The sequence below is a fragment of the Dietzia sp. Die43 genome, assembly GCF_024519835.1.
Taxonomy (GTDB): domain Bacteria; phylum Actinomycetota; class Actinomycetes; order Mycobacteriales; family Mycobacteriaceae; genus Dietzia; species Dietzia kunjamensis.
This window is the reverse complement of the sequence record NZ_JALJRF010000002.1, coordinates 1-57,671: the sequence shown is the minus strand read 5'-3', so window position 1 is coordinate 57,671 and position 57,671 is coordinate 1. Positions and strand designations below refer to the sequence as shown.

Annotated in this window: 48 protein-coding genes and 3 tRNA genes (1 of these 51 running past the window's edge); 34 read left to right on the top strand and 17 right to left on the bottom strand. The window is 71.2% G+C overall.

Annotated features, from left to right (window positions below):
• Window positions 1–30, top strand: partial view of an ATP/GTP-binding protein gene (locus NR111_RS01815; protein WP_241260944.1) — the final stretch only. It extends 273 nt beyond the left edge of the window; the window shows 30 of its 303 coding nt (coding positions 274–303); its start codon lies beyond the left edge, outside the window; the stop codon is at window positions 28–30.
• Here NR111_RS01815 and NR111_RS01810 read toward each other — a convergent pair.
• Window positions 11–889, bottom strand: a complete 879-nt coding sequence (locus NR111_RS01810; protein ID WP_256819678.1) for a hypothetical protein — start codon at window positions 887–889, stop codon at window positions 11–13. The genes NR111_RS01815 and NR111_RS01810 overlap by 20 nt on opposite strands.
• 34 nt (window positions 890–923) lie before the next feature.
• A complete protein-coding gene (gene mce, locus NR111_RS01805) occupies window positions 924–1,394 on the bottom strand; it encodes a methylmalonyl-CoA epimerase (protein ID WP_256819677.1) in 471 nt (156 codons plus the stop codon).
• Window positions 1,395–1,470: 76 nt separating this feature from the next.
• Here mce and NR111_RS01800 point away from each other — a divergent pair, with 76 nt between their 5' ends.
• Both NR111_RS01800 and NR111_RS01795 read left to right on the top strand, forming a co-directional pair.
• Window positions 1,471–2,670 (top strand): acetyl-CoA C-acetyltransferase, encoded by a 1,200-nt coding sequence (locus NR111_RS01800; protein ID WP_256819676.1) that lies wholly within the window; start codon window positions 1,471–1,473, stop codon window positions 2,668–2,670.
• A 35-nt stretch (window positions 2,671–2,705) separates the two neighbouring features.
• Window positions 2,706–3,650, top strand: coding sequence for a tetratricopeptide repeat protein (locus NR111_RS01795; RefSeq protein ID WP_256819675.1), 945 nt, complete (start codon window positions 2,706–2,708; stop codon window positions 3,648–3,650).
• Window positions 3,651–3,668: 18 nt separating this feature from the next.
• Here NR111_RS01795 and glgB read toward each other — a convergent pair whose 3' ends face one another.
• Together glgB and NR111_RS01785 are read right to left on the bottom strand one after the other, a co-directional pair.
• Window positions 3,669–6,050, bottom strand: a complete 2,382-nt coding sequence (gene glgB, locus NR111_RS01790; RefSeq protein ID WP_256819673.1) for a 1,4-alpha-glucan branching protein GlgB — start codon at window positions 6,048–6,050, stop codon at window positions 3,669–3,671.
• A gap of 11 nt (window positions 6,051–6,061) precedes the next feature.
• The gene (locus NR111_RS01785) at window positions 6,062–8,080 is read right to left on the bottom strand and encodes a maltotransferase domain-containing protein (RefSeq protein ID WP_256819671.1); all 2,019 of its coding nucleotides are present in this window, start codon (window positions 8,078–8,080) and stop codon (window positions 6,062–6,064) included.
• A 152-nt stretch (window positions 8,081–8,232) separates the two neighbouring features.
• On the opposite strand from NR111_RS01785, the gene NR111_RS01780 reads away from it, so the two are divergent.
• Genes NR111_RS01780 through NR111_RS01770 form a run of 3 tightly spaced genes read left to right on the top strand, consistent with a single transcriptional unit; the run spans window position 8,233 to window position 11,055 of the window.
• Entirely contained in the window at window positions 8,233–9,084 is an 852-nt protein-coding gene (locus NR111_RS01780; RefSeq protein ID WP_256819669.1) for an ABC transporter ATP-binding protein, read from the top strand.
• Window positions 9,081–9,827, top strand: coding sequence for an NUDIX hydrolase (locus tag NR111_RS01775; protein WP_256819668.1), 747 nt, complete (start codon window positions 9,081–9,083; stop codon window positions 9,825–9,827). Before NR111_RS01780 ends, NR111_RS01775 begins: the two co-directional genes overlap by 4 nt.
• Before the next feature lie 10 nt (window positions 9,828–9,837).
• The gene (locus NR111_RS01770) at window positions 9,838–11,055 is read left to right on the top strand and encodes a class I SAM-dependent methyltransferase (protein ID WP_256819667.1); all 1,218 of its coding nucleotides are present in this window, start codon (window positions 9,838–9,840) and stop codon (window positions 11,053–11,055) included.
• Here NR111_RS01770 and NR111_RS01765 read toward each other — a convergent pair.
• On the bottom strand, window positions 11,040–12,362 hold the full coding sequence (locus NR111_RS01765; RefSeq protein ID WP_256819666.1) for a PQQ-binding-like beta-propeller repeat protein: 1,323 nt from the start codon (window positions 12,360–12,362) through the stop codon (window positions 11,040–11,042). The genes NR111_RS01770 and NR111_RS01765 overlap by 16 nt on opposite strands.
• A gap of 252 nt (window positions 12,363–12,614) precedes the next feature.
• On the opposite strand from NR111_RS01765, the gene NR111_RS01760 reads away from it, so the two are divergent.
• The 6 genes from NR111_RS01760 to NR111_RS01735 all read left to right on the top strand — a co-directional run bounded on the left by NR111_RS01760 (window position 12,615) and on the right by NR111_RS01735 (window position 19,688).
• Entirely contained in the window at window positions 12,615–14,246 is a 1,632-nt protein-coding gene (locus NR111_RS01760; protein ID WP_256819664.1) for an AMP-binding protein, read from the top strand.
• A 141-nt stretch (window positions 14,247–14,387) separates the two neighbouring features.
• Window positions 14,388–15,173, top strand: coding sequence for an electron transfer flavoprotein subunit beta/FixA family protein (locus NR111_RS01755; protein ID WP_256819662.1), 786 nt, complete (start codon window positions 14,388–14,390; stop codon window positions 15,171–15,173).
• Window positions 15,174–15,225: 52 nt separating this feature from the next.
• Window positions 15,226–16,176: an electron transfer flavoprotein subunit alpha/FixB family protein gene (locus NR111_RS01750; protein ID WP_096905270.1), complete on the top strand. Its 951-nt coding sequence runs from the start codon at window positions 15,226–15,228 to the stop codon at window positions 16,174–16,176.
• A gap of 94 nt (window positions 16,177–16,270) precedes the next feature.
• Window positions 16,271–17,482: a cysteine desulfurase family protein gene (locus NR111_RS01745; protein WP_256819659.1), complete on the top strand. Its 1,212-nt coding sequence runs from the start codon at window positions 16,271–16,273 to the stop codon at window positions 17,480–17,482.
• On the top strand, window positions 17,479–18,609 hold the full coding sequence (gene mnmA, locus NR111_RS01740; RefSeq protein WP_256819657.1) for a tRNA 2-thiouridine(34) synthase MnmA: 1,131 nt from the start codon (window positions 17,479–17,481) through the stop codon (window positions 18,607–18,609). The genes NR111_RS01745 and mnmA overlap by 4 nt, the downstream gene beginning before the upstream one ends.
• 35 nt (window positions 18,610–18,644) lie before the next feature.
• The gene (locus tag NR111_RS01735; RefSeq protein ID WP_256819656.1) at window positions 18,645–19,688 is read left to right on the top strand and encodes a cobalamin-independent methionine synthase; all 1,044 of its coding nucleotides are present in this window, start codon (window positions 18,645–18,647) and stop codon (window positions 19,686–19,688) included.
• 31 nt (window positions 19,689–19,719) lie between these two features.
• Here NR111_RS01735 and NR111_RS01730 read toward each other — a convergent pair whose 3' ends face one another.
• A complete protein-coding gene (locus NR111_RS01730; RefSeq protein ID WP_256819654.1) occupies window positions 19,720–20,412 on the bottom strand; it encodes an exonuclease domain-containing protein in 693 nt (230 codons plus the stop codon).
• A 59-nt stretch (window positions 20,413–20,471) separates the two neighbouring features.
• On the opposite strand from NR111_RS01730, the gene ligA reads away from it, so the two are divergent.
• A complete protein-coding gene (gene ligA / locus NR111_RS01725) occupies window positions 20,472–22,670 on the top strand; it encodes an NAD-dependent DNA ligase LigA (RefSeq protein ID WP_256819652.1) in 2,199 nt (732 codons plus the stop codon).
• Window positions 22,667–23,041 carry a hypothetical protein gene (locus NR111_RS01720; RefSeq protein WP_256819649.1) on the top strand — a complete coding sequence of 125 codons (375 nt, stop codon included), beginning with the start codon at window positions 22,667–22,669 and terminating at the stop codon, window positions 23,039–23,041. Before ligA ends, NR111_RS01720 begins: the two co-directional genes overlap by 4 nt.
• A 48-nt stretch (window positions 23,042–23,089) precedes the next feature.
• On the opposite strand, the gene NR111_RS01715 is transcribed toward NR111_RS01720, so the two are convergent.
• Window positions 23,090–23,746: an amino acid-binding protein gene (locus NR111_RS01715; RefSeq protein WP_096907214.1), complete on the bottom strand. Its 657-nt coding sequence runs from the start codon at window positions 23,744–23,746 to the stop codon at window positions 23,090–23,092.
• Between the two features lie 77 nt (window positions 23,747–23,823).
• Here NR111_RS01715 and gatC point away from each other — a divergent pair, with 77 nt between their 5' ends.
• From gatC to gatB, 5 genes are read left to right on the top strand one after another with little or no spacing between them, the layout of a single operon-like run.
• Entirely contained in the window at window positions 23,824–24,123 is a 300-nt protein-coding gene (gene gatC, locus NR111_RS01710) for an Asp-tRNA(Asn)/Glu-tRNA(Gln) amidotransferase subunit GatC (RefSeq protein WP_067718272.1), read from the top strand.
• Window positions 24,120–25,574, top strand: coding sequence for an Asp-tRNA(Asn)/Glu-tRNA(Gln) amidotransferase subunit GatA (gene gatA / locus NR111_RS01705; RefSeq protein WP_256819644.1), 1,455 nt, complete (start codon window positions 24,120–24,122; stop codon window positions 25,572–25,574). The genes gatC and gatA overlap by 4 nt, the downstream gene beginning before the upstream one ends.
• Window positions 25,571–26,956 (top strand): DHA2 family efflux MFS transporter permease subunit, encoded by a 1,386-nt coding sequence (locus NR111_RS01700; protein ID WP_256819643.1) that lies wholly within the window; start codon window positions 25,571–25,573, stop codon window positions 26,954–26,956. The genes gatA and NR111_RS01700 overlap by 4 nt, the downstream gene beginning before the upstream one ends.
• Before the next feature lie 57 nt (window positions 26,957–27,013).
• A complete protein-coding gene (locus NR111_RS01695) occupies window positions 27,014–28,048 on the top strand; it encodes an ATP-dependent 6-phosphofructokinase (RefSeq protein WP_182636289.1) in 1,035 nt (344 codons plus the stop codon).
• Window positions 28,049–28,058: 10 nt separating this feature from the next.
• On the top strand, window positions 28,059–29,540 hold the full coding sequence (gene gatB, locus NR111_RS01690) for an Asp-tRNA(Asn)/Glu-tRNA(Gln) amidotransferase subunit GatB (RefSeq protein ID WP_256819637.1): 1,482 nt from the start codon (window positions 28,059–28,061) through the stop codon (window positions 29,538–29,540).
• Window positions 29,541–29,625: 85 nt separating this feature from the next.
• On the opposite strand, the gene NR111_RS01685 is transcribed toward gatB, so the two are convergent.
• Window positions 29,626–31,155, bottom strand: coding sequence for an HNH endonuclease signature motif containing protein (locus NR111_RS01685; RefSeq protein WP_256819635.1), 1,530 nt, complete (start codon window positions 31,153–31,155; stop codon window positions 29,626–29,628).
• A 100-nt stretch (window positions 31,156–31,255) separates the two neighbouring features.
• The gene (locus NR111_RS01680) at window positions 31,256–32,278 is read right to left on the bottom strand and encodes an oxidoreductase (protein WP_067718261.1); all 1,023 of its coding nucleotides are present in this window, start codon (window positions 32,276–32,278) and stop codon (window positions 31,256–31,258) included.
• A gap of 67 nt (window positions 32,279–32,345) precedes the next feature.
• Here NR111_RS01680 and NR111_RS01675 point away from each other — a divergent pair, with 67 nt between their 5' ends.
• A complete protein-coding gene (locus NR111_RS01675) occupies window positions 32,346–33,164 on the top strand; it encodes a DoxX family protein (protein WP_256819632.1) in 819 nt (272 codons plus the stop codon).
• A gap of 39 nt (window positions 33,165–33,203) precedes the next feature.
• On the opposite strand, the gene ilvD is transcribed toward NR111_RS01675, so the two are convergent.
• Window positions 33,204–35,042: a dihydroxy-acid dehydratase gene (ilvD, locus tag NR111_RS01670; protein ID WP_256819630.1), complete on the bottom strand. Its 1,839-nt coding sequence runs from the start codon at window positions 35,040–35,042 to the stop codon at window positions 33,204–33,206.
• Between the two features lie 189 nt (window positions 35,043–35,231).
• On the opposite strand from ilvD, the gene NR111_RS01665 reads away from it, so the two are divergent.
• Window positions 35,232–36,725, top strand: a complete 1,494-nt coding sequence (locus tag NR111_RS01665; RefSeq protein ID WP_256819628.1) for a YhgE/Pip domain-containing protein — start codon at window positions 35,232–35,234, stop codon at window positions 36,723–36,725.
• Here NR111_RS01665 and NR111_RS01660 read toward each other — a convergent pair.
• Window positions 36,618–37,052: a PH domain-containing protein gene (locus NR111_RS01660; protein ID WP_083249449.1), complete on the bottom strand. Its 435-nt coding sequence runs from the start codon at window positions 37,050–37,052 to the stop codon at window positions 36,618–36,620. The genes NR111_RS01665 and NR111_RS01660 overlap by 108 nt on opposite strands.
• 287 nt (window positions 37,053–37,339) lie before the next feature.
• On the opposite strand from NR111_RS01660, the gene NR111_RS01655 reads away from it, so the two are divergent.
• The 4 genes from NR111_RS01655 (at window position 37,340) to NR111_RS01640 (ending at window position 42,500) form a co-directional block, all read left to right on the top strand.
• Entirely contained in the window at window positions 37,340–39,235 is a 1,896-nt protein-coding gene (locus NR111_RS01655) for an acetolactate synthase large subunit (protein ID WP_096905282.1), read from the top strand.
• On the top strand, window positions 39,232–39,738 hold the full coding sequence (ilvN, locus tag NR111_RS01650) for an acetolactate synthase small subunit (RefSeq protein WP_067718247.1): 507 nt from the start codon (window positions 39,232–39,234) through the stop codon (window positions 39,736–39,738). Before NR111_RS01655 ends, ilvN begins: the two co-directional genes overlap by 4 nt.
• Before the next feature lie 54 nt (window positions 39,739–39,792).
• Window positions 39,793–40,806 carry a ketol-acid reductoisomerase gene (gene ilvC / locus NR111_RS01645; protein WP_069388416.1) on the top strand — a complete coding sequence of 338 codons (1,014 nt, stop codon included), beginning with the start codon at window positions 39,793–39,795 and terminating at the stop codon, window positions 40,804–40,806.
• 77 nt (window positions 40,807–40,883) lie between these two features.
• Window positions 40,884–42,500 (top strand): hypothetical protein, encoded by a 1,617-nt coding sequence (locus NR111_RS01640; protein ID WP_256819618.1) that lies wholly within the window; start codon window positions 40,884–40,886, stop codon window positions 42,498–42,500.
• Window positions 42,501–42,508: 8 nt separating this feature from the next.
• Here NR111_RS01640 and NR111_RS01635 read toward each other — a convergent pair whose 3' ends face one another.
• Both NR111_RS01635 and NR111_RS01630 read right to left on the bottom strand, forming a co-directional pair.
• The gene (locus NR111_RS01635; RefSeq protein ID WP_256819617.1) at window positions 42,509–44,008 is read right to left on the bottom strand and encodes an NAD(P)/FAD-dependent oxidoreductase; all 1,500 of its coding nucleotides are present in this window, start codon (window positions 44,006–44,008) and stop codon (window positions 42,509–42,511) included.
• Window positions 44,005–44,634, bottom strand: coding sequence for a hypothetical protein (locus NR111_RS01630; RefSeq protein ID WP_256819616.1), 630 nt, complete (start codon window positions 44,632–44,634; stop codon window positions 44,005–44,007). The genes NR111_RS01635 and NR111_RS01630 overlap by 4 nt, the downstream gene beginning before the upstream one ends.
• A gap of 149 nt (window positions 44,635–44,783) precedes the next feature.
• On the opposite strand from NR111_RS01630, the gene serA reads away from it, so the two are divergent.
• The 5 genes from serA to NR111_RS01605 all read left to right on the top strand — a co-directional run bounded on the left by serA (window position 44,784) and on the right by NR111_RS01605 (window position 50,900).
• Window positions 44,784–46,376: a phosphoglycerate dehydrogenase gene (gene serA, locus NR111_RS01625; RefSeq protein ID WP_256819614.1), complete on the top strand. Its 1,593-nt coding sequence runs from the start codon at window positions 44,784–44,786 to the stop codon at window positions 46,374–46,376.
• Window positions 46,377–46,393: 17 nt separating this feature from the next.
• Window positions 46,394–47,413 carry a 3-isopropylmalate dehydrogenase gene (locus NR111_RS01620; RefSeq protein ID WP_256819612.1) on the top strand — a complete coding sequence of 340 codons (1,020 nt, stop codon included), beginning with the start codon at window positions 46,394–46,396 and terminating at the stop codon, window positions 47,411–47,413.
• A 97-nt stretch (window positions 47,414–47,510) separates the two neighbouring features.
• Window positions 47,511–49,373, top strand: a complete 1,863-nt coding sequence (locus tag NR111_RS01615; protein WP_256819611.1) for a DUF294 nucleotidyltransferase-like domain-containing protein — start codon at window positions 47,511–47,513, stop codon at window positions 49,371–49,373.
• Window positions 49,373–50,095 carry an exonuclease domain-containing protein gene (locus NR111_RS01610; protein ID WP_256819609.1) on the top strand — a complete coding sequence of 241 codons (723 nt, stop codon included), beginning with the start codon at window positions 49,373–49,375 and terminating at the stop codon, window positions 50,093–50,095. The genes NR111_RS01615 and NR111_RS01610 overlap by 1 nt, the downstream gene beginning before the upstream one ends.
• A 10-nt stretch (window positions 50,096–50,105) precedes the next feature.
• Complete coding sequence (locus tag NR111_RS01605; RefSeq protein WP_154827762.1) at window positions 50,106–50,900, top strand: fumarylacetoacetate hydrolase family protein; 795 nt, start codon at window positions 50,106–50,108, stop codon at window positions 50,898–50,900.
• Window positions 50,901–50,928: 28 nt separating this feature from the next.
• Here the strand turns inward: NR111_RS01605 and NR111_RS01600 are convergent, their stop codons facing one another.
• On the bottom strand, window positions 50,929–52,059 hold the full coding sequence (locus NR111_RS01600) for an isochorismate synthase MenF (RefSeq protein ID WP_163375918.1): 1,131 nt from the start codon (window positions 52,057–52,059) through the stop codon (window positions 50,929–50,931).
• A 128-nt stretch (window positions 52,060–52,187) separates the two neighbouring features.
• Between NR111_RS01600 and gltX the strand changes: the two genes are divergently transcribed.
• The 3 genes from gltX to NR111_RS01585 all read left to right on the top strand — a co-directional run bounded on the left by gltX (window position 52,188) and on the right by NR111_RS01585 (window position 53,976).
• Window positions 52,188–53,672 (top strand): glutamate--tRNA ligase, encoded by a 1,485-nt coding sequence (gene gltX / locus NR111_RS01595; protein ID WP_119192422.1) that lies wholly within the window; start codon window positions 52,188–52,190, stop codon window positions 53,670–53,672.
• 106 nt (window positions 53,673–53,778) lie between these two features.
• Window positions 53,779–53,850, top strand: a tRNA-Gln gene (locus NR111_RS01590).
• A gap of 53 nt (window positions 53,851–53,903) precedes the next feature.
• Window positions 53,904–53,976 (top strand) — tRNA-Glu (locus NR111_RS01585).
• A gap of 111 nt (window positions 53,977–54,087) precedes the next feature.
• Here NR111_RS01585 and NR111_RS01580 read toward each other — a convergent pair.
• The 3 genes from NR111_RS01580 to NR111_RS01570 all read right to left on the bottom strand — a co-directional run bounded on the left by NR111_RS01580 (window position 54,088) and on the right by NR111_RS01570 (window position 57,482).
• Window positions 54,088–55,038: an acyl-CoA thioesterase gene (locus NR111_RS01580; protein WP_069390252.1), complete on the bottom strand. Its 951-nt coding sequence runs from the start codon at window positions 55,036–55,038 to the stop codon at window positions 54,088–54,090.
• Window positions 55,039–55,158: 120 nt separating this feature from the next.
• A complete protein-coding gene (locus tag NR111_RS01575) occupies window positions 55,159–56,763 on the bottom strand; it encodes an MDR family MFS transporter (RefSeq protein ID WP_206472339.1) in 1,605 nt (534 codons plus the stop codon).
• Window positions 56,760–57,482 carry a TetR family transcriptional regulator gene (locus NR111_RS01570; RefSeq protein WP_206472337.1) on the bottom strand — a complete coding sequence of 241 codons (723 nt, stop codon included), beginning with the start codon at window positions 57,480–57,482 and terminating at the stop codon, window positions 56,760–56,762. Before NR111_RS01570 ends, NR111_RS01575 begins: the two co-directional genes overlap by 4 nt.
• Before the next feature lie 113 nt (window positions 57,483–57,595).
• Between NR111_RS01570 and NR111_RS01565 the strand changes: the two genes are divergently transcribed.
• Window positions 57,596–57,668: transfer RNA gene (locus tag NR111_RS01565), tRNA-Glu, on the top strand.
• Window positions 57,669–57,671: the final 3 nt, after the last annotated feature.

Here is a 57,671-nt window from a genome sequence, read left to right as displayed (position 1 = left end):
CGGAGAGGCCTCACCCGTCGCTGGAGTTGAGGTCCGGTTCCTCCGGCAGGTCGAACTCCACGTCGTCGCCTGTCCCGGGGACAGGTTCGAGTGTCGCCCGGATCGCGCCGAGATCGTCGAGCACACGCTCGCGGAGCACGCGCAGATCGTCGACATGTCGTCGCGCCCGGGAGACCAGACGCTCCGCCCGGCGGCGGGCGTCGTCGACGAGCCGACGGGCCTCCTCCTCGGCCTCGCGACGCGTGGACTCCGCGGCCGCCAGCGAGGCGTCCTGGCGTTGCGTTGCCGCGCGCAGGTCCTCGCTCCGGCGCAGATCCGAGGCCAGTCGGTGGTCCTCATCGATCTCGTGCCGCCGGCGCGCCGCCTCGTCGTCCAGTCGCCGGGCCTCTCGTTCCGCGGCGAGGATGATCTCCCGGGCGCGGGCGCGTGCCGCATCGAGGACGGACGAGTGCTCGGTGCGGACCGCCTCGGCACTCCTGCGGACCGCGGCCAATTCGGCGCCCGCGGTCTCCCGTAGCCGCCACGCGTCCTCCTCCGCCTCCGCGCGGATCCGGTCGGCGGTGGCGTGAGCGGAGTCGCGGATGGACTCGGCTTCGGCGGTGGCCAGCGAGAGCATCGTCGACACCCTGTCCGACATCTGACCGCTGGTGACGGGAGCCCGACCGAGTTCGGCGACCCTGGCCTCGAGGTCGGCCACGCGTGCCCGCTGCCGGTCGGCCTCCGCCGCTGCTCTCTCGGCACGCTCGACCGCGGCGTCCCTGTCAGCGCGCAGTACCCCCGTCTCCGTCTCGAGACGGGTGAGTGCTCCCATCACCTGCTCACGGTCAAATCCCCTGCGCACCACCGCGAAGGACTCCGCCGTTGTGGGTGACGTGTGCATGCTCGACATGTCACCACCCTAGCGGCGGGCGCGTGAGGGGCGACTAGTGCTGTGCGTCGGCGGGCTCGACGAGCTCGAGGAGCACGCCGCCCGCGTCCTTGGGATGGGCGAAGTTGATCCGGGAGTCCGCGGTGCCCCTCCTGGGTGCCGGGTAGAGGACTCTGACGCCCCGCCCCGTGAGGTGTGCCGTGATGGCGTCGATGTCGGTGACCCGGACCGCCATCTGCTGGATCCCCGGCCCGTTGCGGTCGATGAACTTGGCGATGGTGGAGGACTCGTCCAGCGGTGCGAGGATCTGCAGCAGGGCGCCGCCTTCCGGGCGACCGGGGGAGCCGAGCATGGCCTCGCGCACGCCCTGCTCCTCGTTGACCTCCTCATGGAGGTTCTCCATCCCCAGGTTCTCGCGATACCAGTCGACGGCGGCGTCGAAATCGGGCACGGCGACCCCGACGTGGTCGATCGCCACGACGAGTTCGGAGGGCAGGAGGGGTTGGCCGGCTGGGGTAGTCGTCATGCCCATCACGTTAGTCGGTCGGTGCTCGCGGTAGTTTGGTGACCACAGTCTCATCCCCTCCATCGGAAGGTGTCTCATGACCGCCGACCCCACCCGTACCGTCATCGTCTCCGGCGCCCGCACGCCGTTCGGCCGCCTGCAGGGCGGCCTGTCCTCGCTGTCCGCCCCGGAGCTCGGCGGCATCGCGATCAGTGCGGCCCTCGAGCGGGGCGGCGTCTCCCCGGAGGCCGTCGATCAGGTGATCATGGGACAGGTGCTCTCGGCCGGCAACGGCCAGATGCCCGCGCGTCAGGCCTCGCTCGCCGCCGGGCTGCCCAAGCGCGTCGACGCGCTGAGCATCAACAAGATGTGCCTGTCCGGTATGACCGCGATCGCGCTGGCGGACCAGGCGATCCGGTCCGGGTACTCCGAGGTCATCGTTGCCGGCGGCCAGGAGTCGATGTCCCAGGCTCCGCACCTGCTGCCCAAGAGCCGCGCCGGGTACAAGTACGGGTCGATCGAGGTCCTCGATCACATGGCGTACGACGGCCTGCACGACGTTCCGACCGACCAGCCGATGGGTGCGCTCACGGAGGCGCGCAACGTCGAGCTGGAGATCACCCGTGAGCACCAGGACGAGTTCGCGGCGATCTCCCACCAGCGCGCGGCCGCGGCGGCGAAGGAGGGGCGGTTCGCCGACGAGATCGTGCCGGTGACGGTCAAGGGCCGCAAGGGCGACACCGTCGTGGACACCGACGAGGGCGTGCGCGCCGACTCGACCCTCGAGTCGATGAGCAAGCTCCGTCCGGCCTTCTCGAAGGACGGGACCATCACCGCCGGTTCGTCGTCGCAGATCTCGGACGGCGCCTCGGCGACCATCATCACGTCCGCGGCCCGTGCCGAGGCCGAGGGCTGGCCCGTGCTCGCCGAGATCGTCGGCTACGGCACCGTCGCGGGCCCCGACTCGACCCTCCAGCACCAGCCCGCCGACGCGGTGCTGAACGCGTGCGAGCGGGCGGGAGTCGACGTCTCCGCCATCGACCTGTTCGAGTTCAACGAGGCCTTCGCCTCCGTCGGACTGCACTCGACCCGCATGCTCGACCTGACCCCCGACAAGGTGAACGTGAACGGCGGCGCCATCTCGATCGGTCACCCGATCGGGGTGTCCGGCAACCGCGTGGTGCTGACCCTGGCCCTCGAGCTCGCACGCCGCGGCGGCGGGCTCGGAGCAGCTGCCCTGTGCGGCGGCGGCGGCCAGGGTGACGCCCTGATCATCCGGGTGCCCGCGGCCGGCTGACACCCCCGCGCGCCCGTCGTGGCAGGATCGGAGCCGTGACGAGACCAGGTAACCGACCCCCGTCCGCCGCCGAACAGAAGCTCGCGGCGTCGCTCGCAGGCGCCGTCGACCTGTCCGGTCTGAAGAAGCGGGCCGAGACCCGCCGGGGCGCGACCGAGACCGGTCGCGCCCCGGGGCAGGGCGGCCCGCCGCCAGGCTCCGGTCCGGCGGTCCTGGTGGAGGTGGACGAGGCCTCCTTCGAGCAGGAGGTCCTGGCCCGGTCCGCCCAGGTTCCCGTGATCCTCGAGCTGGTGTCCCAGCGGGCGCCGACCGCGCTGACCAGCCTGCTGGACGCACTGGCGATGGAGGCCGGCGGTCAGTGGGTCCATGCAACCGTCGACGTCGACGTCTCCCCGGGCATCGCGCAGGCGCTGCAGGCCCGGGCGGTGCCGACCGTGTACGCGGTGGCGGCGGGCCGCCCGCTCGCCGACTTCGAGGGTGAGCAGCCGGAGGAGGCCCTACGTCAGTGGCTCGCGGCCGTGCTCCGGGCGACCGAGGGCAAGTTGGGTGGGCCCGCACCGGACACCGACGACGTGGAGCCGGAGGAGCCCACCGACCCCGAGCGGGATGCCGCCGAGGACGCGCTCGCCGAGGGCGACCTGGCGGCCGCGGAGGAGCGCTTCACGGCGCTCGTGGACTCCCGCCCGGGAGAGCACTCCCTGGTGGAGGCGCTGCGCTACGTCCAGGCCTCTCGCCGCTCGGTGGAGGCGGCCGACACGGGCGAGGGGTCCATCCCCGACGCCCTGCGGGCCGCCGACACCTCCCTGGTGGGCGGCGAGTACGAGGCCGCGTTCGCGACGCTGGTGAACGCGATCCGTGTCCACGGTGGTGACGAGCGGGCCACGTTGCGTGCGCGCCTGCTCGAGCTCCTCGAGGCGCTGCCGGTGGACGATGCACGCGTGCTGGCCGCGCGCCGGGACCTCGCGAGCGCGCTCTACTGACGCTCGGCTCCCGGCCGCTCAGGCGCCCGCGATCTCCGTCGTCGTCGGTGCCGCGTGTCGGAACCACACGGTGGCGCGGGGGCCGACCGTGATCGCCGCGGAATAAGGCCGTCCGTGGTGGGGTGCCGGCTCGGCGTGGACACCGCCGAGGTTGCCCGCGCCCGAGCCCTCGTAGGCCGAGGCGTCGGTGTTGAGGATCTCCTCCCAGTACCCGTCCTCGGGGAGCCCTATGCGGTAGTCGCCGAGCGCGGCGCCGGAGAAGTTGACCACGCACGCGACGGTGTTGCCGGCGTGGTCCGTCCGCAGGAAGGACAGCGTGTTGTGGGCGGCGTCGTTGGCGTCGATCCACGAGAACCCGGAGGGGTCGTCGTCGAGCGACCACAGGCCGGGATTCTCGGCGTAGCGGGCGTTGAGGTCACGCACGCAGGCGAGGATGCCTCGGTGGTACTCGCCCTCCCAGCCCTCGAGATTCTCCCAGGCGACACCCTTGTCGGCGTCCCACTCGGTGGTCTGCCCGAACTCGAGGCCCTGGAAGAGCAGCTTCTTGCCGGGGTGCGCCCACATGTAGGCGTACAGGCTGCGGATGCCGGCCCCACGGTCCCACGAGGTGCCGGGCATGCGCTCCCACATCGATCCCTTGCCGTGGACCACCTCGTCGTGGCTCAGGGGGAGGACGAAGCGCTCGCTCCAGGCGTACATCATCGAGAAGGTGATCTCGCCGTGGTGGAAACCGCGGTAGATCGGGTCGAGCCCCACGTAGCGCAGGGTGTCGTTCATCCAGCCCATGTTCCACTTCATGGAGAACCCGAGGCCGCCCGTGTAGGTGGGCGACGTGACGCCGCCCCAGGACGTGGATTCCTCGGCCACGGTGAGGAAACCGGGGTGCTCCCGGGCCAGGGTGGCGTTGACTTCCTGGAGGAACGAGATGGCCTCGAGGTTCTCCCGTCCACCGTGGATGTTGGGGGTCCACTCGCCGGCCTCGCGGGAGTAGTCGAGGTAGAGCATCGAGGCCACGGCGTCCACCCGCAGTCCGTCGATGTGGAACTCCTCGGCCCAGTACAGGGCGTTGGCGACGAGGAAGTTGCGCACCTCGTGGCGGCCGAAGTCGAAGACGTAGGTGCCCCAATCGGGCTGTTCGCCGCGTCGGGGGTCGGCGTGTTCGTAGAGCGGGGTGCCGTCGAACCGGCCGAGCGACCACTCGTCCTTGGGGAAGTGGGCGGGTACCCAGTCCACCAGGACTCCGATACCGCGGGAGTGGAGGTGATCGATGACGTAGCGCAGGTCGTCCGGGGTGCCGAACCGGCTGGTCGGGGCGAAGTACGACGAGACCTGGTAGCCCCACGAGCCGCCGAAGGGGTGCTCGGCGACCGGCATCAACTCCACGTGGGTGAACCCGGTCTCGATGATGTGGTCGGCGAGTTCGTGCGCGAACTCGCGGTAGTCGAGGCCGGGCCGCCAGGAGCCGACGTGGACCTCGAGGACGGTCATCGGGGAGTGCGAGTGGTCGCGGGTCGCGCGGGCGGCGATCCACTCGTCGTCGTTCCACTCGTAGCCGGAGGTGAACACCTTCGACCCGGTCGAGGGCGGCACCTCGGTGGCCACCGCCATGGGGTCGGCGTGGTCGATGGTCCGGCCGTCGGCCCCGCGGACGCAGTACTTGTAGACGGCGCCGTCGGCGACGTCGGGGACGAACAACTCCCACACCCCGGAGGACCCGATCGAGCGCATGGGCAGCGCGGTGGGATTCCATCCGCAGAAGTCGCCGACGACGCTCATCCCGCGGGCGTTGGGCGCCCACACGGCGAACGACGTGCCGGTGACCGGTCCGCCCGCGGTGTCGTAGGTACGCACGTGGGCGCCGAGGACATCCCACAGTCGTTCGTGGCGCCCTTCGCCGATGAGGTGCAGGTCGACCTCGCCCAGCGTCGGGAGGAAGCGGTAGCCGTCCGCGACGGTGCGCGTGTGGCCGTCGGGGTAGCGGACCCGGAAACGGTAGTCGGGCACCTCCGTCTCGGGCACCGCCGCGTGGAACAGTCCGTCGCCGACCGGGGTCATGGGGACGGTGCGGTCGTCGAACACGATCTCCACCTCCACCGCGCCCGGCTGGACGGTGCGGACGACCGAGCCGTCGCCGTCGCGGTGCGCGCCGTAGACGGAGTGCGGGTCGTGGTGGGTGCCGGACCGGAGCCGGCCGAGGACGTCGTGCGGGATCGGCGTCGGTTCCGTGGGAGTGACGGGCCCGGGGGACGCGACGGGCGCCGTGGCCGGCGCGGGCGGTGTCGGTGACGGCGGTGACGGCGGTGATGAAGACGGCGGCGACGACGACGAGGGCGACGACGACGAGGTCTGCTCCGGCTGGAGCCGGTCGGTGGAGCGGTCCTTCTTCTTGTGCTTTGCCATGGCCGTTCGCCTCAATCCACGGTGTGCGTGCGGTAGGACAGTTCGACCCTACGTGCTTCGTCGCAGGGCGGGATCGCGATGATGTGTGCGACGGCGGTCCACGGCTCGAGCCGGACGTAGTTGCTCGACCCCCAGTGGAACTCGGAGCCCGTCACCTCGTCGCGGACGCTGAACCGGGCGTCGGCGTCGTACCCCAGGGCCGCCATGTCGAGGTGGAGGGTGCCCTCCTGGACGCCGAGGGAGTCCAGGGAGACCACCGTGAGAACGCAGTCCCCGGTGGCCGGGTCGACCTTGGAGTAGGCGATGATCTGGTCGTTGTCCACGTCGTGGAATGTCAGGGTGCGCAGCTGCTGCAGGGCGGGGTGCTCGCGGCGGACCCGGTTGAGGGTGCGCAGCCACGGGGCGAGCGACTGCCCGGCGGCCTCCGCGGCGGCGAAGTCACGGGGCCGCAGCTCGTACTTCTCCGAGTCGAGGTACTCCTCGCTGCCGTCGGCGACGGGCTGCCATTCGTAGAGCTCGTAGCCGGAGTACACGCCCCACGCGGGCGAGAGCGTCGCGGCGAGCACCGCCCGGATCGCGAACATCGCCGGGCCGCCACGTTGGAGCGACTCGTGGAGGATGTCCGGGGTGTTGGTGAACATGTTGGGGCGGGCCTCGTCGACGTGGGCCAGCAGCTGCTCGCAGAACTCCATCAACTCGGCCTTCGTGGTCTTCCACGTGAAGTAGGTGTAGGACTGCGAGAACCCGCGCTTGGCCAGTCCGAACAGCCGGGCCGGCCGGGTGAAGGCCTCCGCCAGGAACAGCACGTCCGGCTCGGTCCGCTTCACCTCGCTGATGAGGCGGTTCCAGAAGTCGGCCGGCTTGGTGTGCGGGTTGTCCACCCGGAAGATCCGTACCCCGAGGGACGTCCACAGCCGGACGACACGCAGCACCTCGGCGTAGATGCCCTCGGGGTCGGTGTCGAAGTTGACCGGGTAGATGTCCTGGTACTTCTTGGGCGGGTTCTCGGCGTAGGCGATGTGCCCGTCGGGCAGCACGGTGAACCACTCGGGGTGTTCGGCGGCCCAGGGGTGGTCGGGCGCGCACTGCAGGGCCAGGTCCAGTGCGACCTCGACGCCGCGCTCCCCGGCGTAGGTCACCAGGTCCCGGAAGTCGTCGACGGTGCCGAGGTCGGGGTGGACCGCGTCGTGTCCGCCCTCGGCGGAGCCGATGGCCCACGGTGACCCGACGTCGTCGGGCCCGGGGGTCAGGGTGTTGTTGCGGCCCTTGCGGTTGATCTCGCCGATGGGGTGGATCGGCGGCAGGTACACGACGTCGAACCCGAGGTCGGCCGCGTGATCGACGTAGGAGCGCGAGGTGGTGAACGTCCCGTGGACGGGACGGCCCTCGTCGTCCCACCCTCCGGTGGAACGGGGGAAGAACTCGTACCAGGAACTGAACTGCGCCTCGCGACGGTCCACCCACACGCGGTGGGTCTGACCGACGGTCACCAGTTCGCGCACGGGATCGTCGGCCAGCGCGGCCGCGACCTCGTCCGACAGCGCCGGGGCCGTCCGGGTGGCCGCGTCGCCCGGGCCGCGCAGCGCGGCGGCGGCCCCGGTCAGCAGGTCGACCCGGGCGGCGGCGCCGGCGACCGTCGCCCGGGCGATCGCGGTGTCGAGCACGAGGGCGCCCACCTCGAACTCGTTGCCCAGCTCGCCCGAGTCCAGGCCCGCGGCCATCTTCTTGACGATGCCGCTGCGCCACGTGGCGAACGGGTCGGACCACGCCTCCACCCGGAACGACCACATCCCCGCCACATCCGTGGGCAGCAGCGCGTGGACGGTGTCCGGCTCGGTGCCGGGCACCATAGTGGTGCGGGAGGACGCGCCGCCGGGTCGGCGGACGACCAGGCTGGCGGACAGGGCGTCGTGGCCCTCGCGCCAGACGATCGCGGAGACGGGCAGGATCTCCCCGACCACGGACTTGGACGGGAACCTCCCGCAGGAGACGAGGGGGCGGACCTCATCGATGGCCAGACGGTCGTTCACGTCGGTGCTCCTCTCGGCGGGTGGGCGCCGCGGTGGGCGGCGCACGCCTCCACGACGCTAGCGAAGTCGGGCCGATCCTTCAGGGGTGCCCGAGTCGGCGTTCACCTGCACGGCCGTGTTCTTCGCCACCCGTCCTCCCGATTACCGGTTAGATGGGCGTCGTGAGCACCCTGATCGACATCGACCCCGACCTCGTCCTCGACCTCCGCGACGTCTCGCTCCGGCGGGACGGCACATCCCTCGTGGGGCCCCTGTCCTGGCAGGTGGAACTGGACGAGAGGTGGGTGGTGCTCGGCCCCAACGGCGCGGGCAAGACCTCGTTGCTGCGGATCGCCTCGGCCCTGGAGTACCCGAGCACGGGGACGGCCGTCATCCTCGGGGAGCAGCTGGGCCGGACGGAGGTGACCGAGCTGCGCAGCCGTGTCGGCCTGTCGTCGGTCGCGGTCGCCGGCCGCATCCCCGGCGACGAGGTGGTGCAGGACCTGGTCATCTCCGCCGGATACGCCGTGCTCGGCCGCTGGCGGGAGAAGTACGACCCGGAGGATTTCGAGCGCGCCGCGGACACCCTCGAGTCGATCGGGGCGGAGCACCTGGCCGAGCGAACCTGGGGCACCCTCTCCGAGGGGGAGCGCAAGCGCGTGCTCATCGCCCGCGCCATGATGACCGATCCCGAACTGCTGCTCCTCGACGAGCCGGGGGCGGGGCTGGACCTGGGCGGCCGGGAGGACCTGGTCGCCCGCCTCGGGGACATGGCGATGGATCCGGACGCCCCCGCCACGGTCCTGGTCACCCACCACGTGGAGGAGATCCCCCCGGGGTTCACCCACGCCATGCTCCTGGCGGAGGGCGAGGTCACCGCGATGGGGCTGATCGACGAGGTGATCACCTCCGACAATCTCAGCAGGGCCTTCTCCCAGTCGATCGTCGTGGACGCGATCGACGGACGCTACTTCGCGCGCCGGGCGCGCCGCCCGGGCCGGCACCGGCGGGCACCACGGGCATGACGGCACGTGAGGCTCCCGCGGCGTTCGCGCCGGAGTCCGTGCCGGTCCGCGAGGCCGCCACGGTCGCCCTGGTCCGCGACGCGCGGGTCGGCGGGGGAGTGGAGGTCTTCCTGCAGCACCGGGTGGCGACCATGCAGTTCGCCGCCGGGATGTCGGTGTTCCCCGGCGGAGGCGTCGAACCGCGGGACTACCACGGCACCCGCCCCTGGCGCGGGCCCGAGCCGGAGTGGTGGGCCGGGCGGTTCGGGATCGACGCGGACCGCGCCGCTGCGGCCGTCCGCGGGGTGGCGCGGGAACTGTTCGAGGAGACCGGGGTGCTGCTCGCCGAGCCGGCGACCGGGCCGGGGGCCGCCGCACCGGCCGACCCGCCGGGCCCCGACGAGCGGCGCGCACTCGACGCGGGGGAGGGCGACCTGGATTCGCTGCTCGCCGCGCACGGCCTGGTGCTGTCCGCGCACCTGCTGCGCCCATGGGACCGCTGGACCACCCCGGTCGGACCCCCGCGCCGGTACGACACCCTGTTCTTCGTGGCGGCCCTGCCCGACGGTGTCGAACCGGACGGCGGCACGACCGAGGCGCGCGCGACCGAGTGGATCCGCGCCGACGACGCCGCGCAGGCGGGGACCCTCGGCCGGCTCGGCATGCTGCGCCCGACCCTCGACGTGCTGTCCGATCTGGCCGCCGCCGCCGATGTCGACGAGGTCCTGGCCACCCCGCGGGCCATCGCTCCGGGCGGGAACTAACGTTGCGTCGGTGACCCCCGAGGACCTGGAGTTCCTGCGCACCGCCGCCGGACGTGACCTGCTCGACATGGCCGCCGGCCTGGCGTGGTCCCGCGCGGACCTCGTGGCCTCGACAGCGGCTGTCCGGCGCGCGGATCCCGTGCATGCGGCGGCGGCGATCGACGTCGTCACCGCCCGGGCGCGCGCGAGGGGTGGGATCCGGGGCGCCGGGGCGATGCTGCTCACCGACGAGGCCGTCCAGCAGGCCACCGCGTGGCCCGTCGCGGCCCTGCGGGCCGGGCGCCTGGCAGGACGGGACGTCCACGACGTCACCTGTTCCGTCGGCGCCGAGCTCGCCGAACTCGTCCGGACGGCCGACCGGGTGATCGGCTCGGATCTGGATCCGGTCCGCGCGCGGATGGCGGCCCACAACGTCCCCGACGCACTCGTGTGCGTGGCCGACGCGCTCGCCCCGCCCAGCCGCGACGCCGTCCTGGTGGCGGACCCCGCCCGCCGGTCCGGGGGCCGTCGGGTCCACGACCCGGTGCGGCTCAGCCCGCCGCTGCCCGACCTGCTCGCCGTCGCCGCCGACCGCGATCACGTCATCAAGTGCGCCCCGGGCCTCGACACCTCGGTGCTCGACCACTCCGGGGAGGTCGAACTGGTGTCCCTCGACGGCTCGGTGCGGGAGGCGTGCCTGTGGTCGCCGGGCCTGTCCGCGGGTGTGCGCCGCCGTGCGACCGTGGTGCGCACGACCGCCGCCGACGCGGCCGGGCCGTGGGGACCACCGCGCCTCGTCGCGGACGGGGTCGCGGTCCACGTGGAGGAGGTGACCGACGGCGACGACGACGAGGTCGACGCCCACGAGGAGGCCGAGCGGTTCATCGTGGACCCCGACGGGGCGGTCGTCCGCGCCGGACTCGTACGGCACTGGGCCCGCCGCCACGGGCTCCGTCAGCTCGACCCGAGGATCGCCCACCTGACCGGCCCGCGGATCCCGGACGGCTACACCGGGTTCGAGGTGCTCGAGAAGTGCAGGCTCGACCGCAAGCAGCTGCGCCGCGTGCTGCGCCAGCGAGACTGCGGGTCGTTGGAGATCCTCGTCCGCGGCGTCGACACCGACCCGGACGTGCTGCGACGCTCGCTCTCGCTCAGCGGGTCACGGCCACTCGCGCTGGTGGTGACCCGGATCGGCAGCTCCGCCGTGGTGTTCGTGTGCGGGCCGCGCACTGCTCACTCGAACACGTAGAGGGCGCCCACCGCGGTCGTCAGCGCGATCCGGCCGTCCGCGTCGACGCTGAGTCCCGAGACCGGGCCCGTCGCGGCGGGCACCTCGATCCGGTGGAGGGTGGCGCCGTCGGCGCCGTCGAGCAGGTGGACCGCGATGCCGGGCTCGTCGTCGGATCCGTCCGAGCGCACGGCCACCAGCACCCGCCCGTCCGGCGTCGCGGCGGGGTTGGTGAGCTGGCGCAGGTCGTCCCGGCGCCAGACCACCCGGCCGGTTCCGTCCTGCCCGCGAACGGCCACCACCGGCGCCGGGCCCGCGTCGTCGTCGTGGTCGTCGTCGGGTCCCCTCCACACGGTCGTCGTGCGACCGCCGCTGACCACGGTGCCGTCGGGCAACAGGGCGGGCGGCGTGTCCGGCCGGTACCCGACGGGGGCGGTCCACAGGGCCGCGCCGTCGGACGTCGAGTACGCGGCGAGACCGCCGTCGGCCGCGTGGACGTAGACCTCGTCCCGGTCGTTCGACAGCACCACCGGCGTCCCCAGGCGCCCGTCGGGCAGGGGTGCACGCCACAGCACGTCGAGGGCGGAGAACTCACCGGCGACCAGTCGCACCGCCACCAACTCCGGATCGTCGGCGCCCGGCGTCCACGCGGTGAGGTAGGCGGTGGCCGTGTCCGTGTCCACGGCCGCGGGGGCGGGGACCGGACAGCCCCGCTCGCCGGTCGCGCACCACGGGATCCCGTACGCCGGGTCGTCCGTGGAGATGTCGCCGGCGATCCGCAGTTCGGGCGTGACGTCCAGACCGGTGTGGGCGTTGATCACCCGTGCCGCCCCCAGGTGCGACACGAGCAGCAGGTGGCGTCCGTCCAGCAACGTCACGGTGGTGGGCACGCCCCGGGTCGCGGCGGTCCAGCGGTTCTCGCCCTCGGCCGTCAGGGCGCCGACCCCGCCGTAGAGGGGCACGAACAGCGACCCGCGCCCGTCGACTGTCGCGGTGATCCGCGGCCCGTCGGTCGGCAGGCGCAGACACCACCGCTTGCGGCCGTCGTCGGCGGTCAGTGCGAAGAGATTGCACCCGCGGTCGGAGATCGTGGCCTGGAACGACGTGCCGATGCCGTCCGAGGAGGCCACGCCGACCGCGGGCGCACCGAGGGCGCGCGACCACAGCAGTCCGGGGGCGTCCGAGACCGGGGAGTGTGCGCGTCCGGAGTTCGGCGGGCCACCCGCGAGCGAGGACCAGCTCGCGGCCTGGCCCAGGCGGGCGCCGCCGCTCTCCGTATCCGAGGCGCAGCCGGCGGCCACCCCCGCCGCCAGCGCGACGGCGACCAAAGCCCGCGCGGTGCGCGGTGTCAGTGCCGGTGTCGGTGTCGGTGCCGGTGCCACAGGTCCCCCCCGTCGAGTCGAGACAGTCACACGAGAGAGTAGTCCGCCGCCCGCCGCCCACCCGACCGGCGCTCCGACGTGGCGGACGCGGGGACCGACGGGCAGGGGTGCGGGGCGGGGGAATCACGGATCGCGGAGTGCACTCCGCGGCTACCGTGACGGGCATCACCCGTGCCCACGGAAGGCGGCCACACCCCGATGACAGCGAACTCCGGACTCGACACCGCGCTCACCCCGCTGAGCTTCCTCGAGAAGGCCGCGCGCGTCTCACCCGACGCCACCGCGGTCGTCGACGGCCCGCGCCGTCAGACCTACGCCGAGTTCGCCGACCGGGCCACCCGGCTGGCCTCCCTGCTGAAGATGCGTGGCGTGGCGCGCGGTGACCGGGTGGGCGTCCTGGCGCCGAACTCGGCCGAGGCGCTGCTCGCGCAGTTCGGCGTCCCCCTCGCGGGCGGCGCCGTGGTCGCCCTCAACACCCGCCTCGCCCCGGCGGAGATCGCCTACATCGTCGAGCACGCCGGGATCGCCGTCCTCATCGCCGACGCGGAACTCCTCGCGGGACTGGGCGACGAGGTCCCCGACGCGTTGCGTCTCGTCCTGGTCACCCCGGACGCCGACGGCACGCAACCCGACCCGGCCCGGTTCGGCCCGCGTGCCGAGGCCCTCGAGGACGCCCTGGCGTCCGCCTCCCCGCAGCCGGTCTCGTGGACGGTCGCTGACGAGGACTCCGTCATCGCGGTCAACTACACCTCCGGCACCACCGGCCGACCCAAGGGCGTCATGTACACGCACCGGGGCGCCTACCTCAACTCCCTCGGCGAGATCGTCACCCAGGGCCTGGACGCCGACTCGAAGTACCTCTGGACACTGCCCATGTTCCACTGCAACGGGTGGTGCACGACCTGGGCGCTGACCGGTGCGAGGGGGACCCACGTGTGTCTGCGCGCCGTCCGCGGGGACGAGATCTGGAGACTGTTCGACGACGAGGGGGTCAACCGCCTGGCCGGTGCACCCGCCGTGTTGTCCACCATCGCCGACGACCCGGCCGCCCGGCCGATCGACGGGATCCGCATGGTCACCGCCGGGGCGCCGCCCTCGCCGACCATCCTGCGCCGCTTCGAGGACCTCGGCATCGACGTCACCCAGGTGTACGGACTGACCGAGACCTACGGCCCGTTCACGGTGTGCACCCCGCAGCCCGGATGGGCCGACCTCGATCCGGACGAGCGGGCCGGGCTCAAGTCGCGCCAGGGCGTCGCCATGATCCACGCCGACACCGTGCGTGTGGTCGAGCGCACCTCACCGGGGGAGACCCGGCTGGTCGACGTCCCCGCCGACGGCGTGACCATGGGCGAGGTCGTCATGACCGGCAACGGGGTGATGAAGGGGTACTTCGGCGACCCCGAGGCCACGGCCACCGCGTTCGCCGGCGGGTGGTTCCACTCCGGCGACCTGGGCGTCATGCACCCGGACGGATACGTGCAACTGCTGGACCGCGCGAAGGACGTCGTGGTCTCCGGCGGCGAGAACATCTCCACCATCGAGGTCGAGCAGGCGGTCGTGTCCCACCCCGACGTGGTCGACTGCGCGGTCGTGTCCATGCCCGACGAGAAGTGGGGCGAGCGTCCCAAGGCCTACGTCGTGGTCCGGCCGGGCTCCACGCTCGACGAGGCCGCGGTGATCGAGCACTGCCGGACCAGGATCGCGCGATACAAGGTGCCCGGTGCGGTGGAGTTGACCGAGGCCCTGCCCCGGACGTCGACCGGAAAGGTCCGCAAGAACGAACTGCGCGACGCCGCCTGGTCAGGCTGGGACAAGCGCATCAACTGACGAACCCGGAGCCGCCGACCGCCCCGGCCCCGTCACCGCGGCCGCGGCCGCGTTATTGTGTCTGGCAGGACCACAATCCGGTGCGCCCGGTCTAGACGGGGGCGCACCCCGCCCCGACTCGCAGGAGGTCGACGCAGGCCCATGACGAACATCGTCGTACTGATCAAGCAGGTTCCCGACACCTATTCCGAGCGCAAGCTCACGGACGGGGACTACACCCTGGACCGCGAGGCCGCGGACGCGGTCCTGGACGAGATCAACGAGAAGGCCGTCGAGCAGGCGCTCCAGATCAAGGAGGCCCACGGCGGCGAGGTGACCGTCCTGTGCGCCGGTCCGGACCGCGCCACCGAGGCCATCCGCAAGGCCCTGTCCATGGGCGCCGACAAGGCCGTCCACCTCAACGACGAGGCCCTGCACGGTTCCGACGTCGTCCAGACCTCGTGGGCCCTGGCCAACGTGCTGGGCACCATCGAGGGCACCGAGCTGGTCATCACCGGTAACGAGGCCACCGACGGCCGCATGGGTGCCGTCCCGGCCATCCTCGCCGAGTACCTCGGCCTCCCGCAGCTGACGCACATGCGCACCCTGGAGATCGCCGACGGCGTCGCCAAGGGCGAGCGTGAGACCGACGAGGGCATCTTCGAGGTCGAGGCCACCCTGCCGTGCGTCGTCTCCGTCGGCGAGAAGATCAACGAGCCGCGGTTCCCGTCCTTCAAGGGCATCATGGCCGCCAAGAAGAAGCCGGTCGAGTCCCTCACGCTGGCCGACGCCGGCGTCGAGGCCGCCCAGGTGGGCAAGGACAACGCCGCGTCCAGCGTCACCTCCGCGAGCCCCAAGCCGCCGCGCGCCGCCGGCGAGAAGGTCACCGACGAGGGCGAGGGCGGCAACGACGTCGCCAAGTACCTCGTGTCGCAGAAGCTCATCTGACGCGAACTCACCCCGACCGACTCATCCCAGTCTTTTTCAAGGAGAATCCACCATGGCTGAAGTCCTCGTCGCGGTCGAGCACGTCGACGGCGAACTCAAGAAGGTGTCCCTCGAGCTGCTGACCGCCGCTCGTGCCCTCGGAGAGCCCTCCGCGGTCGTCTTCGGTGAGACCGGCACCGCCGCCGCGCTCACCGATGCCCTCAAGGAGGCCGGCGCGGAGAAGATCTACGTCGCCGAGGGTGACGCGGTCCAGAACTACCTCGTCACCCCCAAGGTCGACGTCCTGGCCGGCCTCGCCGAGCAGGGTGCGGCCGCGATCGTCCTGGCCGCCACGTTCGAGGGCAAGGAGGTCGCGGGTCGTCTCGCGGCCCGCACCGGCTCCGGCACCCTGTGTGACGTCGTGGAGATCAAGTCCGACGGTTCGGCCGTCCACTCGATCTTCGGTGGCGCCTTCACCGTCGAGGCGACCGTCTCCGGCGAGACCCCGATCTACACGCTGCGTCCGGGCTCCGTCGAGGCCGCCCCGGCCGCCGGCGCCGGTGAGGTCGTCGAGGTGCAGGTCCCCGAGCCCGAGAACGCCGCCAAGGTCATCTCGCGCAACCCGATCGTCGGTGGCGACCGCCCCGAGCTCACCGAGGCGACCGTCGTCGTCTCCGGTGGCCGCGGCGTCGGCTCCGCGGACAACTTCGAGAAGGTCGTCGAGCCGCTCGCCGACTCGCTCAAGGCCGCCGTCGGCGCGTCGCGCGCCGCCGTGGACTCGGGTTACTACCCGGGCCAGTTCCAGGTCGGTCAGACCGGTAAGACCGTGTCGCCGCAGCTGTACATCGCCCTCGGTATCTCGGGCGCCATCCAGCACCGCGCCGGCATGCAGACGTCGAAGACCATCGTCGCCGTCAACAAGGACGAGGAGGCCCCGATCTTCGAGATCGCGGACTACGGCATCGTCGGCGACCTGTTCAACGTCGCCCCGCAGCTCACCGAGGCCATCAACGCCCGTAAGTGAGCAGGACGCGCACCGCGTCCACCAGCGTCACCCGGACCCCGGCACCCCTGCGGTGCCGGGGTCCGGCGCGTTCGGGCGTATCCTTGCCAGCGATATGCCCACCACCCGCTCCGTGCACTATCTGGACCACGCCGCGACCACCCCGATGCGCGCGGCGGCCGTCGCCGCCTACGCCGAGGCGTCCTCCTCGGTCGGCAACGCGTCCTCGCTCCACGGCTCCGGACGCCGCGCCCGCCGCCGCGTCGAGGAGGCCCGCGAGTCCCTCGCGCACCATCTCGGCTGCCGGCCGTCCGAGGTGCTGTTCACCTCCGGCGGGACGGAGTCCGACAATCTCGCCGTCCTCGGGCAGGTGGGCGCCTCGGCAGGCGACGTGGTGGCCGTGGGGGCGACCGAGCACCACTCCGTCCTCGACGCCGCCGCCCACCTGGCGACCGACCGGGGCGGCCGGAGGGTCGTCCGGGTGTTGCCCGTGGACCCCCGCGGCGCCGTCACCCCGGCAACGGTCCGCGACCTCGCCGACGAGCTCGGCCCGCGACTGGCGCTCGTGGCGGTGATGCTCGGCAACAACGAAATCGGCACCCTCACGGATGTCGCGGCCGCGGCCGGCCCGGCCCGCGCGGTGGGCGCGGCCGTCCACACCGATGCCGTCCAGGCCGTCGGCCACGTCCCGGTCGACTTCTCCGCCCTGGGCGTGACCTCCCTCAGTCTCTCCGCACACAAGTTCGGTGGACCGCTCGGTGTCGGAGCGTTGCTCCTCGACCGTGGTGCCGAGTGCGTACCGATCGGGTACGGGGGTGGCCAGGAGCGGGACCTGCGGTCCGGATCCGTGGACGTGCCCGGGGTCGTCGCCATGGCGGCCGCGCTCGAGGAAGCGGTCCGTGAGATGGAGTCCGAGGCCCTGCGTCTGAGCCGGTTGCGCGATCGGCTCGTCGCCGGGGTGCTCGCCGAGGTCCCCGGTGCGATCGCCAACGGGGGCGGGGAGCGCCTGCCCGGCATCGCCAACCTCACCTTCCCCGGCTGTTCCGGCGAGTCGCTCATCCTGCTGCTCGACGCCGCCGGGATCGAATGCTCCACGGGCTCGGCCTGCACCGCCGGGGTGGCCGAGCCGAGTCACGTCCTGCTGGCCCTGGGTGCCGACGAGGCCGCTGCCCGCAGCAGTCTGCGCCTGAGCCTGGGGTACACCACCACCGAGGACGACGTCGACGCCGCCGTCGCGGCCATCGGGCCCGCGGCCGAACGCGCCCGCGTCGCCGGCCTCGGGCTCGCCCGCACCGGGATGGCCCGCACCGGGATGGCCGCATCATGAGGGTCCTCGCCGCCATGAGCGGGGGAGTGGACTCCGCCGTCGCCGCTGCCCGAGCCGTCGCCGCCGGACACGATGTCGTGGGCGTCCACCTCGCACTCAGTGCGGATCCGGCGACCCTGCGAACGGGATCGCGCGGGTGCTGCTCGCGGGAGGACGCGGGGGACGCCCGCCGGGTCGCCGACCTGCTGGGCATCCCGTTCTACGTGTGGGACTTCGCCGAGCGCTTCCGTGCCGACGTGATCGACGACTTCGTCGAGTCCTACGCCCGGGGTGAGACCCCCAACCCGTGCCTCCGGTGCAACGAACGCATCAAGTTCGAGGCCCTCCTCGACCGGGGCATGGCGCTCGGCTTCGACGCGGTCGCCACCGGCCACTACGCGCGGTTGTCGTCCGAGGAACTGCCCGACGGCACCCGGCGGCCGGTCCTGCGCCGCGCCGTGGACGACGCCAAGGACCAGTCGTACGTCCTCGGAGTGCTCACCCCGGAGCAGCTCGCTCACTCGATGTTCCCCCTCGGGGATTCACTCAAGTCGCAGGTCCGCGCCGAGGCAGAGGCCGGCGGGATGCCCGTCGCCTCCAAGCCCGACAGCCATGACATCTGCTTCATCCCGTCGGGCGACACCCGCGCCTTCCTCGGGGCGCGTATCGGCATGCGCCCCGGCGCTGTCGTCGACGCCGACACCGGCGACGAGCTCGGCCGCCACGAGGGAATCCACGGGTTCACCATCGGCCAGCGCAAGGGCCTCGGGGTCAGCGGCCCCGCGGCGGACGGCCGCCCCCGCTACGTCACCGCGATCGACGCCGACAGTGGCACCGTCACCGTCGGTGGCGCGGACCACCTCCTCTCGTCCGGCATGACCGCGTCCTCGCCTTACTGGCTCGTCGACGACGACATCCGCGAGACCGACTGCCTGGTGCAGATCCGCGCCCACGGCGAGGCGACCCCGGGCCACGTCCGACGCCTCGGCGACGGACCGGATGCCCGGCTCGAGATCACGCTCGACGAGCCGATTCGCGGCGTCGCCCCCGGGCAGGCCGCCGTGTTGTACCGGCCCGAGCCGGGTGGCGACCGCGTTCTGGGAAGCGGCACGATTTCCGCGTCCCGTCCGGCCGCGGGAACCGAGTGACGCCGGTGGGACCGTCCAGCACCGGGCCCGGCCCCATGCCCGGTACCGACCCACGGGAATCGGCGCGGGTGATCATGGGGGAATGCCACGCGCTGCCGTTCCTGCCCGAGCTGCCGGATCGCGGCCCCGGGGCCGACCAGATCGGCCGCACGCTGGCGATGCTCGCCGACCTGCCGGCCGACGCCTCCCCGCGCGGATGGCGACTCGCCGACTCCCCGGGGCGCCTCGCCCGTCGGGCTGCCGACTTCCTCGACCGGGACGCCGACGCCCTCGAGGAGGCCGACGAGCGGGCCCGGGATCCCGAGGGGGACCCCGCCATCGACTCCCGCCGCCTGCAGGTCCGTGTGGTGGGCCCGTGGTCTCTCGCGGCCGGGGTGGAACTGCCCGGCGGATTCCCCGTGCTCAGCGATCGCGGTGCCCGGCGAGACCTGGCCGCCTCACTGGCGGAGGGCGCGGGTGCGCGAGCCGTGCGGCTGGCGGGCCGGGTACGGGCGGGCGCACGGGTCCTGGTGGACGAGCCCCTGCTCTGGCATGTCGCCGCCGGGACGGTCCGCTCGCCGAGCCGTCTCGACCCGATCGCGGTCGTTCCCCCTGATCAACTCGCCCTGTCGCTCTGCCGGTTCGCCGATGCGCTCCGCGACGCCGGGGCCGCAGAGGTCCTGATCCGGCTCCCGGTTACCTCCGACCCTGGGGCACCTCCGGTCTGGGAGGTCGTCAGCGACCCCCCGCGGGGTGAGACGCCTCTCGACGGGGTGTGCCTGGCGACCGCGCCGTTGCACACAGCCCGGTCGCATGCCGCGCTGGATGCCGCCGGGACGGTCCTCGGTAACGGCGGGATCCTCCACCTGGAGGGTCTACCCGGCGGCGGCCCGCCGCCACGCACCGTGGCGGAGGCCGAGGACACCGCAGTGGGACTGCTGGCTCTGCTCGACCGACTGAGCGCGCCCAGGTACTCCACCCTGGACCGCGTCATCCTCACGCCCACCGCCGAGGAGACCTCGACCGGTGAGGACCGTGCCGCGGTCGCCCTCCGGGGCGCCCGTCTGGTGGCCGAGACCACCCTGCGGGTGGCGGAGTAACAGACGACGCGGAGTAACAGACAACGCGGCGCTACAGCACCGCCATCGGCCAGAGGGTGTTGACGTCGGACGAGTCCTTTCCGGACCGCTCCAGGTACGCGACGAAATCCCGCTGGCGCGTCTCGTGCCAGCTCGCCTGGCGCGCATTGACCTCCCGCCAGTCCTGACCGGATAGTTCCGGCTGACAGCCGAGCATCTTCCACGCCAGCCGAGCGGCGGCGAGCGCATCCGCCGCGGCCTCGTGGGCGCTGTCCAGTCGTACCCCGTGTAGACCGCACAGGGCCTCGAGCGTCCGCTTGCCCTTCCGGTAGGGATCCACCGCACGGTCCACGACGTACGGGTCGATCACGGGGCCGAGGATCTCGAACGACGGGTCCCACCGGCGCAGGATCGTCAGGTCGTAACAGGCGTTGAACACCACCAGTGTGCGTCCCTCGCCCCATCCGCGGCGGATGGCCGCCACCGTCTCGGCGATGACCTCGGCGTGGGGACGGCCGTTCTCGCGGGCATGGGCCGTGGTGATGCCGTGGACCGCCGTCGCCCCCTCGGGAATCTCTATCCCGGGATCCGCGAGCCAGTTCCGTTCCTTCTTGTGCCGCCCGTCTATCGCGATGAGGGCGGAGGAGACGACGTGGGCGGTCCGGGGGTCCGGGCCGGTGGTCTCGAGGTCGAACGCGAGCAGTCGGTTCCGGTCGATGGCGAGCGGCTGTGTGTGGGTTGTCATGGGCTCACCGTAGGGCAGCGCTCCGACATCGAGGCCCCGCCCGGCATTACCCTGTCCTCGTGAGCCTTCCCGATGACACCAGTCAGCCCGTCGGTACGGGGGACATCCCGCCCGAGGTGCGGCAGGAGTGGACCGAGCTCGCGGAGACGGTCCGCGATCACCAGTTCCGCTACTACGTCAAGGACGCGCCCATCGTCTCCGACGCCGAGTTCGATCGGCTCTTCGACGAGTTACAGGCGCTCGAGCTGAAGCACCCGGGGCTGCGGAGCGCCGATTCGCCGACCCAACTTGTCGGCGGTGGCTTCTCGACGGATTTCGCCCCGGTCGAGCACCTCGAGCGGATGACCAGCCTGGACAACGTGTTCTCCGAGGAGGAGCTGCGTGACTGGGTCGCCTCCGCCGTCGAGCAGGCGGGCGTGCCGGAGGACCGGCTGCCGTTCCTGTGCGAGGTCAAGATCGACGGCGTGGCCCTGGACCTGGTCTACCGGGACGGGAAGCTGGTCAGCGCCGCCACCCGGGGTGACGGGCGAACGGGGGAGGACGTGACCCTCAACGCGCGGACCATCGACGACATCCCGGTCACGCTCACCCCGTCGGACGACCGCCCGCTGCCCTCGCTCATCGAGGTGCGGGGCGAGGTGTTCTTCCGGCTCGAGGACTTCGCCGAGCTCAACGCCCGTCTCGTGGCCGAGGGCAAGGCACCGTTCGCCAACCCGCGCAACAGTGCGGCCGGGTCACTGCGCCAGAAGAACCCGGCCATCACCGCCCAACGCCGACTCGGCATGTACTGCCACGGTCTCGGCGCGGTCGAGGGCGCGACCTTCGAGAGCCTCCACGACGTCTACCTCGCCCTCGCCGAGTGGGGCCTGCCCGTCTCACCGCACACCGCGCCCGCCACCGGGGTGGAGGAGGTGGTCGAGCGGATGAGGTTCTGGGGTGAGCACCGCAGCGACCCCGAACACGAGATCGACGGGCTCGTGGTGAAGATCGACGACCGCGCGGTCCAACGCCGACTCGGCCAGACCTCCCGGGCGCCGCGGTGGGCGATCGCCTACAAGTACCCACCGGAGGAGGTCATGACGGAACTCCTGGACATCCGGGTCTCCGTCGGGCGCACCGGGCGGGTCACCCCCTTCGCCCACATGCAGCCGGTCACGGTCGCCGGCTCGACGGTCTCGTTGGCCACCCTCCACAACCAGACCGAGGTGATCCGCAAGGGCGTGTTGATCGGCGACACGGTGGTGATCCGCAAGGCCGGTGACGTGATCCCCGAGGTCCTCGGCCCGGTGGTCGAGCGGCGCGACGGCACCGAGCGCGAGTTCGTCTTCCCCGAACGTTGTCCGGAGTGCGATACGGTCCTGGCCCCGGCGAAGGAGGGCGACGCCGACTGGCGCTGCCCCAACCAGCGTTCCTGTCCCGCCCAGCTGCGGGAGCGGCTGTTCTATCTGGCCTCGCGCAACGCCCTGGACATCGAGGCGCTCGGGTACGAGGGCGCCTCGGATCTACTGACCAGCGGGGTGCTCGTCAACGAGGCCGGACTGTTCGACCTCACCGAGTCCGACCTGCTCAGGACAGACCTCTACACCCGCGTCGACAAGGCCACCCGCAAGCAGATCGAGGCGGGGGCCGAACCCGAACGCACCGTGCTCACCGAGAACGGTCGCAAGCTGCTGGCCAACCTCGCCACCGCCCGGGACCGACCGCTCTGGCGGGTACTGGTCGCGCTGTCGATCCGACACGTGGGCCCCACGGCCGCGCGCGCCCTGGCGACCCGGTTCGGGACCATGGAGGCCATCCGCGCCGCGTCCGAGGAGAAACTGGCGGAGACGGACGGGGTCGGGTCGACCATCGCGGCCTCGGTGGTCGAGTGGTTCGACGTCGACTGGCACCGCGAGATCGTCGACCGGTGGACCGCCGCCGGCGTCTCGATGGCCGACGAGCGTGACGAATCGATCCCGCGGACGCTCGAGGGCCTGACGATCGTGGCGACCGGCTCACTCGAGGGTTTCACGCGCGACGGCATCAAGGAGGCGATCATCGCCCGCGGCGGCAAGGCCTCCGGGTCGGTCTCCAAAAAGACCGACTACGTGGTGGTGGGCGACAACCCGGGATCGAAGGCGGCCAAGGCCGAGGAACTGGGCCTGACGATCCTCGACGAGGCGGGCTTCGTCGACCTGATGGACAACGGTCCGGCCGGGGCGGGGGAAGGGGACCTGGACCCGGAGGTGGACACGGAACCGGAGCAGACCGACCCGTGACCCCGGTGACGCCCCTCGCCCAGTTCCCCTGGCCGCTGTTCCTCGGAGCGGGCGTCGGTCTCGCGCTCGCGGTCGGTGTCTCCCTCCGTGGTCTGCGGGGCGAGGGTCCCGGGCGCCTCCTCTCGGTGTCGGCCTCCGCCGTGGCGGGGGCATCGACCGGAGCGTTCGCCGGACTGGTGTGGCTCTGGGTCGGCCCGATGTCGAACCCGGTCTCCTGCCTCTACTCCTGTAACGAAGTCGCGCAGTTCCTGTCGAACGAACAGTTCCGTCAGATCGTCCTCATGACGGACCTGGCATGGGCCCTGCCGGTCACAGCGCTGCTCTTCGCGGCGGTCGCGGTGTGGTCGTGGCGACGCGGACCCCGCCGCTGACCGACATCCGTGCCGGACCGGCGTCGAGGGAGCGGCGGGCCCGCCCGGTCAGCCGGCGTCGAGGGAGCGCAGGATCCCCGTGAGGTACCCCAGCCGAGCGACCTCGGACGGCCTGAACGAGGGACCGCCCGGTCGGCCCACCACGAGAATGTGCCCCGAGTTCAACGGCGCGGCCGCGAGCGAGGTGTCCATGGCCGTCCACTCCGCCGGCACGCCGTCGTCGTCGTCATCCAGTGCGGTCACCCGCTCCAGGCCGCACAGTACGGAGACCTCGCCGCCCTCCCACATCGGTGCGGACTCGCCCCGCGCGATCAGACGGCACCGTGCGTCCGCGGTCACCTCCACGACCAGCGCCCAGCCGACGCGCAGCGCGGCAGGGAGCTCGTCGGCGAGCAGTTGGGAGGCCCCGGCACCCGCCCCGGCGACGGCGTCGATGAGCTCGAGTTCCCGATGGGCGTCGAGGATCCCGCCGAACGGCCGCAGGGAGTCCACCATCACGCCGTCCAGGCGCTCGGCGGCGGTGATGAGGGCGTCCGGGAAGGTGCCGTGCGGGACCTCCACGACGATGTCGTCGACGGCGACCCCGTCGAACCGGTCCACCACGTCGAGGCTGATGATGTCCGCGTCCACGGTCCCCAGCGCCACCGCGAGGGAGCCGAGACTGCCCGGTCGGTCGGGCAACATGACACGGAGCAGATAAGACATGACGCCCATTGTGCCGCACGCATTCGGGCTGACTAGGCTGGGCCGGTACCGACCACGTCACGGAAAGGGGCAGGCACGTGACCTCGATCTCACGCGGGGACGTCGCGCATCTGGCCAGGCTCTCCCGCCTGGAACTGAGCGACTCCGAGCTGGACTCGTTCGCACAGCAGCTCACCGACATCCTCGACCACGTGCAGGCGGTGTCCGAGGTCGCCGCGGAGGACGTGCCCGCGATGAGCCACCCCACCGCGATCACCAACGTCTACCGCGACGACGTGGTCACGCCCGGCCTCACCCCGGAGCAGGCACTCGACCAGGCCCCGGCGGCCGACGAACAGCGCTTCGAGGTTCCGCAGATCCTGGGGGAGGACGCATGACCGAGCTCACCACCGCCACCGCCGCCGAGCTGGCCGGGCGGATCGCCGCGCGGGAGGTGTCCTCGGAGGAGGTCACCCGTGCGCACCTGGACCGTATCGACGAGGTCGACGGCGAGATCAACGCGTTCCTCCACGTGGGCGCGGACGAGGCCCTCCGGGCGGCCCGGGACGTCGACACCCGACTGGCGGCCGGCGAGGAGCTCGGACCGCTGGCGGGCGTCCCCATCGCCCTCAAGGACGTGTTCACCACCACCGACGCACCCACCACCTGTGGCTCACGGATCCTCGAGGGTTACCGTTCGCCATACGACGCCACGGTCACCGCACGACTGCGCGAGGCGGGGATCCCGATCCTCGGCAAGACCAACATGGACGAGTTCGCCATGGGGTCCTCGACCGAGAACTCGGCCTACGGACCGACCCGTAACCCCTGGGACCCGAGCCGCACCCCCGGCGGTTCCGGCGGTGGCTCGGCCGCGGCGCTGGCCTCGCACCAGGCGCCGATCGCCATCGGTACCGACACCGGCGGGTCGATCCGCCAGCCCGCCGCGCTCACCGCGACGGTCGGCGTCAAGCCCACCTACGGGACGGTCTCGCGCTACGGTCTCGTCGCCTGCGCGTCATCGCTCGACCAGGGCGGGCCCTGCGGCCGCACAGTCGAGGACACCGCGCTGCTGCACCAGGTCATCGCGGGGCACGACCCGCGCGACTCGACGAGCCTCGACGTGGCGGTCCCGGACGTCGTCGCCGCCGCCCGTGAGGGCGCGAAGGGTGACCTGACGGGCCTGCGGGTGGGCGTGGTCACGGAGTTCTCCGGCGAGGGCTACCAGCCCGGTGTCGAGGAGTCGTTCCGCGGCGCGGTGGACACCCTCCGCGACCTGGGTGCCGAGATCGTCGAGGTCTCGTGCCCCAACTTCCGCTACGCGCTGCCCGCCTACTACCTCATCCTCCCGTCCGAGGTCTCCAGCAACCTGGCACGCTTCGACGCCATGCGCTACGGCCTGCGGACCGGTGACGGGTCGGCCGACCAGGTCATGGCCGCCAGCCGCGAGGCGGGCTTCGGCCCCGAGGTCAAGCGCCGCATCATGCTCGGCACCTACGCGCTGTCGGCCGGCTACTACGACGCGTTCTACGGTCAGGCCCAGAAGGTACGCACGCTGATCGCGCGCGACTTCGACGCGGCCTACGAGAAGGTCGACGTGCTGATCTCGCCGACCACGCCGACGACCGCGTTCCCGCTCGGGGACAAGGTCGAGGACCCGGTCGCGATGTACCAGTTCGACCTGTGCACCCTGCCGCTGAACCTGGCCGGTCACTGCGGGATGTCCGTGCCGTCCGGTCTGGTGGAGGGCCTGCCCGCCGGTCTGCAGATCATGGCACCGGCACTCGCCGACGACCGTCTCTACCGGGTCGGGGCCGCCTACGAGGCCGCGAGAGGCGCGATAGCGTGACGACCGTCCCCGAGAGGGACGCATGGAAGGCGCTCGCGGCACTCGTCATCGGGTTCTTCATGATCCTGGTGGACCAGACGATCGTGGCGGTGGCCACCGACGCGTTCGTCACCCAGCTCGGCGCCACGACCAACCAGGTCATCTGGGTGACCAGCGCGTATCTGCTCGCCTACGTGGTGCCGTTGCTGTTCACCGGTCGGCTGGGGGACCAGATCGGGCCGCGACGGGTGTCGATCGCGGGCCTGGTGCTGTTCACCGGCGCCTCCCTGTGGTGCGGGTTGGCGCCCGACATCGAGACCCTCATCGTGGCGCGGGTGTTCCAGGGCTTCGGCGCGGCACTGCTCACCCCGCAGTCGCTCAGTGTCATCACGCGCGTGTTCGCACCCGCGCGACGCGGCGCGGCCATGGGTGCGTGGGGTGCGGTCGCGGGTATCGCCTCCGTGGTGGGCCCGGTCTTCGGCGGGGTGCTCATCGACGCGTTCGACTGGCGGTGGATCTTCTTCGTCAACATCCCGTTCGGTGTCCTCGCGGTGGTGTTGGTATGGCTCTGGGTCCCTGTGCTGGAGACGAGGTCGCGCTCGTATGACGTAGCCGGGATCGTCCTGTCCGCCGTGGGAATGTTCCTGCTGGTGTTCGGGATCCAGCAGGGCGAGGAACACGGATGGGGCGGGACCACCGCCGGGTTCATCGCGGCGGGCGTGGTGGGTCTCGCCGTGTTCATGTGGTGGCAGTCCCGCGTCCGCACCGAACCGCTCGTGCCTCTACGACTGTTCCGGGACCGCAACTTCTCGATCGGCACGTTCGGCGTCTCGACGATCGGCTTCGTCACCGCCGGCACGATGGTGCCGCTGATGTTCTACCTCCAGGGGGTCAAGGAACTCAGCCCGACCCGCGCGGGGATGATGTTGCTGCCCATGGCCCTGATCGCGGGTGTTCTGGCGCCGTTGGTCGGACGCTGGGCGGATCGTCTCGATCCGCGGATCTTCACGGGCATCGGCTACTTCTCGTATGCGGTCTCCCTGTTCTGGCTCGCGCTGGTGATGGACGCCCAGACCTCGATCCCCGTCCTGCTCGGTCCGATCGCCCTCATGGGGGTGGCCAACGGGTGTGTGTGGGCGCCGACGTCGTCGACCGCGATGCGACGCCTCGAGTTGGCGTCGGCGGGCGCGGGATCCGGTGTCTACAACACCACCCGCCAGGTCGGGGCGGTGCTGGGGTCCGCCGCGATCGGCGCGGTGGTACAGGCCCGGTTCGTGGCCCACGGTGACATCGGCCAGGCGGTGGCCGACGCGATGTTCCTCCCCGCTGTTGTCGTCCTGCTGGGAGGTCTGGCCACCATGGCGTTCCGTACCGGTGAACAGTCGGTGAGCCCGGGGCGGTGACCGCCGCGATGCGGGGCGGGCGGACCTAGACTGCGGGGTAACCGAGAGGAGCTCGACGTGCGTATAGGTGTACTGACCGCCGGCGGCGACTGTCCGGGACTCAACGCGGTCATCCGCGCTTTGGTCCGCACCGCCAACTCGGAGTACGACTCCCCGGTCCTGGGCTTCCAGGACGGGTGGTCCGGGCTGGTGAACGACCGTGCCGTGCCGCTGTTCGACGACGAGGGCATCGATCGCATCCTGCTCCGCGGTGGCACGATCCTCGGAACCGGCCGACTGAACCCCGACATCCTCACTGCGAGCCTGCCGGTCATCCGCCAGACCCTCGAGCGGCACGCGATCGACGCGCTCGTCGCGATCGGCGGAGACGGCACGCTCAAGGCGGCCCGCTGGCTGACCGAGAACGGCATCCCCGTGGTGGGGGTGCCCAAGACCATCGACAACGACGTCGGCGGCACCGATTACACCTTCGGCTTCGACACCGCCGTCTCGATCGCCTCCGATGCCATCGACCGGCTGCACACGACGGCGGAGTCGCACGAGCGGGTCATGCTCGTCGAGGTGATGGGCAGGCACGCCGGGTGGATCGCACTGCACGCGGGCCTGGCGTCCGGTGCACACATGATCGTGATCCCCGAGGTCCCGTTCGACATCGACTACGTGTGCAAGGTGATGAAGCGCCGGTTCCAGATGGGGGAGGCGTACGGGATCTGCGTGGTCGCCGAGGGGGCCACGCCGGTCGAGGGTTCCGGCATGACGTTGCGCGAGGGAGGCAACGACCAGTTCGGCCACGAGGTGTTCACCGGGGTGGCCGACCAGATGGCCGCGGCGATCAAGGAGCGGATGAACCGCGACGTCCGGACGACCGTGCTCGGCCACATCCAGCGCGGCGGTACGCCGACCGCGTACGACCGCGTGCTCGCGACCCGTTTCGGGGTGCACGCGGCGCACGCCGCGCACCGGGGGGATTTCGGTCAGATCGTCGCGCTCCGCGGGGAGTCGATCGAGATGGTGCCGGTAGAGGACGCGGTCGCCGTGCTCAAGACCGTCCCGGAGGACCGCTACCGCGAGGCCGCATGCCTCTTCGGCTAGATTGTTCCGCATGGAGTTCACCGAGGTCGTGTCACGTTTCGATCCCGTCATGGGCATGGAGGTGCACGTAGAGCTGCACACCAACACCAAGATGTTCTGCGGGTGTCCCACCGCGTTCGGGGCGGATCCCAACACCCAGGTGTGTCCGGTGTGCATCGGTCTGCCGGGCGCGTTGCCGGTGGCCAACCGCCAGGCGGTGGAGTGGGCCATCAAGATCGGTCTGGCGCTGAACTGCTCGATCGCGCCGTACAGCAGGTTCGCGCGGAAGAACTACTTCTACCCGGACCAGCCGAAGAACTACCAGATCTCGCAGTACGACGAGCCGATCGCCCATGACGGCTTCCTCGACGTGCAGCTCGAGGACGGCAGCACGTGGCGCGTCGAGGTGGAGCGCGCGCACATGGAGGAGGACACCGGCAAGTCCACCCACGTCGGATCCGCCACCGGCCGCATCCACGGCGCCACCCATTCGCTGCTCGACTTCAACCGGGCGGGTGTACCGCTCATCGAGATCGTCTCCAAGCCGATCGTCGGTGCAGGGGAGCGGGCGCCCGAGATCGCGCGCGCCTACGTCACGACGCTGCGTGATCTGCTCCGGAGCCTCGACGTGTCCGACGTCCGGATGGACCAGGGCTCGATGCGCTGCGATGCGAACGTCTCGTTGATGCCGAAGGGCGCCACCGAGTTCGGTACCCGCACCGAGACCAAGAACGTCAACTCCCTCCGCAGCGTCGAGATCGCGGTGCGCCACGAGATGTGCCGCCAGGCGGACGTGCTCACCGCGGGTGACGAGGTCGTGCTCGAGACGCGGCACTTCCACGAGTCGGACGGCACCACCACCTCGGGCCGGCCGAAGGAATCGGCGGAGGACTACCGCTACTTCCCGGAGCCGGATCTCGCGCCCGTCGAGCCGACCGAGGAGCTCATTGAGGAGATCCGCGCGACACTGCCGGAGCTGCCGTGGGTGCGCCGCGCACGGGTCCAGGCGGACTGGGGCGTCTCGGACGAGGAGATGCGCGACCTCGTCAACGCCGGGGCCCTCGACCTGATCCTCGCCACGGTGGACGCGGGCGCACCGGCCGCCGAGGCCCGCTCGTGGTGGGTGTCGTACCTGACCCAGCAGTCCAACAAGCGTGGCGTCGCGCTCACCGAACTCGAGATCTCGCCGGTGCAGCTGGCGCGCGTGATCGAGTTGGTCGCCGAGGGCAAGCTCACCAACAAGCTCGGCCGCCAGGTCGTCGACGCCGTCCTCGACGGCGAGGGCGAGCCGGACCAGATCGTCGCCGACAAGGGCCTCGAGGTGGTGCGAGACGACTCGGCGCTGCAGAAGGCCGTCGACGACGCCCTGGCCGCGCAGCCCGACATCGCGGAGAAGATCCGTTCGGGCAAGGTCCAGGCCGCCGGAGCGATCGTCGGTGCCGTCATGAAGGCGACCCGCGGTCAGGCCGACCCGGCGCGCGTGAAAGAGCTGGTCATCGCGGCGTGCAACTGAAACTCGCACGGTAGCTGAATCGGCACGGTAGCGAAATCGGCACGGTACCTGAATCGGCACGGCCATCCACGCCGACCGACCAAGGCTATGCGGACTGATCGCCCTCGGTCGCGTCATCAGGGCGGAGTCGCCGTTCGGTGCCGGTGGCGTTCGGCCGGGTGGTGCCTGGCGGGTTGGTGAGGTGGCCGTCGTCGGCGGTGAGGCGGTCGAGGTGTTCTTGCCATTGGCGTTCGAGGATGTGGTTGCGTGCCTGGGCCAGGGGGCCGGTGGGGTTGGTGTGGTGTTCGTGGCCGGTTTCGGTGATGATGGTCAGCTCGCCGAGGGGGCCGGGGCGGTAGGCGCAGTGGCCGAAGGTCTTCTCGCGGTGGTGTTTGCGGCAGAGGCACATCAGGTTCCACTCGGCGGTGGGGCCGCCCAGTTCGGGGCGCCGGTGGTCGAACGCGATGACGTGGTCGATTTCACAGTCGTGGGCGTCGACGGTGCATCCGGGGTGGCGGCAGGTTCCGTCGCGTAGTCGGATCCGTTCGGCCAGGGCCGGGGTGATGAAGTATTTGAGGAGTGCTTCGGGGGCGTCGAGGGTGCCGGGGGCGGGGTCGATGAGTTCGAACCGGACGGTGGCGTCGCCACCGGAGAGGATCTCCTCGCACAGCCAGTCGAAGCTGGCGTAGGCGCCGTTGACGAACTGGACCTGGTTGGGCAGTCCTTCGGCGATGGTGTTGATGACCGAGATGCGGACGGGCTTGTCGGTGCCCCATGAGGCGCCCAGCGGGGGCAGGTGGCCGCGGTCGCCGTCGACGGTGTTCGCGGTGTCCTCGGGGTGGTGTGCGGGGTCGGCGATGTCGGTGGTGTTGGGGTCGCCCAGGGCGATGAGGGCGTCGGCGCGGAGTTGGTTGCGGCTGCGGGGATGGCACAGGTCTGCGGCGGCACGGGCGGCGGCCTCGATGCGGCGGCGCAGCTTCTCGGCGTCGCCGGAGGGCAGGTTGGCCCACATGGAGGTCATGCCGTTGCGTCCGGGGCGGAACCGCACGGTCCGTTCTTCGGCGGCGGCGTCTGCGGCGTCCTGGGCGGCTTGTGGGGCGTGGCGTGCGACCGCGTTGTCCACGGAGGTGTCCAGTGCGGAGCGGCTGGGCCGGTGGCCGCCGGCAAGGGCCCGGGTGAGGCGGCCGATGACATCGGACTCGACGGCGCCGACGACCTCATCGGGCACGCCGGCCAGGCGGCAGGCGGCGTCGATGGCGAGTTGCTCGGGCAGCAGGCCGCGTTCGAGGGCGCCCCGCAGTAGCGGGAGCCGGGTGTGGGCCTGGATGGCGGCGGTGACCAGGTGGCCGGCGTGCCAGCAGGTCAGTGACATGGCCGCGGCCAGGTGGTCGCGGGCCCGGCCGGCCGGATCCAGGCGGGCGTGGGCGGGGCGGGTGTCGTCTTGCGTGTCGCCGTGGGTGGCCTCGTCCAGGCGGCGGAAGCTCTCCACCAGCAGGTACGCGGCGTGCAGCCGCCTCGCCGCGGCGAGGTTCTGCGCCAGCGTCACCGACCGGGCCACCTCGCTGAGCGCTGACGCGTCCAACGACTCCAACGGCTCATCCACCGCGCGCAGCGCCCCGAAGTCGGAAAGGCTCATCGTCGTCACCAAGGCCCTCACCCCCATGCGCCAGGCATTTCGAATCGAATGTGTGTACTACCCTACCCGGGGTGTCGTATTGGCACAAGCGTTCGACGAGCTAGGTCCGGGCGTCGCCGCCACCACCGGACTGGGGGAGGATCACGGCCCGGTCATCGGTGGGCACCGGTGATGCACCATCCTTGTTGGTGGTGCCCGCCAGCAGGACGCCCTCGCCGACGACGGACAACCCGGTCAGCCGCCCGTACCGGCCCTCGGCCAGCGCCTCGGGCTGACCACGAGCCGCGCCGCCGGCGGTCTGGAGGGTGTCGACCCGCTCGGCGTCCGGGAGGGCGATGGCGAGCGTGCCCTCGGATGCGGCGCACCCACCGGCGGAACGCTGGTCCGGCCACGTCCACACCGTGCGATCCGGTGTCCGGATCGCCGCACCGCGGTCGGTGACCGTGGAGAGGAAGAGATCCTCGCCGAGAGGACACAACGCCTGGATGCGCCCGAGGTCGCGTCCGATCACCTCGGGGTCCTCCGCGCGGCCGATCCCGGTGAACGTGGGGAACCGGACGACCTCGGAGCCGGCGCCGACGGTCAGGATGTCGTCGACGAACGCGAGGCCACCGCTGTCCGCGGGTGCGAGCTCCGCGACCGTGCGGGGGGCGTCGCCGCGCGCCAGTCGTTCGACCCGGGTGGGTCCGTCGCCGACGACGAGGAGATACACCAACCGGTCCTGGGCGAAATCCGGGGACGGCGCGACCGCGGCCACCCGACCGGACCGGGGATCCACTCTGCCGAACTGCTCGGGGTCCGCATCGGCGGAGACGATCTTCACCCCGCCCGTGGACTCGGCGACCAGCGCTCGCTCACCGAGCCCGGCCACCGCGACGGCCGGCTCGAGGCAGGTCGCGATGACGGCGGGGTCGGGATCGACGCAGGGGCCCGTCTCGGCCGGGGGCTCCGGCTCCCCGGGGCGCGACGTCGGGGGAGGGGTCGGTGCGCCGGGAGGGCTCGGCGGAGCGGCACCCATCCCCGGCCCGGCCGCGGGCGTGAACGGGTCCTCGAGGCGGTCGTCGAACCTCGCGCAACCGGACACGGCGACGGCCAGTGCCAGCAGCAGCGGGAGCGATCTCATGCCGACCAGACTACGGCGCGCCGTGTCCTTCAGCGTCCGCGCACCGGCATCGGCCTACAGTCGATCCGTGACTTCCTCAAAGCGCGGAGACGACGACGCCCGTACCGAGATCATCCACGACGTCGATTACCCGCTCGACGTCCCCAACGCCCAGGGCGCGGGCGCCGGTTCGCGGGGCGGCTCGGGGGACGGCGCGACCACCGCGTTCCCCGCGGCCGGGCGCACCGACTACTCGCAGTTCGCCGAGTCCGGGGGGTACGACGTGTCCTCGCCCCTGCCCTTCGGTGACCAGCCCACCACCATCGCGCCCGCGTCGCGGGACACGATCGGCCGCCGGGGAACGGCCGACTTCGGGCTGTTCGTCCTGAGACTGGCCGTGGGCGTCCTCCTCGCGATGCGGGGACTGCAGAAGCTCGTCGGACTGTTCGGCGGGCCCGGGATCGACGGGTTCACGCAGACTCTCACCGACTCCGGATTCGACCAGGCCCGCATCCTGGCGATCGCCGGCGGCGCCGTCGAACTGGTGGCGGGCGTCATGCTCGTGGTGGGACTCGCCACCCCGGTGGCGGCGGGCGGTCTGCTGGGGCTCATCGGACTGGGGATAGCGATCCGACTGACCGGGACCGACCCCATCCCCGTGCTGAGTGACACCACCCGCGGACTCGAGGTGTCGATCCTCTACGCCGCGGCACTGGTGACCCTCCTCTTCTCCGGACCGGGACGATGGTCCGCCGACCGCAAGTGGGCATGGTCCCACCGTCCCCGCTTCAGCGGCGTCGTGTGGGTGATCGTCGTGGCGGTCATCGCCGGTCTGGTGTGGTACTTCCTCAACGGCACCAATCCGCTGACCTCCTCAGCCGACAGCGCCCCGGTCACCGCGGGCTGAGAGCCCGGGAGCCGGGGCGCGCGGCCCTGACCAGGCGCGTCAGTCGGGCAGGATGCGCACGGCACCCTTGTCCGCCGAGGACGCCATCGAGGCGTACGCGCGGAGAGCGGTGGACACTTTCCGATCACGCTTGACCGGCCGCCACGGGAGAGGGCCCTTCTCGGCGCGGCGGCGGGACAGCTCGTCGTCGTCGACATCCACCGAGATGGACCGCGTGGCGACATCAATGGTCACGATGTCACCGTCACGCACCAGGCCGATCGGGCCGCCCGAGGCGGCCTCCGGTGCGATGTGACCGATGGACAGCCCGGACGACCCGCCCGAGAAGCGGCCGTCGGTGATGAGCGCGCATTTCGTCCCGAGGCCGGCACCCTTGATGAACGCCGTGGGGTGCAGCATCTCCTGCATCCCCGGACCGCCGGCCGGGCCCTCGAAGAGCACCACCAGCACCTCGCCGGCCTGCAGCGTCTTGTCCAGGATGACCGAGACGGCCTCCTCCTGGGACTCGACCACCCTGGCCGGACCGGAGAAGTGGAAGTTGTCCTCGGACACGCCGGCGGTCTTGAAGACGGACCCGTCCGGCGCGATGTTCCCGCGCAGGACCGCGAGCCCGCCCTCCGCGGTCGCCGGGTGCTCGACCGAGTGGATACAGCCGTTCTCCGCGTCCGTGTCGAGCGACTCCCAGCGGTTGTCGGTCGAGAACGGCTCGATCGTCCGCACCCCGCCCGGGGCCGCGTGGAACAACTCGATCGCCTTCTCGGTCGCGGTGCCGCTGCGGATGTCCCAGTCCGCGACGTACTGCTCGAGCGACGGGGAGTGGACCGAGTGGACGTCCGTCTCCAGCAGGCCCCCGCGGTACAGCTCGCCCAGGATCGCGGGGATGCCGCCGGCCCGGTGGACGTGCTCCATGTAGTAGTCCGAGTTGGGCGCGACCTTGGCCAGGCAGGGGATCCGGCGGGAGATCTGCTCGATGTCGCCCAGGTCGAAGTCGACCTCGCCCTCCTGCGCGGCGGCGAGGATGTGGAGCACGGTGTTGGTGGAGCCGCCCATCGCGACGTCCAGCGCCATGGCGTTGGTGAACGCCGACCTGGTGGCGACCGAACGGGGGAGCACCGAGGCGTCCTCGTCCCGGTAGTAGCGGGTGCACAGGTCGACGATGACCCGGCCGGCCTCGGCGAACAGTTCACGCCGCGCACTGTGGGTGGCCAGGGTCGAGCCGTTGCCGGGCAGCGACAGCCCCAGGGCCTCGGTGAGGCAGTTCATGGAGTTGGCGGTGAACATCCCGGAGCAGGACCCGCACGTCGGGCAGGCCGAGCGCTCGATGGCGTCGAGGCCCTCGTCGTCCACGGCCGAGTTGGCGGACGCGGAGATCGCCGTGATGAGGTCCGAGCCCGCCTTGACCACGCCGTCGACGACGACGGAGAACCCCGACTCCATCGGCCCGCCGGAGACGAACACGGTGGGGATGTTCAACCGCATCGCGGCGTTGAGCATGCCCGGGGTGATCTTGTCGCAGTTCGAGATGCACACCAGGGCGTCCGCCGTGTGGGCGTTGACCATGTACTCCACCGAGTCCGCGATGATCTCCCGGCTGGGCAGCGAGTAGAGCATGCCCGCGTGGCCCATCGCGATCCCGTCGTCCACCGCGATGGTGTGGAACTCCCGGGCCACGCCGCCCGACGCCGCGATCTGCTCGGCGACGATCTCCCCGACGTTCTTCAGGTGGACGTGGCCCGGCACGAACTGGGTGTACGAGTTCGCGATCGCGATGATCGGCTTACCGAAGTCCGAGTCCGTCATGCCGGTCGCGCGCCAGAGGGCACGCGCCCCCGCGGCGTTGCGTCCGGCGGTACTGGTTCGTGACCTCAGGGGCGGCATGGGACCTCGCTCCGACTCGATGGGGAGGGCGCATTCCGGGGGTCGTGCCGTACGGGGCCGCGGTGTCCGCGCGCCCCGCGGCGGCACCCGATCGCGCCGTGACCACCACACAATACGCCCCGATGTGGGTCTACTCTTCTCACGGTCGGCCATCCGGCCGGCCTCGACGTGACGCGAATGGGGATGGACATGACCGACTCCGGTCACACGGGTGGGCTACGAGAGTTCCTCTCGCACTCCGCGGGGGCGGTGGCCCTGGTCTGTGGCCTGTTCTTCCTCCTGTCGTTCATGTACCTGGGAGGCACCGCGGATCCGCAGTCCCACGCGAGGTACATCCCGGTGGCGGTGGTGGACGAGGACGCCGCCGCGACCCTGGAGACCCCGATCGGTCCGCGTGGTCTCGACATGGGGTCGCGGATCACCGCGGGGCTGCTCCAGAACAACGACTGGGGGAGGGTCCGGTTGCACGTGGTGGATCCGGAGGCGGCCGAGGAGGGCCTCCGGGACGGGACGTACTTCGGTGCGGTCCGTATTCCACCCGAGCTGAGCGGGCGGGTGGCCGAGTTGGTCGAGGCTGCGGCGACGGAGGCGGGCGACGCGGCGGAGCCGCCCGAACGTGCGCGCATCTCACTCGAGTACTCGCCTCGCGTGTCCATCGTCTCCGGTCAGGTCATGAACACCATGGCGGACGCGATGCAGGAGTCGTTCCACGACCGGATGGGGACCGAACTGCTGTCGCAGTCCCGGCTGCTGGCCGAGGCCGAGGGCAGGACCGTCGGCGCCGCGGCCGCGGTCGCGCTCTCCGATCCGGTGGCGATCGACGTCGTCGCGTGGAACCCGCTGCCGGACGGGGTGTCGAACGCGTCGCTCCCGATGTTCTACGCGCTGGTCGTGATCCTGGCGGGATTCACCGGGGCGATGATCATCTCCGCCCTCCTGGACGCCCGTCTCGGCTTCATCCCGCTGGAGATCGGGCCGGTGGCGCTCCATGTCCACGTGGCGCCGTTCGGGCGGCTCCAGACACTGGCCCGCAAGTGGGTGGTCACGCTGATCACGGCGCCGCTCGTCTCGGGGCTCGTCCTGTGGGTGGCGGACATCATCGGTGTCACCGGGTACGACCCGTGGCACATGTTCTGGTTCTCGAACCTGGTCATCGTCGCGGTCGGGGTGTGTGCGCACACGATCATCGCTGCTGTCGGCAACGCCGGTCTGCTCGTGAACCTCGTGGTGTTCGTGGTGCTGGGCATCCCCACTTCGGGCGGCGCCACCCCGACCGAGATGCTCCCGCGGGTGTTCGTCGCCATCGGGACACTGCAGCCGATGCACCAGGCCTACCTCGGGCTGCGGTCGATCATGTTCTTCGACTCCGGGTGGGAGGCGGGTCTCGGACACGCGGTCTGGGTCCTCGGCGGCTGGGCGGTCGCAGGACTCGTCGTGGGTGTGGCGGTCACCGTCGTCTACGAGCGGATGGGTATGCGACGCCAGGCCGTGGCCGACCGGGTCCCCGCCGGCCGCGGGGTGACCGGCGGAGCGGGAGGGTCAGGCGGAGCGGGAGGGTCAGGCGGAGCGCAAGGGTCAGGCGGACTCGGGTCCGCTCGCGGCGTACGGGTCGCGGATACGGCCACGGCTGGCGCCGGACAGCCGCGGGAGGTCGTGGAACGAGACCCCGCCCATCGGGAGTGACGTGTCAGAGGTGGTCACGAGCCGGGCGAACCCACGCTTGGGGAACATCACACCCCTGACCTCATCCCACGGCACGGACCGTCGGGAGCGCCAGGACGACAGGTGGACACCGTCCTCGTCCAGTCGGGTCCAGGTCCGGGCCACCCACCAACCGAAGGCGACGGGGAGCAGCACCAGCCAGCCCAGGGCGACGGGGTAGGACGTGACGGGCCAGAGGATCGCCAGCACGAAAATGGCGATGACGACGTACGACATCGGGTTGACCCGGAAGAGGGCGTGATCGCGGGGGCTCGACTCCGGGACGGGAGCTCTGAAAGGGGCACTCATGATGCCTCCAGTCTGGCATGGCCCACATAGTGGGATCGATGTTCCACGAGTTGACGCTGCCGTCGGCCGCGGCCTAGTCTGGGCCTCGTGAACACCTGGAACGGTCTCGTACTCGGCCGGCGCGTCGGCGCCTGAGCCCTACCTGGCTTTCCGTCGACGCGCACCCTCGCCGGCCTTTCGTGGCCGACGGGGGTTTTTTGTTGCCGGGTCAGACCGCGGTCAGAGATATCCACGATCACGCCCGACCACGAACCACGGCTCCACGACCAGCATGAAGGACAGTTGAAGTGAGCGCACCAACGGCACAGCCCGGACCCCGTCCGGGTGCAGAGCAGAAGGCCCGGTCCGCGGCCCCAGAGCGGATGACGGGGGCCCAGGCCGTCGTCCGGTCCCTCGAGGAGATCGGCACCGAGGTCGTCTTCGGCATCCCCGGCGGGGCCATCCTGCCGGTCTACGACCCGCTCTACGACTCGGCCAAGGTCCGGCACGTCCTGGTCCGGCACGAGCAGGGCGCCGGTCACGCAGCGACCGGCTACGCCCAGGCGACCGGAAGGGTCGGCGTCTGCATGGCGACCTCGGGCCCCGGCGCCACCAACCTGGTGACCCCGCTCGCGGACGCGCAGATGGACTCGGTCCCGATCGTGGCGATCACGGGTCAGGTCGGGACCGCACTCATCGGCACGGACGGTTTCCAGGAAGCCGACATCTCGGGCATCACCATGCCGATCACCAAGCACAACTTCCTCGTGTCCCACGGCGAGGACATCCCGCGGATGATCGCCGAGGCGTTCCACATCGCGCAGACAGGTCGCCCCGGCGCTGTGCTCGTGGACATCCCCAAGGACGTCCTGCAGGCCGAGATGACGTTCTCGTGGCCGCCGGAGATGAAGCTGCCCGGCTACCGGCCCGTCACCAAGCCGCACGGCAAGCAGATCCGTGAGGCCGCCCGGATGATCGGCAAGGCCAGGCGCCCGGTGCTGTATGTCGGCGGCGGCGTCATCAAGGCCGACGCCTCCGCGGAGCTCATGGCGCTCGCCGAGCTGACCGGCATCCCGGTCGTGACCACGCTCATGGCGCGCGGGGCGTTCCCGGATTCCCACCGGCTGCACTACGGCATGCCGGGGATGCACGGAACCGTCGCCGCCGTCGCGGCGCTGCAGCGGTCCGATCTGCTGGTCACCCTGGGCGCCCGGTTCGACGACCGGGTCACCGGTCGTCTCGACACCTTCGCGCCGGACGCCAAGGTCATCCACGCCGACATCGACCCGGCCGAGATCGGCAAGAACCGAGCCGTTGACGTGCCGATCGTCGGCGACATCAAGGAGGTCCTCGTCGAGCTCGTCGAGACGCTGCGCGGCGCGCGCGAATCCGGCACGCTGGGCGAGCCCGCCGTGTGGGTCGGTGAGCTGGACGAGATCCGCAGTGAGTTCCCGCTTGGCTACGGCCCGCAGTCGGACGGCTCCCTGTCTCCCGAGTACGTCATCGAGCGGTTGAGCGCCGCCGCCGGCCCGGACGCCGTGTACTGCGCGGGCGTCGGCCAGCACCAGATGTGGGCGGCCCAGTTCGTCCAGTACGAGAAGCCGCGCACGTGGCTGAACTCGGGCGGCCTGGGGACCATGGGGTACGCGGTCCCCGCGGCGATGGGTGCCAAGTTCGGCCGTCAGGACGCCGAGGTCTGGGCCATCGACGGCGACGGCTGCTTCCAGATGACGAACCAGGAGCTGGCCACCTGCGCCATCGAGGGCGCACCCATCAAGGTGGCGCTGATCAACAACGGCAACCTCGGCATGGTCCGTCAGTGGCAGACACTGTTCTACGAGGAGCGGTACTCGCAGACCGACCTGTCGACCCACTCCATGCACATCCCGGACTTCGTCAAGCTCGGCGAGGCCCTGGGCTGCGTGGCGCTGCGGTGTGAGCGCGCCGAGGACGTCGACGACGTGATCGCACAGGCCCGCGCGATCAACGACCGCCCGGTCCTCATCGACTTCATCGTGGGCAAGGACGCCCAGGTGTGGCCGATGGTCGCGGCGGGCACGTCCAACGACGAGATCATGGCGGCCCGGGACATCCGGCCGCTGTTCGACGACACCGACTCCGTGGCGGACGACGCCGCGGACATCCACGAGGCGACCGAGCGGATCGACGCCGCGGTGATCGCCGCCGAGGAGGAGGACCAGTGAGCGCTCGCTCCCACACCCTGAGCGTGCTGGTGGAGGACAAGCCTGGCGTGCTCGCGCGCGTCTCGTCGCTGTTCTCCCGGCGCGGGTTCAACATCGAGTCGCTGGCCGTGGGCCCGACCGAGACCGAAGGCCTGTCGCGCATGACCATCGTCGTGAACGTCGAGGACTTCCCGCTCGAGCAGGTGACCAAACAGCTCAACAAGCTCGTCAACGTCATCAAGATCGTCGAGCAGGATCCGGCCGGCTCGGTGGCCCGCGAGCTCACTCTCGTCAAGGTCCGCGCCGACGCCACCAACCGCGGTCAGATCGTGGAGATCGCGAGTCTGTTCCGCGCACACATCGTGGACGTCTCACCCGAGTCGCTCACTCTCGAGGCCACGGGTACCCCCGACAAGCTCGACGCGCTGCTGCGGATGCTCGACGGCTACGGGATCCGCGAGATCGTGCAGTCCGGCATGGTCGCGCTCGGACGCGGCCCCAAGTCCATCAACACCACTCGATAGTCTCGACTCCTACACAAGTCTCGACTTCACGAAACAACACGAAGGGAATCCACCATGGCAGTGGAGATGTTCTACGACGACTCGGCGGATCTGTCGCTGATCCAGGGCCGCAAGGTCGCCGTCATCGGGTACGGCTCGCAGGGGCACGCGCACTCGCTCAGCCTGCGCGACTCCGGAGTCGAGGTCGCGATCGGCCTGCGTGAGGGCTCCAAGTCCCGCGCGAAGGCCGAAGAGGCCGGCCTCAAGGTCATGACCGCCGCCGAGGCCACCAAGTGGGCCGACGTCATCATGCTGCTCGCCCCCGACACCTCGCAGGCGCAGATCTTCACCGAGGACATCGAGCCCAACCTGAACGACGGCGACGCGCTGTTCTTCGGTCACGGCCTCAACATCCACTTCGGCCTCATCAAGCCGGCGGAGAACATCACCATCGCGATGGTCGCCCCCAAGGGCCCCGGTCACCTCGTGCGTCGTCAGTTCGTCGACGGCAAGGGCGTCCCGGCGCTCATCGCCGTGGAGCAGGACCCGAAGGGCGAGGGCGAGGCGCTCGCGCTGTCCTACGCGAAGGCGATCGGTGGCACCCGCGCGGGCGTCATCAAGACCACCTTCAAGGACGAGACCGAGACCGACCTGTTCGGTGAGCAGGCCGTGCTGTGCGGCGGCACCGAGGAGCTCGTCAAGACGGGCTTCGAGGTCATGGTCGAGGCCGGCTACGAGCCGGAGCTCGCCTACTTCGAGGTGCTCCACGAGCTCAAGCTCATCGTCGATCTCATGTACGAGGGCGGCATCGCGCGCATGAACTACTCGGTGTCCGACACGGCGGAGTTCGGCGGCTACCTCTCCGGCCCGCGGGTCATCGACGCCGGCACCAAGGAGCGCATGAAGGAGATCCTGTCCGACATCCAGGACGGCACCTTCACCAAGCGCCTCGTGGCCAACGTCGAGGGCGGCAATAAGGAGCTTGAGCAGCTCCGCAAGGAGAACGCCGAGCACCCGATCGAGGTCACCGGCCAGAAGCTGCGCGACCTCATGAGCTGGGTCGACCGGCCGATCACGGAGACTGCCTGAGGGTCCGCGGGTCCGACCCGGTGAAGCCCCTGTAGGGTCCACCGGGATCGATTCCCGACTTCAGCAGGAGGACCGCCGTGCGCCACTTCAACCGAGGAGTGGGTGCGGCGGTCCTCGCCGTTTCCCTGGTGGGGACGACCGTGGCGTGTACGTCCGACCCCGGTGACGGCGGACCGAGAACCGAAGCCGCCCCGGTGGAGGGCACGCGGGTCGCCGCCGACGCCGACGGGTCCGGCGTGGAGACCACGAGACTGCTCATCGAGTCCGCCCCGGTGGTCGTGGTGGCAGCCCCGGACGCCGCCGCGCAGGCGCGCGCCGCCTCCGTCGCGGTCGGGTTGCACGCACCGATGCTCACCGCCGTCGAGGGCGGGGACGCGGCATTGGCCGACGAGGTGTCGCGACTCGGCGCCGAGCGGGTGTTGCGGGTCGGGCAGGTGGCCTTCACACCCGACGACGGCGAGGTGGTCGACGCCCCGGGAGGTCGGCCGGAGCTCGAGGAGCTGACCGGGATCACGTTCGACTCCGAGGTCGAGGTCCCGCCGGGGCGGATCGACGACGTCACCGTCCACCAGGTGCCGGGTACGCCTGCGCTGATGACGGCCGGGGAGATCACCGCTGCCGACGGCGCGGGCGCGGCCCCCGATCCGTTCGACAGCGGCGAACCCGCATGGGACGGAGAGGGCGCACCCAGCGTGCTCGTGTACGACGAGACGCCGGTCGCGGCGGTCGCGACGGCAGTGGCCGTCGGGGCGGCGGTGTCCCACCTCCGTACCCCGGACCCGCGGGTCGACGGCGGGTCCGTGGAGGCGGTGCGGGACGCCGAGGCGGTCTACGCGCTCGGGCCCGGGTGGGGCACCGAGGACGAACTCGAGGACCGGGTGGAGAAGGCGCGGACGGTTCCCGAACTGCCGGGCGGCGGACAGCTGCTGTTCCCGGGCCGGCGGTTCGTGGCCGCCTACGGGTCGCCGATCACCCCTGCCCTGGGGATCCTCGGCGAGCAGGGACCAGAGGAGAGCGTGGCGCGGGTTCAGCAGTTGGTCGGGGAGTACCAGCCGCACTCCCCGGAACCGGTCATCCCGGCGTTCGAGATCATCGCGACGGTCGCCTCGACGTCCGCCGGACCCGACGGCAACTACACCAACGAGTGGGACCCGCAGGAGTTCGTCCCGCTGATCGACGCCATCACCGACGCCGGCGGGTACGCGGTGATCGACCTCCAGCCCGGCATGGCCGACCTCCTCGACCAGGCGAGGATCTTCGAGGAGTTGCTCACCCGCCCGAACGTCGGACTCGCGCTCGACCCCGAGTGGAAGCTCGAGCCGGGACAACAGCCGGGCGCGCAGATCGGGTCGGTGGACGCCGAGGAGATCAACCGGGTCACCGACTGGCTGGCGGACCTGACCCGGGACAGCGGAGGGCCACAGAAGCTCCTCATCCTCCACCAGTTCAGCATGGCCATGATCGACGACCGCGACCAGATAGACACCTCCAGGCCGGAGGTGTCGATCGTCCTGCACGCCGACGGTCACGGCACCCCGGACCTGAAGATGGAGACGTGGGACGTCCTGCGCAGCGGGCTGCCGCCCGGCATCCGGATGGCGTGGAAGAACTTCTACGACGAGGACACCCCCACGTTCACGCCCGAGCAGACCATGGCGGTCGAGCCCCGGCCGTGGTTCGTGTCCTACCAGTGATTCGCTTCCTACCAGCGAGTCGGTAACCCGCCGAGGATGCGCTCCGCCACGTGCTGCCCGGCCATGCCGTGCACGCCCGGGCCGGGAGGGGTCGAGCCGGAGGCGTGCCACACCCCGGGCACACCGGTCGCGAACGGGTCGGCCCGCGGCACCGGGCGGGCGATGAGCCCCCGCAGGTCCACGCGCCCCGCCGCGATGTCCCCACCGGCGTTGTTGGCGTTGTGCTCGGCCATCCGGTCCGCGGGCGTGCAGTGGGCGGCCACGACCACGTCCCGCACCCCCGGCGCGACCGCCTCGAGCGCGGCGAGCACCTGCTCGGTCTGGTCAAGGTCGGAGAACGCGGGCACGTGCGCGTAGGTCCACAGTGGACGTCGACCGTCCGGGGCGATTCGTCCCGGGTCGGTCACCCACGGCTGGGAGACGAGGATCATGGGCCGATCGGCGTGCCGACCGGCGGCGACCTCGCGCTCGGCGGCCGCGATGGCATGGGAATCCCCACCCAGGTGGACAGTGCCGGCGTCGGCGAGCCGGCCGTCGCGCCACGGAACCGGGCCGGACAGGACCAGGTCGACCTTCGCCGCGGCCCCGCCGACCGGCGCCTCCAGGAGTCTGCGTGCACGGCGGGCCACGGCCGCAGAGGGCGAGGACGCCATGAGGATCTCGCCGAGGATCCGCGAGGACGTGTTGAAGACGACGTCCCGGGCGTCGAGCCGTGCCAGCGAATCCACCCCGACCCCGGTGCGGATCTCACCCCCGGCGTCCCGGATCGCCTCGGCCAGCGCGGCGGTGATGGCCCCGCTGCCGCCGACCGGCAGCGTCCAGCCGAGCGGCGAGTGCAGCAACGAGCCCAGGACGAGGCCCACCCCCGTCGCGGCCGGGGAGGACAGCGGGGTGATCGCGTGGGCCGAGATACCGCTCAGGAGGGTGCGTCCGTCCGGCCCGAGTGCGTCACCGAGTGCGCCGCGTGGGTGGGCGCGGACGAACGCCGCGCCGAGCGCCGCGGTCGCCCCCACGGGCGGGACCGAGCGCTGATCGGACAGGGCCGTCGCCACGACGTCCTCCGCCCTGCGGCCCAGGGGGCCCATGAGCTTCCACCACCGGTCCGCCTCGGCGCGTGACCCCAGGCCCTCGGCGAGGGCGGCGGGGGAGGGGGCCGCGGGCACGACGATCGCGTCGCGGCCCGGTAGTGCGTGAGCCAGCTGGACGGGGGGTGTGACCATCTCGACCCCGTGGGCCGGAAGGTCGAACCCGCGGAAGAACGGGGAGGCCGCCGCCATGGGGTGCACGGCCGAACACGGGTCCACCAGGAGCCCGTCCGCCAGGTCCTCCGGGATACCGGTCGCGATATCGCTCATCGGCAGGGTCCGGCACCCGCCGCCGATCGTCTCCTGGGCCTCCAGCACCACCACCCGCCGCCCGGCCCTCGCACACAGCAGCGCGGTGGCCAGGCCGTTGGGGCCGGAGCCCACCACGACGACGTCCGCACGTACGGTCCCCGCCGCGCTCATTCGAAGACCGCCAGACCGTAGGTGCGCCGCAACCGCTCCAGCAGTTCTTCCTGTGACCGGGCCTGGTCGGCCAGTCCCCGCAGCAGCCGGCCGGTGCCGGGACCGCCGGGCTCGTCGTCGCTGTCGTCGTCGTCGCTGCTGTCGTCGGGCTCCCCACCGGATCTCCCGGCAGCGGACGCCGGGCCGTCCGCGACCCACGACGCGGCGAGCAACTCCCACATCGACCGTTTGGCTACCACCAGCGTGCGCAGCGCCTCCAGGACGGCGAGCCGTGCCAACGGATCGCGCACCACCGGGCCCACCGGCAGCGCGGTCAGGGTGACCGCGGCCGACAACCGCACCAGACGACGACCCGGCGTCCCCAACGGTGACAGCACCGCCAACAGGCGGGAGGCGGTGTCGATCTCCTCCTCGAACTCCGCGCGCAGCGGAACCAACCGGACCCGGTCCTCCGGATCGACCGCACTGATGCAGCGGTCCAGGACGCTCCGGCCCACCGCGGCGCCGTACAGGTGGGCCCGCAGATACATCGCCACCGCCGACGGGCCGCGTGCCGGTGCCAGCACCGGCAGCCAGGGATCGGGGAAACGGACCGGCGGCTGGGCCGACCGGGGAGTGCGGGGCATCGGTGCTCCGTTCGTCGCGTGGCGGTGGTCACGGCGGGTCGCCGACCCCCGTCACGGTAGGCGTCCGGGCGCGTACCGGCCACTGCTCGACGCCGGTGACAGGTGCCCTAGACTGGCCGTGCCCGAAATGACACCGAGGAGAACCCACTGTGACAGCATCCGGACGGCCCGTCGTCCTCATCGCCGACAAGCTCGCCCAGTCGACCGTCGACGCGCTCGGCGACGCCGTGGAGGTCCGCTGGGTGGACGGCCCGGATCGCCCCAGGCTCCTCGAGGCGGTCGCCGACGCCGACGCGCTGCTCGTGCGCTCGGCCACCACCGTCGACGCCGAGGTGCTCGCCGCCGCGCCGAACCTCAAGATCATCGGCCGCGCGGGCGTCGGGCTGGACAACGTCGAGATCCCCGCCGCCACCGAGCGCGGCGTCATGGTGGTCAACGCGCCCACCTCCAACATCCACTCGGCCGCCGAGCACGCGGTCGCGCTGCTCATGTCCGCCTGCCGCCAGATCCCGGCCGCGGACCGCACCCTGCGCGAGCACACCTGGAAGCGCAGTTCCTTCAACGGCGTCGAGCTGCTCGGCAAGACCGTCGGCGTCGTGGGCCTGGGCCGCATCGGCCAGCTCGTGGCGCAGCGACTCGCCGCGTTCGAGACCAACCTCATCGCCTACGACCCCTACCTGCCCGCCGCCCGCGCGGCGCAGCTGGGAATCGAGCTGGTCGACATCGACGAGCTGGTCTCCCGCGCCGACATCATCACGATGCACCTGCCCAAGACCAAGGAGACCGCCGGTCTCTTCGACGCCGAGCGGCTGGCCCATGCCAAGGACGGCGTCGTGATCGTCAACGCCGCCCGCGGCGGTCTGATCGTCGAGGACGCGCTCGTCGACGCACTGAAGTCCGGCAAGGTCCGCTCCGCGGCGCTCGACGTGTTCGACACCGAGCCGTGCACCGACTCGCCGCTCTTCGATCTCGAGAACACCGTCGTCACGCCGCACCTCGGAGCCTCCACCAGCGAGGCGCAGGACCGCGCCGGCACCGACGTCGCCCGCAGTGTGCTGCTCGCCCTGCGCGGGGAGTTCGTCCCCGACGCCGTCAACGTCACCGGTGGTCCCGTCGGCGACGAGGTCGCACCCTGGCTCGACCTCGTCCGCAAGCTCGGACTGGTCGCCGGCCACCTGTGCCCGGGTATCCCGACGACCGTCCGGATCGACGTCGCCGGCGAGCTCGCATCCGAGCAGGTCGACGTCCTCGGGCTGGCCGCCCTGCGCGGCATGTTCTCCGCGATCACCGATGAGCCCGCGACCTTCGTCAACGTCGGCCAGATGGCCGAGCAGCGGGGGGTCACCCACTCGGTGGAGACCCACAGCGAGTCCAAGTCCTACCGCAGCACCGTCACCGTCACGGCCGTGGCCGCGGACGGCGCGTCGGCCGATGTCACAGGCACGCTGGCCGGCCTGGACCAGGTGCAGAAGATCGTCCGGATCAACGAGCGAGGGTTCGACCTGCGCGCCGAGGGCCAGAACCTGTTCGTGCACTACTCCGACCGCCCGGGCGTGCTCGGCAAGGTGGGCTCCATCCTCGGCGGGGAGGGCATCGACATCCAGGCCGCCGCACTGAGCCAGGACGCCTCCGGCGAGGGCGCGTCGCTGATCCTGCGGGTCGACCGCACGGTCGCCGAGCCGACCGTCGACCGGATCGTCTCCGAGCTCGACGCCACCGCGACCCAGATCAACCTGGTCTGAGCGGGGACGACGACATCATGAAGCTCGCAGTCATCCCCGGCGACGGTATCGGCGTCGAGGTCACGGCCGAGGCGCTCAGGGTGCTCCACGCCCTGGTGCCCGGCGTCTCCAGGACCGAGTACGACCTCGGCGCGCGGCGCTACCTGCGCAATGGTGAGACCCTCACCGAGGCGGACATCGAAAGCCTCAAGACGCACGACGCCATCCTGCTGGGAGCCATCGGTGATCCCCGCTCCGTGCCGGCTGGCGTCCTCGAGCGGGGCATGCTGCTCCCGCTGCGGTTCGCGCTCGACCACCACGTCAACCTGCGGCCCTCCCGGCTCTTCCCCGGGTCGGCAACCCCGCTGAAGGACCCGGGCGAGATCGACTTCGTCGTCGTCCGCGAGGGCACCGAGGGGCTCTACACCGGTAACGGCGGTGCGATCCGTGTGGGGACACCGCACGAGATCGGTACCGAGACCTCCGTCAACACCCGGTACGGCGTGGAGCGCGTGGTCCGCGACGCGTTCTCCCGTGCGCAGTCGCGGCGCAACAAGCTCACGCTGGTCCACAAGACCAACGTCCTCGTCAACGCCGGTGGGCTGTGGCAGCGCACCGTCGACGAGGTGGCTCCGGAGTTCCCCGGGGTCGAGGTGGACTACTGCCACATCGACGCCGCCACCATCTACATGGTCACCGATCCGTCCCGGTTCGACGTGATCGTCACCGACAACCTCTTCGGCGACATCATCACCGACCTGGCGGCCGCGGTCACCGGAGGCATCGGCACCGCGGCGTCGGGCAACATCGACGCCTCCGGGACCAACCCGTCCATGTTCGAGCCCGTCCACGGTTCGGCCCCGGACATCGCCGGACAGGGCAAGGCGGACCCCACCGCCGCCATCCTGTCCGTGGCACTGCTGCTGCGCCACCTCGGTCACACGGCCGAGGCCGATCGCGTGGAGGAGGCCGTCGAGGCCGACCTCGGCTCGCGCGGCGACGCCCCGATCGTCACCTCCGAGGTGGGCGACCGGATCGTCGCGGCCGTCAGCGGTTAGACCACCGCCCCGCTGACCCCACGTCCGGACCCCGGCCCGCGGGTGTGAATCGCGAGAAGTGATCACACCGCGGGCCGTCGGCGTCCACAGTGGTGGCATGGACGTCGAACTCGCCGAGGTCAGGGATTTCCTCGCGCGCTGTGCCCCCTTCGACGAGCTGCCCGGAGAGGTGCTCGACCGCCTGCCCGCGAGGCTCAGTCAGCGCTACCACCGGCGGGGGACCGTCATCCTGGAGGCAGGGGACGCCAACGACACCCTCCACATCATCCGCACGGGCGCCGTCGAGGTGTGCGACCCGGACGGTGTCCTGCTCGACGCGCGCGACGAGGGTGACTGCTTCGGCTACTCGACGCTGACCCGTTCCGGCCCGTCGCGGTACCGCATGGAGGCCGTCGCGGACACTCTGCTACTCGAGATGCCGCGCGAGGTGTTCGACGAACTCGCGGCCGCCCACCCCGGGATCCGGGACTTCTTCGGTGCGCGGAGTGATCGGATCCGCCAGGACCTCGCCTCCGCCCGGGTCGCCGCGGCCGGGGGAGACCCCCTGAGCACACCGGTGGGGGATCTCCTCACCCGCGACGCGGTCACCACCGAGCCCGGGACCACCATCCTGGAGGCGGCGCAGATCATGTCCCGGGAGCGCGTCTCCGCGCTGCTGGTGGTGGAGAGCGGACGCGTGGTCGGCATCTTCACCGATCGCGACCTGCGCTCGAAGGTGGTCGCGGTCGGTGGCGACACCGCGGCGCCGGTGTCGACGATCATGACCCACGACCCGGTGTCGGTGGACGCCCGGACCCGCGCGTTCGACGCGACACTGCTCCAGATCGAACGCGGCGTCCATCACCTGCCGGTGTGCGAGGCCGGTGCCCCCGCGGGGATGGTCACGAGCGGGGACCTGCTGCGCCTGGCGCAGTCCGACCCGGTCTATCTGGCCGCGCGGATCTCGCGGGCCCCCGACACCGAGACCGTGGCGGAACTGTCCGCCCGGTTGCTACCGCTGGTCGGCGAGTTCGTCCGGCGGGGCACCACGCCGCGGGATATCGGCCGGGTCGTCACCGCCACCGCCGATGCGGCGACGCGCCGCCTGATCGCGCTGGCGGAGGCCGACCTCGGACCGCCTCCCGTGCCGTACTGCTGGGTGGGACTCGGTTCCCAGGCCCGGGGTGAGCTCGGGGTGTCCAGCGACCAGGACAACGCGCTGATCCTCGACGACGGGGCACACGAGGTCGCCGGCTCCGACGACTACTTCGCGGAGCTCGCCGACCGCGTCTGCACGGGTCTCGACCGGGCGGGCTTCCCGTTCTGTCCCGGTGGGGTGATGGCGACCAACCCGCGGTGGCGGCGGACCTGCGCGGAGTGGGAGGGGACGGTGCGGGACTGGGTCGGGGCCCCCGAGGCCGACGCAGTTCTGCACAGCCAGGTGTTCTTCGATCTCCGTCCCGTCCACGGTGAGAGCGGACTCGCCGTCCGCGTCCAGCGCGAGATGCTCCTCCGTGCGAAGGGCAGCCCCCGTTTCCAGGCGCATCTGGCCCGGATCGCGTGCGAGTGGCAACCCCCGCTCGGTTTCCTCCGCGGGCTCGTCGTCGCGCGCCGGGGCGAGTACCGCAACACCCTGGACCTCAAGGCCGGGGGGATCGCACCCGTCGTCCAGATCGCGCGTCTGTACGCCCTGTCCGCGGGACTGGACGAGGTATCGACGCTCGGCCGGCTCGACGCGGCGGCCACCGCCGGGGTGATCGCCCGCTCGGACGCCGAGAACCTCATCGAGGCCTTCCGGTTCCTGCGCGGGCTGGCGTTCCGCCACCACGCGCGTCAGATCCACGAGCACTCGGACCTCGACAACAACGTGGACCCGTCGACGCTCGGAACCAAGGACCGCCATCGGCTACGGGCGGCGTTCCGCATCATCGCGGGAGCACAGAGCGCACTGCAGATCAAATACCGGGTCGGGCAGATGTGATGGTTCTGCCCTGGCTGACCGCGGCCGGCCGCCGCAGGAGTGCCGCCCGCAAGGCCCCCGACGGGCCACTGCGGCGATACCTGGAGACACCGCCGCCGGATCCGACCACGCCACTCAAGGACCTGTCGCTGCTCGCTGTGGACGTGGAGACCACGGGTCTCGATCCCCGTCATGACCGGGTCCTGGCGGTGGGGTTCGTCCCCGTCGACGGGGAGCGGATCGTCCTGGGTGGGGCGGGATCGGTACTGCTGCGTCCCGATCGCGGACCGGACGACGACGACGACGGGGTGGGGCAGAGTGCCACCGTGCACGGACTCACGGACGACGCGATCGCCACCGGAGCGGATGTCGAGGACGTCCTGGACCGGGTGTTCACCGCTCTGACCGGCCGGGTGTTGGTCGCGCACTACTGCCCGATAGAGGTCGACTTCCTGGGCGCGTTGTGCCGGCGCACGTTCGGCATCCGGCCACCTGTGGAGTCCGTCGACACCCTGGAGCTGCACCGGCGGGTTCTGGGCGGCGGCGTCGACATGGGCTTCACCGCCGACCCGTCGCCCGAGCGGCTGCGGCTCTGGGGTGCCCGGGAGAGGTACGGGCTACCGCGGTATCGCGCACACGACCCGTTGGTCGACGCCCTCGCCTGCGCCGAGCTGTACCTCGCACAGGTCTCCGAGCTCCGCGACCGCGGGGCGCGCACGCTGCGGGACCTGCGGACCGCCTAGGATCGCGGGTATGCGTCTCGCCCGTATCGCCCACCCGCAGGGTTTCGCCTTCGTCGAGGTCCGCGGAGACATCTCCGACCCGTCCTCGCTGTCCTGTGCCGAGATCTCCGAGCACCCCTTCGGTACCCCCGAGTTCACCGGCCGCGAATGGCCGCTGGCCGACGTGCGCCTGCTCGCCCCGATCCTGGCCTCCAAGATCGTGTGTGTCGGGAAGAACTACGCCGACCACGCCGAGGAGATGGGCTCGCAGGCCCCGGCCGAGCCCCTGATCTTCCTCAAGCCCAACACCTCGGTCGTCGGCCCCGAGGCGTCTGTCGCCTATCCGCCGAGTTCGGAGCGGGTCGACCACGAGGGCGAGCTGGCCGTGGTGATCGGGCAGCCGTGCCGGGACGTCGCCGCCGCGCGGGCCCACGAGGTCATCCTCGGCTACACCTGCGCCAACGACGTCACCGCCCGCGACCAGCAACTCTCGGACGGTCAGTGGACGCGGGGCAAGGGATACGACACCTTCTGCCCGCTCGGTCCGTGGATCGTCACCGATCTGGACCCCAACGGGCTGGACGTCCGGGTCACCCTCACCCATCCAGACGGCACGTCCGAGGTGCGGCAGGACGGCAACACCTCGCAGTTCATGCACACCGTCGGCGAGATCGTCGAGTATGTCAGCAGGGTCATGACCCTCCTGCCCGGCGACGTGATCCTCACCGGTACCCCGGCGGGGGTCGGGCCCATGTTGCCCGGCGACCGTGTGACGGTCGAGATCGAGGGCATCGGCTCGCTGACGAACCCCGTCGTCGACCGGTAGGTCCGGGCCACCGGCGCGGACCATCGCCCTAGGACGCTCCGAACGCCCTCAGGATGGTGCGGAGTTTGGCGCCGGTCTCGGCGACCTCGTCGTCGGGTTGCGAGTCCGCGACCAGGCCGCCGCCGGCCCAGGCGATCGCTCCCGACCGGTCCGCGTCGATCTCGGCGCACCGGATGGTGACCATCCAGTCGCCGTCTCCGCCGGCGTCCGACCACCCGACGGCCCCGGCGTAGAACCCCCGTTCCCCTTCTATCGCGGCGATGAGCCTCCGGGCCTCGTCCGTCGGTGTCCCGCACACCGCCGGCGTGGGGTGCACGGCGAGGGCGAGGTCCAGAGAGGTGGTGCGGGGGTCGGCGACACGGCCCCGGATACGGGTCCCGAGGTGCCACATCTCGCGGGTGGACGTGAGGGTGGGACGGTCGGGGATCTCCAGATCCGTGCACAGTGGTTGCAGGGCCCGTGCCAGCGACTCCACCACGAAGGCATGCTCCGAGGCGTCCTTGCCCGACGCCCGCAGGGCGCGGCCCGCGGCCTGGTCCGCGACAGGGTCGGTGGAGCGGGGCGCGGACCCTGCCAGCGGGTGGCATTCCACCAGATCGCCTCGGCGGCGGACGAGGAGTTCGGGGCTCGAGCCCACCAGGACCCGCCCGGCGTGGACCCCGCCGGCGGGGGAGAGGTCGACGAGGTAGCCGTCCGCCGCCGGGCTGGAGTCGATGAGTGCGGCGCACACCGCGTGGGGGTCGATGGGCTGATCGGCAGACAGCCGGACCGCCCTGGCCAGCACCACCTTGTCGATCTCGCCGGAGCGCACCCCCGCGATCGCGGTCGACACCCTGGCGCGGTGCTCCGAGGACGTGGGGATCTCCCGGGTGACGTGGGCGCGGGTGCGCATCCGGCGGAAGTAGGCGGGGGGCTCCAGTGGGCCGTCGACGCGGACCACCACGTCGGGTTCGACCAGAGCGGCGGGCGCGTCGGGCTCGAAACCGATCGCGCCCACGATCAGACCACTGGCGCCGGACCGCAGGGCCAGGGCCGCGTCCGCCGGATCCGTGAACGAGTTCAGGGCACCCTGGGTGCGCAGCGAGCCCGTCGGACGGGACAGCAGGAAGTCCGGGGCGGTCACCGGGCGTGCGACGTCGGGTTGGTGCCCAGACGCCACGGCACGCCTCCCTCGATTCGGACTCCTGCGTGGATCGCGCCTCCTCGGACGGCGGCCACGGGTACCCGCCGATCCTAGGCCGGTCCTCGCCGGGGGTGCGAGCCGGGACCGTCACTAGGATGGGCTCCATGACCGCCTCGAACGTCCGCGTCCGCTTCTGTCCGTCCCCCACCGGCACACCCCATGTGGGTCTCGTCCGTACGGCCCTGTTCAACTGGGCCCACGCCCGGCACACGGGTGGCACGTTTGTCTTCCGCATCGAGGACACCGACGCCGCCCGGGATTCGGAGGAGTCGTACCAGTCGCTCCTCGACGCCCTCCGGTGGCTGGGCCTCGACTGGGACGAGGGCCCCGAGGTGGGTGGCCCGTACGCGCCGTACCGCCAGTCCGAGCGGCGCGATCTGCACCTGGACGTGGTGCGCAGGCTGGTCGAGGCGGGGGAGGCGTACGAGTCGTTCTCCACCCCCGAGGAGGTCGAGGCCCGCCACCGGGCCGCCGGGCGGGACCCCAAACTCGGGTACGACGGGTTCGATCGCGACCTCACGGAGGACCAGAAGCAGGCGTTCCGTGACGAGGGGCGCGGCGCGGTGATCCGGTTGCGGATGCCGGACGAGGATCTCGCCTGGGACGACCTGGTCCGCGGGGAGACCGTGTTCAGGGCGGGCACCGTGCCGGACTTCGCGCTCACGCGGGCCAACGGGATCCCGCTCTACACGTTGGTCAATCCGGTCGACGACGCACTGATGAAGATCACCCACGTCCTCCGGGGCGAGGATCTGCTCAGCTCCACCCCCCGACAGATCGCCCTCTACCGTGCCCTGATGCGGATCGGGGTGGCGGATGACGTCCCCGCGTTCGGGCACCTGCCGTTCGTCATGGGCGACGGCAACAAGAAGCTGTCCAAGCGTGACCCCGAGTCGGATCTGTTCCTCCACCGCGACCGCGGGATGTTGCCGGAGGGGTTGCTCAACTACCTGGCCCTGCTCGGGTGGGGGCTGTCGGATGACCGCGACGTGTTCTCCCTGCAGGAGATGGTCGAGGCGTTCGACGTGCGCCAGGTGAACGCCAACCCGGCCCGCTTCGACCAGAAGAAGGCCGACGCGATCAACGCCGAGCACATCCGGCAGCTGCCGGCCGAGGAGTTCGCCCGCCGCCTGCGCGAGTACCTCGTCGCGCACCCCGACGAGGACGGAGTGACCCTGCCGGAGAGTTTCGACGCCCAGCGGTGGGCGATCGTGGCAGATCTCCTCCAGACCCGCATCGTCGTCCTGTCGGATGCGTGGAAGCTCATCCGGTTCCTCCTCGTGGACGAGGCCGGGTTCACCGTCGACGCCCAGTCTGCGGCCAAGAACCTCAAAGCGGAGTCCCGAGAGGTCGTGGACGCGGCGATCGCGGCGCTGGAAGCAGTCGAGGAGTGGACGACCCCGGCCATCGAGGCCGCACTGTCCGGCGCGCTGGTGGAGGACCTGGGCATCAAGCCGCGCAAGGCCTACGGGCCCGTGCGGGTGGCGGTCACGGGATCGCACATCTCGCCGCCGCTGTTCGAGTCGTTGGAGCTGCTCGGTCGGCAGGCCACACTGTCGCGGCTTAGGTCCGCGCCCGTCGCCGACTAGCTCGGGGTCCGGAAACAGACGGATTGACCAGGCGATTTGCTATTCACCCTCGGTGGTTTGATAGTCTCTTCGAGGCGCCCCGCGAGGGGCGGAAAAGTGAATGCAGTGGCCTATGGTGTAATTGGCAACACAGCGGTTTCTGGTACCGTCGTTCTAGGTTCGAGTCCTGGTAGGCCAGCTGAGCGCGTCGCAGCGCTCGCTACAGCGGATCCCACGCGGATCCGTGTCCTAGCCCCCGTCGTCTAGCGGCCTAGGACGCCGCCCTCTCACGGCGGTAGCGTGGGTTCGAATCCCATCGGGGGTACAGCAGAAGGCGCCCGGAGCACAACGCTCCGGGCGCCTTCCTCGTTGCGGGGGACGGGGGCGGATTTCAGGGGTCGCGGTCGGCCGTCGGCCCCCGCATTCGCGTCGCCGTTCAGGCCGGGGCCCGGACCGGCCCGGTCACCCTGCCCCGCCCCCGGAGGCGGATGAGATGGCGGGCGTGCTCGTCCAGTGCGTGGTCCTCGGCGGACACCGGGGCCCACCGGGGCACCGGGGTGGGTCTACCGTCCGGCCCGAGTGCCGCACAGACGGTCAGGCAGTGGGTGGTGAGCGTCCTCTCCGGAGAGGTGGCCTCTCCGGAGCTCACATGGACCGAGACGTGCATGGTCTCGTGACCCGTGTGCAGCAGACGGGCCTCCACCTCCACGACGTGGCCGATCTTCACCGGGTGGTAGAACCGGACACCGCCGGCGTACACCGAGGTGCAGGGGGTACCCGACCACCGGGTGGCGCAGAGGTTCGCCGCGTCGTCGATCCAGGACATGATGCGCCCGCCGTGCGCGTTGCCGCCCCAGTTGACGTCCCCGGGTGCCGCGAGGAACCGCAGGGTCGAACGAGGCGCTGTGCCCGCGGCGGAATAGGTCTGCTCCGCCATCGCCCGTTCGATGTCCTTGCGCAGCCCGATGCGCATGACAGCCTCGTCGGACTCGTGGACCTCCAGGCGGGACGCGGGCGTCCAGGGAGGTACGGGGGTGGGCGCGCCGTCGCGGACGGCGATGAAGACCACGAGGCACTCGGCGCAGTGCCGGTAGTCGAGCGTCACGGGATCGCAGGCCCGGACGTCGCACTGGATGTGCATCGACGTCGAACCCGTGTGGACGAGTCGGGCCGAGACCTCGATGAGTTCGCCGGAGACGACCGGGCGGGAGAAGCGGATGTTCCCGACATAGGCGGTGACGGCGTATCCGCCGGACCACCCCGCCGCCAGGGCGTAGGCGGCCTTGTCGATCCACTCGAGGATGCGGCCGGTGTGCACCTGCGTGCCCGTGCCGACATCGGTGGGCGCAGCGAGGAACCGCAGGACGGTCTGACGAGGTGTGGTCACGCTCCGCACGCTAGTGACGGCGCGTGACGGGACGGTTGCCGCGCGTACGGATTCCGTGACGGACTCCTCACCCCCGCGCCGACGAACGGTGAGCCGGGACGCGGGGGCGTGGGAGGAGAATCAGTCCACCGTCTCTTTGAGGGTGTCCTCGCGCACGAACAGCAGCAGCACCGTGGCGACCAGGATGAGCGGCACCACGACGTGGTAGATCGGCACCAACGCGTCGTTGTAGGAGCTGACGATCGCGTCGTGCAGGGGCCCGGGCAACGCGGCCAGGATCTCCGGGCTCATGGAGTTGGCCGCACCCGAACCGTTCGAGAAGGTCTCGGCCACCGCGGCGCCCTCGGGACCGAGTTCCGCGGCCGCGGCGGGGACCCGCTCGCCCATGAGATCGGCGAGCCGGCTGACGAACAGCGAACCCACGATCGCCGAACCCATTGTGCCGCCGATCTGGCGGAAGAAGTTGTTGGACGCCGTGGCGGTGCCGACCATCGTGATCGGGAAGGTGTTCTGCACGATCAGCACGAGCAGTTGCATGCACAATCCGAGACCGAAGCCGAACACGAACAGCACCACGCCCAGGTGCACCAGGGTGTCTCCGGCCTCCAGCGAACCGATGAGCCACAGGCCCGCGGCCATGATCACGGTGCCGACCACCGGGTACCACTTGTAACGGCCGGTCCGGCTGACGATGTTGCCCACGATGATGGACGTGCCCATCATGCCGGCCATCATCGGCGTCATCATCAGTCCGGCGGCGGTGGGGCCGAGCCCGTGGACCATCTGGATGTAGGTGGGCAGGTACGCCATGCAGCCGAACATCGCGACACCGACCAGGAGCCCGGCGCCGGTCGAGAGCGAGAAGTTCCGCTCGGCGAACAGCGTCATGGGGATCAGCGGGTGTTCCGAGCGCAACTCGACCAGGACGAACGCGACCGCGCACACGACGAACAGGGCGCCCATGCCGAGGATCATCGGGTCCGTCCAGTCGTACCGGTTACCGCCCCAGGAGGAGATGAGGATCAGAGCGGTGGTGCCGGTGGCCATGAGGACCGTGCCGGGCCAGTCGGTTCGTCGACCGGCGCCACGATTCGGCAGGCGGAGCCAGACCACGGCCACGACGAGGGCGACCAGGCACACGGGGAGGTTGAACCACAGGGCCCAGCGCCAGCCGGGGCCCTCGGTGAAGAACCCGCCGAGCAGGGGGCCCAGAACGGAGGACAGTCCGAAGACGGCGCCCAGCACGCCCATGTACCGGCCGCGCTGCCGGGCGGGGACGACGTCGGCGACGATCGCCTGGGAGAGCACCATGAGACCACCGCCACCGAGGCCCTGGATCGCGCGGGCCACGATGAGCAGGTCGATGTCCCACGCGACCGCGCCCAGAAGAGAGCCCGCCGAGAACAGGAGGATCGCGGTCACGAAGAGCGGCTTGCGGCCGATCTGGTCGCCGAGTTTGCCGTAGACCGGCAGGCCGATCGTCATGGTGAGCAGGTAGACGGTGATGACCCAGCTCATCCGGTCGACCCCACCGAGGTCGGCCACGATGGTCGGCAGTGCCGTGGCGAAGATCATCTGGCCCAGGGAGACGATGAGCATCCCGAGCAGCAGGGAGGTGAACACCAGCGGCACGTTGTGGGTCACCGGCGCCGGAGCCGCGGAGGTCGTGGTTCCCGGATCGGCGCCGGGGGAGGGCGCGGTAGTGCGGATATCGGTGTCGCTCATGCGGGACTCCCGGCGGGATGTGAGGCGGAGGGTGCGGTGGGCGCCGTGGTGTCGGGTGCGGTGGTGTCGGGTGCTCCCGCGAGCAGGGCGAGTTGCCGCAACGCGGTGGCGCAGTCACCGTCGAGGTCCTCGAAGGTGGCGGAGTCGCGGGCGAGCCACGCGGACAGCCCGAGGTTCGCCGATGCCGCGACCAGGGCCACGCAGGCCCGGGCCTCGGCCTCGACCGCCACCCCGGCCAGCCGACGCAGCGACGGGTGCCGGTCGAGGTGCACGATCACCAGGTCGGTCAGGCGGAGTTGGAAGCGCGACGAGGCGGTCATCCGCGCGGCCGCCAGCTCGGGCTCGGCGCGGAAGATGGCCCGGCGGCGCTGGGCCAGCGTGGCGGTCTGGTCCCTGTCGGCGGTGCGGGTCGCCGCGAAGGCGGCGAGGTAGAGACGGAGTAGCGCGTCGAGAACGCCCTCCTCGCCGCGGTCGAGGAAGGCGGCGCGGTCGGCCTCGGTGACGTCCTCGGGCGTGGCGCCGATGACGGCGGCCTCCTTGGAGGGCACGTAGTTGAAGAACGTCCGCTTGGAGATCTCGGCGGCGGCGCAGATCTGGTCGACCGTCACCGCGTCGAAGCCGTACTCGAGCACCAGGGAGGTCGCCGCGTTCTCTATGGCCACCATGGTCGCGCGACGCTTCCGGTCGCGCAGTGAGTCGGGGTCGGGGGGAGAGGACATGCCGGTCACGATAGCCGCTTACTTCACCGAGTGCATCTTTACACCCGGTGTACGGGGGCGATGTCGCGATTTGGTTCGTCGTCCACCATCCGGATATAGTGGTCGAGCGCCAAGCCCCCGTCGTCTAGCGGCCTAGGACGCCGCCCTCTCACGGCGGTAGCGTGGGTTCGAATCCCATCGGGGGTACAG

Bases quoted from the DNA above. Each gene is read 5' to 3' on its own strand.
- NR111_RS01810 (WP_256819678.1), bottom strand. From the start codon at position 889: ATGTCGAGCATGCACACGTCACCCACAACGGCGGAGTCCTTCGCGGTG.
- mce (WP_256819677.1), bottom strand. From the start codon at position 1,394: ATGACGACTACCCCAGCCGGCCAACCCCTCCTGCCCTCCGAACTCGTC.
- NR111_RS01800 (WP_256819676.1), top strand. From the start codon at position 1,471: ATGACCGCCGACCCCACCCGTACCGTCATCGTCTCCGGCGCCCGCACG.
- glgB (WP_256819673.1), bottom strand. From the start codon at position 6,050: ATGGCAAAGCACAAGAAGAAGGACCGCTCCACCGACCGGCTCCAGCCG.
- NR111_RS01780 (WP_256819669.1), top strand. From the start codon at position 8,233: ATGGGCGTCGTGAGCACCCTGATCGACATCGACCCCGACCTCGTCCTC.
- NR111_RS01775 (WP_256819668.1), top strand. From the start codon at position 9,081: ATGACGGCACGTGAGGCTCCCGCGGCGTTCGCGCCGGAGTCCGTGCCG.
- NR111_RS01760 (WP_256819664.1), top strand. From the start codon at position 12,615: ATGACAGCGAACTCCGGACTCGACACCGCGCTCACCCCGCTGAGCTTC.
- NR111_RS01755 (WP_256819662.1), top strand. From the start codon at position 14,388: ATGACGAACATCGTCGTACTGATCAAGCAGGTTCCCGACACCTATTCC.
- NR111_RS01750 (WP_096905270.1), top strand. From the start codon at position 15,226: ATGGCTGAAGTCCTCGTCGCGGTCGAGCACGTCGACGGCGAACTCAAG.
- NR111_RS01745 (WP_256819659.1), top strand. From the start codon at position 16,271: ATGCCCACCACCCGCTCCGTGCACTATCTGGACCACGCCGCGACCACC.
- mnmA (WP_256819657.1), top strand. From the start codon at position 17,479: ATGAGGGTCCTCGCCGCCATGAGCGGGGGAGTGGACTCCGCCGTCGCC.
- NR111_RS01735 (WP_256819656.1), top strand. From the start codon at position 18,645: ATGCCCGGTACCGACCCACGGGAATCGGCGCGGGTGATCATGGGGGAA.
- NR111_RS01730 (WP_256819654.1), bottom strand. From the start codon at position 20,412: ATGACAACCCACACACAGCCGCTCGCCATCGACCGGAACCGACTGCTC.
- NR111_RS01715 (WP_096907214.1), bottom strand. From the start codon at position 23,746: ATGTCTTATCTGCTCCGTGTCATGTTGCCCGACCGACCGGGCAGTCTC.
- gatA (WP_256819644.1), top strand. From the start codon at position 24,120: ATGACCGAGCTCACCACCGCCACCGCCGCCGAGCTGGCCGGGCGGATC.
- gatB (WP_256819637.1), top strand. From the start codon at position 28,059: ATGGAGTTCACCGAGGTCGTGTCACGTTTCGATCCCGTCATGGGCATG.
- NR111_RS01685 (WP_256819635.1), bottom strand. From the start codon at position 31,155: ATGAGCCTTTCCGACTTCGGGGCGCTGCGCGCGGTGGATGAGCCGTTG.
- NR111_RS01680 (WP_067718261.1), bottom strand. From the start codon at position 32,278: ATGAGATCGCTCCCGCTGCTGCTGGCACTGGCCGTCGCCGTGTCCGGT.
- ilvD (WP_256819630.1), bottom strand. From the start codon at position 35,042: ATGCCGCCCCTGAGGTCACGAACCAGTACCGCCGGACGCAACGCCGCG.
- NR111_RS01665 (WP_256819628.1), top strand. From the start codon at position 35,232: ATGACCGACTCCGGTCACACGGGTGGGCTACGAGAGTTCCTCTCGCAC.
- NR111_RS01660 (WP_083249449.1), bottom strand. From the start codon at position 37,052: ATGAGTGCCCCTTTCAGAGCTCCCGTCCCGGAGTCGAGCCCCCGCGAT.
- ilvC (WP_069388416.1), top strand. From the start codon at position 39,793: ATGGCAGTGGAGATGTTCTACGACGACTCGGCGGATCTGTCGCTGATC.
- NR111_RS01635 (WP_256819617.1), bottom strand. From the start codon at position 44,008: ATGAGCGCGGCGGGGACCGTACGTGCGGACGTCGTCGTGGTGGGCTCC.
- NR111_RS01630 (WP_256819616.1), bottom strand. From the start codon at position 44,634: ATGCCCCGCACTCCCCGGTCGGCCCAGCCGCCGGTCCGTTTCCCCGAT.
- NR111_RS01620 (WP_256819612.1), top strand. From the start codon at position 46,394: ATGAAGCTCGCAGTCATCCCCGGCGACGGTATCGGCGTCGAGGTCACG.
- NR111_RS01615 (WP_256819611.1), top strand. From the start codon at position 47,511: ATGGACGTCGAACTCGCCGAGGTCAGGGATTTCCTCGCGCGCTGTGCC.
- NR111_RS01610 (WP_256819609.1), top strand. From the start codon at position 49,373: ATGGTTCTGCCCTGGCTGACCGCGGCCGGCCGCCGCAGGAGTGCCGCC.
- NR111_RS01605 (WP_154827762.1), top strand. From the start codon at position 50,106: ATGCGTCTCGCCCGTATCGCCCACCCGCAGGGTTTCGCCTTCGTCGAG.
- gltX (WP_119192422.1), top strand. From the start codon at position 52,188: ATGACCGCCTCGAACGTCCGCGTCCGCTTCTGTCCGTCCCCCACCGGC.
- NR111_RS01575 (WP_206472339.1), bottom strand. From the start codon at position 56,763: ATGAGCGACACCGATATCCGCACTACCGCGCCCTCCCCCGGCGCCGAT.
- NR111_RS01570 (WP_206472337.1), bottom strand. From the start codon at position 57,482: ATGTCCTCTCCCCCCGACCCCGACTCACTGCGCGACCGGAAGCGTCGC.